Origin of the sequence: Stenotrophomonas sp. FR010 (genome assembly GCF_047520755.2) — a bacterium.
GTDB classification, from domain to species: Bacteria; Pseudomonadota; Gammaproteobacteria; order Xanthomonadales; family Xanthomonadaceae; genus Stenotrophomonas; species Stenotrophomonas sepilia.
Window position 1 is genome coordinate 1 of the sequence record NZ_JAXBQT020000028.1, and the last position, 56,932, is coordinate 56,932.

The following is a 56,932-nucleotide window of genomic DNA, read 5'->3' on the forward strand; positions in this document are numbered from 1 at the left end:
CGATGGCGCCATCCATGGCGCCAACGGTCCTGCCCACCCACACCGCCCCACCTTCGACAGATTCCCGCGGCGGCTGGCAGGTGTCGACCTTGGTCGACACGATAGATCCACGCCATGCGTGGATGGAGGTATCTGGAATCTGTCTGGAGAAAAGCCCCCTTCTTGTTGAAGGGCGCGCGCCGACAGGCGCGGGGATAAGGAAAAATGCGCGGACACCGCGCCGTGTCTTGGGCGCGTCATTGCGCCGGCTTATCATGCGCGGATGACTTCCGTACGCCTGACCTGTGCGCTGGCGCTGCTGCTGCCCCTGGCTGCCTGCACCACCGCGCCCCCCCCCTCCGCCTCCGTTCCCACTTCCATCGCTGCGGCGGCACCGCCGAAGCTGCTGCTGATCTCCATCGACGGCCTGCGCGCCGATGCGCTGGACCGCAGCCTGACCCCGAACCTGCAACGCCTGATCGATGGCGGCGTGCGCGCACGCTGGATGACCCCGTCCTATCCGTCGCTGACCTTCCCGAATCACTACACCCTCGTTACCGGCCTGCGCCCGGACCACCACGGCATCGTCAACAACAGCATGGACGATGAAGCACTGGGCCGGTTCGAGCTGAGCAATCGCGAAGCGGTTACCACCAGTGGCTGGTGGGGCGGCGAACCGATCTGGGTCGGCGCCGAGAATGCTGGCGTGCGTTCGGCCACCACGTCATGGCCGGGCAGTGAATCGGAGATCCGTGGCGTACGCCCCAGCCAGTGGCGCATCTACGACGGCAAGGAGCCGCTGGAACAGCGCGCCGGCATCGTGCTCGATTGGCTGTCACAGACCGACGCCGATGCCCCCCGCCTGACCACGCTGTACATGGAACACGTGGACAAGGCCGGTCACAACTACGGCCCCGAGTCGAAGCAGTACGCCGACGCCATCGTGCGCGCCGACCAGATCGTCGGCCAGGTGCTCGATGGGCTGCAGCAGCGCGGCCTGGCCTCGACCACCAACGTGATCGTGGTCTCTGACCATGGCATGGCCAGTGTCCCCGCTGGCCAGGTGATCGCCACCGAATCGATGGTCGACCCGGCGATTGCGCGCAATGTCAGCCAGGGCCAGTCGGTCGGCTTCGCACCGGTGGTCGGCCATGAAGCCGCCGCCGAACGCGCTCTGCTCGGCCGCCACGCGCACTACGAATGCTGGAAGAAAGAAAAACTGCCGGCGCGCCTGCACTACGGCACCCATCCGCGCATTCCCGCCATTGTCTGCATGATGGATGAAGGCTGGGATGCCCTGCATCAGGAAAAGATCGCCAGGCGCGAACAGCAGGACCGCGGCTCGCACGGCTACGACAACGCGCTGCCGTCCATGCGCGCGGTGTTCGTGGCCAGTGGCCCGTCGTTCCGCCAGGGCCTGGTGATCGATGGCTTCGACAATGTCGATGTCTATCCACTGCTGGCACACCTTCTGCAGGTACCAGCCGCGCCGAACGACGGCAACCCGGAAACGCTGAAGAAGACCCTGCGCTGATCCGGTTGTAGAGCCGAGCCCACGCTCGGCTGCATTGCGCCAGCCGGGCATGGGCTCGGCTCTGCAAAATCATGCATAAAAAAACGCGGCGCCAGGCGCCGCGTTCTTCCTTGGACAAGTCGCGCGGCCGGATCAGGCCTTGGCGACGGCCTTCTTCGCCACGGCCTTCTTCGCCGGAGCCTTGGCCACGGTCTTCTTGGCAACCGGGGCGGCGGCGCCTACGGCGACCTTGCTCGCGGTATGCGAACGGGCGTTGCCGTAGCTGGCGTTGTAGCGCTTGCCCTTGGCGGTCTTGCGGTCACCCTTACCCATGTCTTCAACTCCTCAAGTGTGAAATCTGGTTACCCCGTACTGACACGGGTTCGGCGGGGCCGCCTTGCTGGGCGCCCCCGCGCACGATCGAAAATCCTATCATGGAGCGCCTAGTGCGCGCAGCTGGCGTCGTGTACGTGGCCGTGGTTCAGGCGCAGGTTGACCAGATGGGCAACGCCCACCAGCAGGCCACCGATGGTCATCACCACCGCATGCGGCACGGCGTTGTGATGCAGCGGCTCGTACAGCACGCCAGCCCACAGCGCGATCAGGCCGGGGATCAGGAAGCCCAGCGCACGCAGCGCGCCATGGCGGCGGTAACCCCAGACCAGGCTGAACAGCCCAAGCAGGGTCACGAACAGCACCAGCGCCTGTTCAACGCCGTCGCTCAGCCAGAACGACAGGCCCAGCGAGGGCGCTGCCGCCAGCAGCACCGGGATGACTGCGCAATGCACCGCGCAAAGCATCGAACCGGTGGCACCGAAACGGTCGAGCAGGTGGCGCAGGCGTGAGGACAAGGACATGACTTCCAGCAGGGTCGGCGAATCGTTATGGAATAATATAACATCCCTTCCCGACCCGCACGCTTTCCCTCCCCCTGTCCCATCGACGGGATTCGTGCGCCCCGCGATTGATACAGTGTAACAAAGGACCCATCCATGCCCGCCCACACCGCACGGCTCAAGCCGCATTCCCTGGCCCTGGCCCTCGCCGCCCTGCTGCCGTCCGTCGCCTTCGCAGCCGGTCAGGACACCGCCCATCGTGACCGCCACCTGACCGAGCTGTCCTCGGTGCAGGTCACCGCGTCGCCGCTGCAGGGCGATGCCGAATCCCTTGCGCGCCCGGTGGAGGTGCTGGCCGGTGAGCGCCTGGACGAACAGAAGGCCGGCACCCTCGGCGATACCGTGGCCAAGCTGCCCGGCGTGCAGAGCACCTTCTTCGGCCCCGGCGTCGGCCGCCCGATCATCCGTGGCCAGGAAGGCCCGCGCGTGGCCGTGCTGTCCAACGGCATGGGCAACATGGATGCATCCACCGTCAGTGCGGACCATGCCACCAGCATCGAACCGTTCCTGGCCGACCAGATCGAAGTGCTGAAGGGCCCGGCCACGCTGCTGTTCGGCAGCGGTGCCATCGGTGGCGCGGTCAACGTGGTCGATGGCCGCATCGCGCGCGAGCTGCCCGAGCGCCCGCTCAGCGGCCGCGCCGAGCTGCGTGGCAATTCGGTGAACAACGAGCGCAGCGGCATGTTCCGCCTCGATGGCGTCAGCGGCAATGTCGTGCTTCATGTGGACGGCCTGGTGCGCAATGGCGACGACTACCGCATTCCCGGCTATGCGGTGATCGACAGCCTGGAAGACCACCACGACGACCACGACCACGATCACGCGGGCGAGGAAGGCGAAGAGCCGCGTCGCGGCCGCCTCGACAACAGCTCCATCCGCACCCGCGCCGGCGGCGTCGGCGCCACCTGGCTGGGCGAAGGCGGCTACTTCGGCGTGTCGGCCAGCACCTACCGCACCAACTACGGCATTCCCAACGGCGCACACGTGCACGCCGACGGCGACGATCACGGCCATGACCACGGCCACGACCACGGCGATGAAGAGGAAGGCGGCGACGAGCATGACGTGCGCATCGACATGGTGCAGAACCGCTTCGAGACCAAGGCCGGCATCTACAACCCGGTCTCGTTCCTGAAGAACATCAACGCACGCGTGGCCTACACCGACTACGAGCACGTGGAGCTGGAGGCCGGCACGCCCTCCACCCGCTTCACCAACCGTGGCATCGAGGCGCGCCTGGAAGCGGTGCAGCAGCAGATCGGTGGGTGGGACGGCGCCTTCGGCCTGCAGTTCGGCAACAGTGATTTCGGCGCCAAGGGTGAAGAAGCGTTCGTACCGGATACCGGTACGAAGAACATCGGCCTGTTTGTACTGCAGGAAAAGCAGTTCGGCCCGTTCAAGCTGGAACTGGGCGGCCGCCACGACCAGGTCAAGCTGGACCCGACCGGTGACTATCGCCGCCGTACGTTCGGTGCCACCAACCTGTCTGCCGCCGGTATCTGGAAGCTCAACGACGCCGTCGACCTGCGCATCGGCGTGGACAGCTCCGAGCGTGCACCGACCAACGAAGAGCTGTATGCCGCCGGCGCACACATCGCCACCCGCTCGCTGGAAATCGGCGACGCCAACCTGAAGACCGAGCGCGGCCAGCGCGTGGAGCTGGGCATCCACACCCACAGCGAGCGCCTGGACTTCTCCGCCTCGGTCTACCAGACCAAGTTCAAGGACTTCATCTACCTGGCCGACACCGGCGTTACCGAGGGCCTGCCAGTTCGTGCGTGGACCCAGCAGGACGCGGTATTCCGCGGTGCCGAGGCCGAAGCCCTGGTGCACCTGTTCGAGGGCGGCGCCGGTGACTGGGACCTGCGCCTGTTCGGTGACTACGTGAAAGCCAAGCTGGATGGCAGCGGCAGCCGCAACCTCGACATTGCCGTTCCGCATGGCGACCACAACCATAACTACAGCGTGGAACTTGCCAACACCGGCTACCTGCCGCGCATCGCCCCGGCCCGCGTCGGTGCCGACCTGCGCTGGTCGAAGGACGGCTGGCGCGCCTCGGTCGGTGCGGTGCGTTACAGCCGCCAGAAGGACGTGGCGCAGAACGAGGAGCCGAGCGATGGCTACACCCTGGTCGATGCGCACCTGGCCTATCGTTGGGACCGCAACGCCAGCAACAGCTACGAGGTGTTCCTGGATGGCAGCAACCTGACCAACCGCGAAGTGCGTCCGCATACCTCTCTGCTGCGCGACTACTCGCCGCTGCCGGGCCGTGGCGTCGCATTCGGTATCCGCGCGTTCTTCTGACTCTCCTCCATCCACGCATGGCGTGGATCTACTGCACCACGCCGGGGGTCGGATCCCATTCCGCAGGAATGGGCTCTGACCCCGGCCTGAGACCACGCATGGCGTGGATCTCCTTGCCACTCCTTCCACGCGTACGCAGCGGGGGCCTTCGGGCCCCCGTTTTCATTTCGACCCACGCGCTCACACACCCGTCACAAAGATGTGCGTACGACAACAAGCGGACAATCCCGCCACTCAATGCCTCGCCAAACGGACACTTTTGTCCGAAAATAACTCCATGACCGCCCAACGTGCCGATGCTGCTGCCCGCCGTGCCCTCATCCTCGACGCCGCCGATCATGTCTTCGGCCAACATGGCGTCACCGCCCCGCTGGATCTGGTGGTCGAACGCGCCCAGGTGGGCCGCGCCACCCTGTACCGCAACTTCCCCGACCGCACCGCGCTGATCCAGGCGCTGCTGCAGCGTACGGTCGACCGCATCCGGCGCCAGGTCGAACAGCTCGGCGACCGCGACGACGCACTGTTCGAGGTGTTCGAGGGCATGGCCCAGCGCATCATCGATTCGCCGGCGCTGGCCGATTACTGGCGTGCGGTCGATTCGGACGTGCCGGCCATGCGCGCGGCGCGCGAGACCGTGCGCGACCTGCTGGAGGAGCCGATCGCCCGCGCCAAGGCCGCCGGGCTGTGCCGTGCCGATCTGGAGAAGACGGATATTTCACTGATCTCGGGCATGCTGGGCGCAGCCCTGCGCGGCAAGACCCGCGACGAGCGCGCCCACCTCGCCGGGCGCGCCCTGCAGCTGCTGCGCGGGGGTCTCCAGGGAGCAACCAGCGAGGCCCGCTGATGGTCCAGCCGTATCTGAAGCCGGTTCCGGATTGGGAGGAGCACGAGAAGCCGACCATGCCCGGCTCGGCGTCGATGCCCTGGCACCCACCGTACCGGCGTGTGGCTTATGCGCTGGTATCGCTGCTGGTGGCGATCACCGGCGGGCTGGGCAATGCGCTGGTCACTGCCAACCTGCCGTTCCTGCAGGGCCAGCTGGCGCTGACCCCGACCCAGGGCAGCTGGCTGGTGGCGGCCTATGCAATGGTCAATGTCACCGCCAACCTGCTGGCCTTCAAATTCCGCCAGCAGTACGGCATCCGCCTGTTCGCCGAAATCGGGCTGGGCCTGTACGCGGCGCTGGCGGTGCTGCACCTGTTCGTCGGCAGCTTCGAGACCACGATGCTGACCCGTGCCGCCAGCGGCTTCGCCGGCGCGGCCTGTTCGACCTTGGGCACGCTGTACATGCTGCAGGCCCTGCCCCGCCGCTTTACCGGCAACCTGCTGGTGGTCGGCGTCGGCCTTTCGCAGCTGGCGGTGCCGATCGCCTGGATCGTTTCACCAGGCTTGGTGGATACCGGCCAGTGGCACCAGCTGTATTCGTTCGAGGCCGGCCTTGCGTTGTGCGCATTCGCCGCCGTAGTGGTGTTGAAGCTGCCGCCCGGCATCCAGGTGAAGGCCTTCGAGCCGCTGGATTTCCTTACCTTCGCGTTGCTGGCGCCGGCGGTTGCGCTGCTGGTGATCGTACTGGCGCAGGGCTACACCCGTTGGTGGCTCAACACGCCGTGGCTGGGCTGGGCGCTGATCGCCTCGATCGTGCTGTCCACCACCGCCTTCATCATCGAACACTACCGGCGCAATCCGCTGCTGCAGACACGCTGGCTGGCCAGCCTGCCCGTACTGCATTTCATCGTCGGCGCGTTCCTGATCCGCTTCCTGACCACCGAGCAGTCCTACGGCGTGGTCAACCTGATGCGCACGCTCGGCATGGGCCCTGATCAGTTGCGGCCGCTGTTCGTGGTGATTCTTGCCGGCGTGATCACCGGTATCGCCGGCACTGCACTGACTTTCGGGCCCAAACGGCTGATCCCGCAGCTGCTGATGGCGATCCTGCTGCTGGGCGCTGCCGCCTTCTTCGACCAGCACCGCACCAGCCTGGATCGGCCGCACGACTTCTACGCCAGCCAGTTCCTGGCCTCGGTCGGTGCCGGCATGTTCATGGGCCCGCTGATCATGCTCGGCATTTCCGCTGCGTTGAAACAGGGTGTGGACCACATGATCACCTTCCTGGTGACGCTGTCGATCACGCAGACGCTGGGCGGCCTGGCAGGTTCGGCGGTGCTGGGGACCTTCCAGCTGCATCGCGAGCAGTTGTACTCCAGCGCGTTGACCAGCCAGCTCGATCCCGCCGATCCGGTGGTGGCGCAGCGCCTGCGCATCCAACAGCAGCTGTATGCCGCCCAGATCACCGACCCGGTGCTGCGCAGCGCGCAGGGCAGCGCGCAGCTGGCGCAGACCACTCGCCGCGAAGCCAACGTGCGCGGCTTCAATGATGTGTTCACGCTGAGCGGCTGGCTGGCGATCGGCTTCCTGTGCTGGTTGCTGCTGCTGTCGCTGCGCACCGCCGTGCTCAAGCAATGGCGCAAGCGCCACCCCGCCCTTTCCACTGCGGCCACGCCAGCCGCGCCCCGCTGAGTTCTCGACCATGCCCCCCGTCCCGCCCCGATCCGACGACGCCGACAACGTGACCCCACCGCCGCCGACCGACGCGGCGCCTGCGCCCACACCCGTTGAACCGGCGGTCGCGCCGAAGTACCTCAAGCCCAGCGCGCGCAGCGTGGTAGTGATGGTGGTGGTCGCCCTGCTGGGCATCGCGCTGATCCTGCGCGCCTGGCACCTGTGGCCGTTCACCAGCAGCGTGATGGTGACCGACAACGCCTATGTGCGCGGACAGATCACGGTGATGGCGCCGCAGGTGAATGGCTATGTGACTGAAGTGCTGGTGAAGGATTTCCAGCACGTAAGGCAGGGCGAGCCGCTGCTGCGCATCGATGACCGCATCTATGCCCAACGCGTCGCCCAGGCGCAAGCGACGCTGGACAGTGCGCGCGCGGCGCTGGCCAACTCCGACCAGTCGCAGGCGCAGAACCGTGCGCAGATCGCCTCGGCGCGCGCCACGCTCTCGGCTGGCCAGGCCGAACTGCAGCGCGCGCGCAACGAGCTGAAGCGCTACGAGGAACTGGCCGCGCAGCAGTTGGTGTCGATCAATGACCGCGACAAGTTCCGCACCAGCCAAGCCTCGGCGCAGGCCAGCGTGCAGCAGTCGCAGGCGCAGATCCGAATCGCCGAGGAAACACTGGTGTCGACCCAGGTCGCGCGCAAGAGCCTGGAGGCCCAGGTGGAAAGCGCACAGGCGCAGCTGGAACTGGCCCGCATCGACCTGGCCAATACGGTGATCCACGCACCGCGCGACGGCCAGATCAGTGAAGCCAGCGTGCGCGTGGGCCAGTATGTCGCCGCCGGTTCGCAGCTGCTGTTCCTGGTACCTGACACACTGTGGGTGGTGGCCAACTACAAGGAAGGCCAGACCTGGGGAATGGCGATCGGCCAGCCGGCCACGTTCTCGGTGGACGCGTTCCAGGGCCAGGTGCTGCGCGGCCGCGTGCAGGAGATCGCGCCCGCCACCGGATCGGAGTTCAGCGTGTTGCGCCCGGACAATGCCAGCGGCAACTTCACCAAGGTGGTGCAGCGGCTGCCGGTGCGGATATCGATCGATGAAGGCCAGAAGCTGGCCGCGCAGCTGCGGCCCGGCATGTCGGTGATCGTGCGGGTGGATACCGCAGGCAAACCGAAGGACTAGCCCTTGTCATGAAACGGGGTCAGGTCCCTTTTGCCAATGGCAAAGGGATCTGACCCCAATCTCAAATCTCAGCATGCCGGCCAGCGGCCGGCACTACCATTGCGTTACCCCGCGCAGCGCGCGCAGAGACCGTGCACTTCCAGCGTCTGTGCCTGCGGCTGGAAGCCCAGTTCCTTGGCCCGCTTCTCCAGCTGGCTGACGATCTCGCGGTCTTCCAGCTCCACTGCGCTGTGGCAGCTGTTGCAGATCAGGAATGGCACCGAATGCGCAGCGCTGCTGGGATGATGGCAGGCCACGAAGGCATTCACCGACTCCAGCTTGTGCACAAAGCCATTGGCCATCAGGAAGTCCAGCGCGCGGTACACGGTGGGCGGGGCATCAGCGCCCACGCCCTTGCCGTTGCGTACCCATTCCAGCAGCTCGTAGGCCTTGACCGGCTTGCCGGCCTCGGCGATCAGCTTCAGCACATTGGCGCGGATCGGGGTCAGGCGCAGCCCGCGTTCGCGCGAGACACGCTCGACCACCGCCACGAAATCCGATGCGTCGTGGACGTGGTGGTGCGGGGCGGTACAGGCAGTGGCGGTCTTGGCGGGCATGCGTGTTCTCCGGTTCGGGCCTGGCAAGGATGCCTCAGGCCGTTGCTACCTTGGTGATGGCCACATCAATGCGTTTCAAGGCCTGCTCGCGCCCGGCCAAGTACACGGTATGGGAAATGTCAGGGCTGACCTGGGTGCCGGTGATGGCCACGCGCAGTGGCTGGGCGACCTTGCCCATGCCTATTTCCAGCGCTGCGGCCGCGTCATGCAGGGCCACCCCCACCGACTCGGCGGTCCATTCCGGCAGCGCGGCCAGCAGCTCGCGGGCCTTGCCCAGCGCCACCTCGGCACCGGCCTTGAAGTGCTTGGCCACCGCCGCTTCATCGTATTCGGTCAGCGGCTGGTACCAGACCACGGCCTTCTCGGCCATTTCCTTCAGGGTCTGCACGCGTTCACGCAGGGCGATCACCACATCCTCCGGAGCCGGGCCGGCGGCCACGTCCAGCCCCAGCTTCTGCAGCTGGTAGACCAGGTGCGGCACGATCGCGGCCACGTCCTCGGTCTTCAGGAAGTGCTGGTTGACCCAGCCCAGCTTGGCCATGTCCAGGCGCGAGGCCTTGGAATTGCAATCCTTCACGTCGAACAGGTCGATCAGTTCCTGGCGGCTGAACAGCTCCTGGTCACCATGCGACCAGCCCAGGCGGGCCAGGTAGCTCAGCAGCGCATCGGGCAGGTAGCCGGCGTCCTTGTACTGCATCACGTCAGCCGCACCGGTGCGCTTGGACAGCTTGGCGCCCTGCTCGTCCAGGATCATCGGCATGTGGCCGAACCTGGGCACCGGCGCGCCGATGCCTTCATACAGGTTGATCTGGCGCGGGGTGTTGTTGATGTGGTCGTCGCCGCGGATGACCTCGGTGATGCCCATGTCCCAGTCGTCCACCACCACCGCGAAGTTGTAGGTGGGGTAGCCGTCCGGGCGGAAGATGACCATGTCATCCAGCTCGCTGTTGGCGATCTCGATGCGGCCCTTGATCAGGTCATCGAACACCACCGTGCCTTCCAGCGGGTTCTTGAAGCGGATGACGCGGTTCGGGTCGTCCCGGTAGGGCAGGCCCAGATCGCGCGCAGCGCCGTTGTAGCGCGGCTTTTCCTGCCTGGCCATGGCGGCCTCGCGCATGGCATCCAGCTCCTCGCGGGTCTCGTAGGCGTAGTACGCCTTGCCCTCGGCGATCAGCTGCTCGGCCACTTCCTGGTAACGGGCGACGCGGTCGGTCTGGTAGATCGGGCCTTCGTCGTAGTCCAGGCCCAGCCACTCCATCGCCTCCAGGATGGCGTCGATTGCGCCCTGGGTGCTGCGTTCGCGGTCGGTGTCCTCGATGCGCAGCACGAACTCACCGCCGCGGTGACGGGCCTCCAGCCAGCAGTACAGCGCGGTGCGGGCACCACCGATGTGCAGGTAGCCAGTGGGACTGGGGGCGAAGCGGGTGCGGCAGGTCATGGACGGCTCGAGGAACGGGAATCCCCCGATTTTACCAGCCCACCGCCCCCGACGGAAAAAGGGGACGGAGGGGATTAAGTCGCGATTGCCCAGCCCTGGGGTGCTGCAACCGGGAAGCGGAGGGGAGATACGACTTAATCCCCTCCGTCCCCTTTTACGGTTCTGCCTTTCGCGGGAAGGACGGCTCGCGCATTGCGGCGTTGTAGGCGAACGAAGCGACGATGGCCGCGGCCTGCTTCAGGTCTTCCGGTTCGGCGTGGTCCCAGGTGTCCAGGTGGCTGTGGTGGACGTTGGTGAAGTAGTCCAGCCGGTCCTGGATGAACTGGAAGCCCGGCAGGCCGATGCGATCGAAGCTGATGTGGTCGGTACTGCCGGTGTTGCGGGTGGCCACGGTGGTGGCGCCCACGTCATGGAACGGCGCCAGCCAGGCTTCGAAGATCGGCATCGCCGCCAGGTTTTCCTGCGCGTAGATGCCACGGAAGCGGCCCGAGCCGTTGTCCATGTTGAAGTAAACCTGGAACTTGCTGTAATCGCGGGTCTTCTGCAGTGCACCGGTCGGCTCGCGCAGCGACGCCGGCAGCGCCTTCTGCGCCGCGTCAGTGGGCTCGGGGAAGCGACCGAAATGCTTGGCGACGTAGGCCTGCGAGCCGATCAGGCCCTGCTCCTCGCCGCTCCACAGCGCCACGCGGATGGTGCGCCTGGGCTTGGCGCCGGTGGCCTTGAGGATGCGCATCGCCTCCATCATCACCGCCACGCCCGCCGCGTTGTCGGCCGCACCGGTGCCGCTGTGCCACGAATCCAGGTGCGCACCGATCATCACCACTTCATCGGGCTTGCTGCTGCCGCGGATCTCGGCCAGCGTGTTGTAGCCGGGCTGGTCGGCCTCGTCGGTGAAGCGCGCCGCTACATCCACGCGCAGGCGCACCGTCTGCTTGGCCTGAAGCGCGCGCACCAGCGGATTGAAGTGTTCGCTGATCATCGCCAGTTCCGGGATTCCCACCGGCTCACCGGCCTTGCGCGAACCGCCGCCGGCAACGCGGATGATGCCGTTGTCCCAGCTGCTGATGCTGATCGAGGCCAGCGCGCCCTCTTCGACGAAAAACGCATTGACCTTGGCCGCCAGCTGCTGGCGTTCCTGGTACTCCTTGACCCGCTTGGCGCGCTCGGCGGTAGCGTCCTTGTCCTTGGGCAGGGTGAACTCCTGCAGGCCCTCGAGCGAGGTTGCGTCGTGGCGGTGCGAATCGGGCTCGGTGCCCCGCTTGTATTCGCGTGCCTCGCCCAGCAGGAGGATCTTGCCGCGCAGCTTGCCGCGGTACTTCTCGATGTCTTCGGGCTTCTTGATGTCGACCTGCACCAGCTCGCCTTCGACCGGGCCCTTCGTACCGGGGGTCCAGGCTTTGGGCAGCGCATGCAGCGGCTGCACGCGGTCACCCAGCATTTCCACGCTCGCCGAGGTGAATTCCCAGCCACGGCCGAAATCATCGAAGGCTTCGTCGTGGACGTTGTCCAGCTTCCATTCGTTGAACTTGCCGCGGGTCCACGCATTGGCGCGGCCCATCGCCGGCGAATTGCTCAGGCGCGGGCCGATGCGCTCGGTGAGATAGCTGAAGGTGTCCATCACCTGCGAACGGTGGAACGCCTCCTGGCGGATGCGGCTGACCATGTCCAGGTCCACCGTCTCGCGCTGCTGCGCCCCTGCATTGCCACCCATCACCAGCGCTGCGGCCAGCACGCCCCACTTCAACACATCGCACTCCTGCCCTTCGGCTCGATCATCAACCCATCGAGTCTAGCCAGCCGGGGCGCGGCGATACCGTCCCATCGGTCATGGACGGCGCGGAAGCATGCGAACCAAGGTTCGCACCCACAGGAGAGTCTTGGTTCGTACCCGCAAAGCCGAATCACCCGCTCCATCCCAGCCACAACTGCGCCCGCTCCGGCAGCAACAGCAACCAGTGCCGCCGGTCGATGCTGCTGCAGCCGTACACCGCCGCGTGTGCCGGCCAGTCATCCGGAAGGCCGCCGATGCCGATCTCGGCCAATGCCTCCGCGCCGGCCTTCCATGGCCGATAGCGCGGCACCCGCCCGGCCACCGCGCCGCGTCCCTGCCGCGCACCCTGCAGCCAACGCAATCCCTGCCCCTGCAATCCTTCGCAGGTCACCGCCGCCAGCTGGAAGCGGACCAGACCGGGGGCGATCCGCGCCCCCGGCTGGGCCGCCAGCACGCCATGTGCCTGCAGCAGCGCATCCACTTCCAGCAGGGCCGGAATGCCCTGCCGTGCCCGTTGCCGCAATCCCTGGCGCCAGCCCATGGCGTGCTCCTTACTTCAGGTCCGCGCCGAGCGCGTACCAGTCGACCCGGCGGGTCACCCACATCGCCAGCGCCAGGATCACGAACAGCAGCAGCGACCCCATCAGCAGTGCGTTGTTCTCCGACACCAGCAGGCCATACAGCGCGCCGTACAGCACGGTCAGCAGGGCCGCGAAGCCGAGGCCGCGCCTCCAATGGCCCAGCACGTTGGCCAGATACACCGCCTGCAGGCCGATACAGGCCACCGCCGAAACCAGGTAGGCCTTCCAGAACGCGATGTGCTCGGACAGGCTGATCAGCAGCAGGAAGAAGATCGCCAGCGCCAGGCCGACCATGAGGTACTGCAGCGGGTGGATGCGCAGCGACTTGATCAGCTCGAACAGGATGAAGCCGACGAAGGTCAGCAGCACGAACAGCACCCCGTACTTGGACGCACGGTCGGCCTGGGTGTAGGTATCGACCGGATCGACCAGCGACACCGTCACCGCCTGCGAGTCGACCGAACCTTCATTGCGCAGCTGCCGCTGTGCGTCGGAGGCCAGCGATGACACCGCCCAGCGCGCGTCGAATCCCTGTGCATCAACGCGCCGCTCGTTGGGCAGGAACGCACCGCTGAACGACGGATGCGGCCAGCTCGAACGCAGCGCGATGTGGGTGTCATCGCCCACCGGCACCACCGACAGCATGCGGCTGCCATCCAGGCGCAGCTCCAGTTCAACGGTGCTGGCCGCCAGCGTGCCGCCCTGATCCGCAGCGAAACCGGCCACCGGCGCATGCAGGCCACGACCAACTTCGCTGGCCACGCCGACGCCCGGCAGCAGGCGCAGCTGCTTGCCATCCACGCGCAGGTTCGGTGTACCGACCAGGCCGCGCACATCGGAAATTCCCACCGCCACATACGGCTGGCCATAGGTGCGCCCTGCCTTCACCGGATAGTCGTCAGCGGCGAAGCTCGCCTTCATCTGGCCGTTCCAGCTGTACACCGGCACCTTGAACAGGCCGACTTCGCGCTGGCTCGGCAGCATCTCACCGCCCACCTCCAGCGACGCCGGCATCTGCAGCCAGTGCCCCTCGGTGACCTGCACCTCGGTCTTCTTGACGCCCAGCGGGTCAACCAGTTCAACCTGCTTGCGTTCCACCCACGGCACCACCCGCACCGGGCCCACCAGCTGCTGCGTGCCGGCACGGCTGTCGGCCACCCGCGCAAAGGCCTCGTCGCGGTACTGGCTGCGCTCGGTGATCACCCCGCGGATCATCATCAGCGGCACCAGCAACAACAGGATCAGCCCGCCGACAATGGCGAACCGCAGCAGCATCTTCAGGGATTTCATGGTCCATCCTCGTTGGAGAGGGCTGCAGGATGGACCGCTGCGGTGAGCAGGGTTTGTGGCGAATTTGAAGCGAGTGTGAAGTCAGCGGCGCGGGCGCTGGCCCGCTGCACCCAACGGCAGCCACAGGCTGGCCACCGTGCCACCGCCATCGCGGGCGTCGAGGCTGGCGCGTCCGTCATGCAGGCGAGCCACTTCCTGCACGAACGGCAGGCCCAGGCCGGAACTGCGCCGGCCGCTGCCGGGGCGGGCCAGCGAATAGAAGCGTTCGAACACCCGTTCGCGCGCGTAGTCGGGAATGCCGGCGCCGCGATCCGCTACCTGCAGGCGCACGCCCTGCCCGTCCACCTCGGCCTGCAGCGCGATGTCCGCGCCGGGCGGTGAGAAGGCAATGGCGTTGTCGATCAGGTTGTGCAACGCCTGCCGCAGCAGATAGGCATCACCCTGCACGCGCATGTCGGGCACGCTGCCGATGCGAACCTGCACGCCGGCCGCCTGCGCACGCACCTGCGCCGCCGCCGCCGCATCGGCCAGCAAGGTTGGCAGCGCGATCGGATCGCGGGTCTGCAGCCAGCCGTGCTGTTCCACTTCGGCCAGCGCCAGCAGCTTGTCGATCGTCTCGGTCAGCCGCTCCTGCTGATCGACGATGCTGCGTGCGAAATGCACGCGGTCGGCCTCCGGCAGCGGCTCCTGCAGCAGCTCGGCGGCACCGCGGATCGCCGCCAACGGGCTTTTCATTTCATGCGTCAGCGACTGCACGTACTGCTCGACGTAGGCCTTGCCCTCCAGCTTGCGGCGCATTGTTTCCAGTGCCTGGCCCAGATCGCCGATCTCGTCGCGGCGCCGCCGCGGCGGTGGCACCGGTTCGCCGGCGCTGACCGCCCGTGCATAGCGGCTGAGCTGGCCAAGGCCCGTCGTGAGCCACATCGTCACCAGCACGCCGACCAGCGCCGACAATCCGATCAGCCAGGCGCCGCGCTCGATGATGGCGCGCTGGCTGGCCGCAATGAACGGATCGATGCTGCGATTGGGCTGGGCCAGGCTGAGCACGCCGATCAGGGTGCGGCCATCGGCCGGGTCGTATACCGGCGCCGCCACATGCATCACCGTATCGCCTTCTTCGCCTGGCACTTCCGGGCTGGAGCGGGCGCCGTACTCGCCACGCAGGGTGCGGTAGACATCGTTCCAGCGCGAATTGTCACGCCCCAGGTCGCGGCCCAGCGAGTCGTAGATGACGATGCCCTTGGCATCGGTGATGGTCACCCGGTAGTCCAGTGAGCGCTTGGGAAAGCGCCAGACCATCGCTTTCAGGTCACGCTGCCGCGCCTTGGCGAGGTTGCGGGTGAAGCTGCCGCTGCGGATGGTGCCGTCCTTGACATCGGCCGCCGCCATCTCGGCCAGCACGTTGGCGGCATCGACCAGGGTCGATTCCATCGCCTGGCGCACACCCGGCTTCACTTCGTTGACGAACACGCGCATCACGAAGAACGCGGCGATGCCGGTGATCAGGAAGAAGCCGAGGAACAGCTTCAGGACCAGGCGCATCGGCTAGACCTCCAGCGCGTAGCCGAGGCCACGGTGGGTGCGGATCGGGTCGTCGCTGGCACCGGCTGCGCGCAGCTTGGCGCGCAACGTCTTTACATGGGTGTCGACGGTACGGTCGGCACTATCGGCGCTGCTGTCCCAGCCGCGATCCATCAACTGGGCACGACTGAGGATGGCACCCGGCCGCTGCAGCAACGCTTCCAGCAACGCGTACTCGTAGCGGGTCAGGTCCAGCGCGTGGCCGCGGAAGCGGATGCGCCGGCCTTCACGGTCGATGGCGAAGGCACCATGTTCCTGCCAGCCCGTATCGGCGCCGGGGGCCGCCGCGACCGGTGCGGCGCGACGCAGGCGCGCACGCACCCGCGCCACCAGCTCACGCGGCGAGAACGGCTTGGTCATGTAATCGTCGGCGCCCAGTTCCAGGCCCAGCACGCGGTCCACTTCATCGTTGCGGGCGGTCAGGAAGATCACCGGCAGCTGCGCCGCCGGCCCGGGCTGCGCGCGCAGCCGGCGGCACACCTCGAAGCCGCCCAGGTCGGGCAGGCCCACGTCCAGCACCACCACGTCGATATCCCCGGCCTGCAGCCGTTGCAGCGCCTCGCCACCGAGCAGGCAGTGGCTGGCGGCATAGCCCTCGCTGCGCAGCGCATAGAGCACGGTTTCGGCGATGGCGGCTTCGTCCTCGACCACCAGGACATGGGCAACAGGAGCTGTCATGGCGCGCAGCATAGCCGCTGCGGCCGCCGCCCCGTACACTGCGGCCCATGAACTATCGCCACGCCTTCCATGCCGGTAACCACGCCGACGTGCTCAAACACATCGTGCAGCTGGCCCTGATCGACAGCTTCAAGCGCAAGGACAGCCCGTTCTTCGTGCTCGACACCCACGGCGGTGCTGGCCGCTACCTGCTGGCCAGCGAAGAGAGCCGCAAGACCCTGGAGGCCGAATCCGGGATCATGCGGCTGATGGCCCAGCCCAGGCTGCCGGAAGTAGTCGAGCGCTACCTGAAGGCGGTGCAGGCCGACAATCCGGTGGGCGCACTGACCAATTATCCGGGCTCGCCGCTGCTGAGCGCGCAGGCCATGCGCCCCCAGGACCGCATGGCGGTCTGTGAGCTGCAGGAAGCCGAAACGGCCACGCTGAAGGCCCTGTTCGCCCATGACAGCCGCGTCGACGTTCGGGCGGGCGATGGCTATGCCCTGCTGCGTTCGCTGCTGCCGCCGAAGTTCAACGGCAGCAAGATCGGCCGCGGCCTGGTGCTGATCGACCCGCCCTACGAAGCCCAGGATGCCGAGTACCAGGCGGTGCTGGCCGCCCTGGCCGAAACCCTGGCACGCTGGCCGCAGGCCACCTGTGCGGTCTGGTTCCCGATCAAGCAGCGCCGCACCATCCTGCACTTCCTGCGCAAGGCCACCGCCCTGCCGGTGAAATCGGCGATGACGATCGAGTTCCTGGTGCGCCCGGACGACTCGCCGCTGCGCCTCAACGGCAGCGGCATGCTGCTGCTCAACCCGCCGTGGCAGTTCGACCGCGTGGTCGGTCCGGCCCTGCCGGCGCTGCGCCAGCACCTGGGCGAACCCGGGGCCAGCACCCGCCTGGACTGGCTCAAAGCCCCCGAATAACGGCCTTCACGAGGCTGTACCGCCGTGAGCCTTTCGTTCACGGAACGCAGCCCCGGTGATGCCACAATCGATGGACCACCAAGGAATCACCCGGTATGGCCACTCGCAACCGCATGCCGCCCTGGCATGAGATCTTCAAGGCTCCCAGCGGCCACGAGCTGCTGATCCGCCCCATCCGCCCGGAAGATGGCGCACCGCTTCAAGCGGCATTCAGCCTTTTCGGGCCGGAAGAAATCCGTGATCGTTTCCTGCAGGCGGTGACCGAGCTGTCGCCGGAAACCACCCAGCGTCTGACCCACCCCAACCCCAAGACCGAGATCACCCTGGTCGCAGCCGAGTCCCTGCCCGCGGGCGAAGCGGTGGTCGGCGCGGTCGCCCGGGCCTCGATCATCCCCGGCACCCGTGAAGCCGAGTACGCGATCCTGATTAGCCGCTTCCTGATCGGCCAAGGCCTGGGACGGCAGCTGATGCGCAAGCTGGTGAAGTGGGGCCGTGGCAAGTACCTGGACCGCCTGTACGGCGACGTTGCCGCCGAGAACGAACCGATGAAGCAGCTGGCTGCGTCGCTGGGCTTCAAGCCGGTGCCGCACCCGACCGGAGCCGAAGGCCTGGTCCGGATGGTGCTGGAGCTGGACAACTGACGGATGCGCCGGGCCCTGCCCGGCCACGTCTCCCGGTAGTGCCGGCCGCTGGCCGGCATTCCGCTGCCCCAACAGCAGATGAGGCTGCCGGCAACGGGCCGGCACGATGCACCTGGACCGGATCGGGCTTCTGCTAAAATCCGGAGTCCATGTCGCGTACCTCATACCCCGCCCCGCCGCTGCCGCGCGCCGGCCAGCTCCGCGCCTGGTGGCGCGCCCCGGCCTCGCCCACCGCACTGGCCTGGTACCTGGCCCAGGCATCGCGCGTGCACGACGCTCCGCTGCTGGTGATCGCCCGTGACAACCACGGCGCAAACCAGCTTGAAGCCGATCTGCAGACCCTGCTCGGCGGTGACCCGGCCCTGCCGGTGGTCGCCTTCCCGGACTGGGAAACCCTGCCCTACGACCGCTTCAGCCCGCATCCGGACATCATCTCGCAGCGCCTGGCTGCCCTGCACCGCCTGCCCACGCTGAAGCGTGGCCTGGTGATCGTGCCGGTGCAGACCCTGCTGCAGCAGCTGGCCCCGCGCAGCTACGTCATTGGTGGCAGCTTCGACCTGAAGGTCGGCCAGCGCCTGGATCTGGAAGCCGAGAAGCGCCGCCTGGAAAGCGCCGGCTACCGCAACGTGCCGCAGGTGATGGACCCGGGTGACTTCGCCGTGCGCGGCGGCCTGCTCGACGTGTTCCCGATGGGCGCCGACGAGCCGCTGCGGGTGGAACTGCTGGACGAGGACATCGATTCGATCCGTGCCTTCGATCCGGAGAGCCAGCGTTCGCTGGACAAGGTCGAGGCCGTGCACATGCTGCCGGGCCGCGAAGTGCCCATGGACGAGGCCAGCATCGCCCGCGTGCTGTCCACGCTGCGCGAGCGCTTCGATGTCGATACCCGGCGCAGCGCGCTGTACCAGGACCTGAAATCCGGGCTGGCCCCGGCGGGCGTCGAGTACTACCTGCCGCTGTTCTTCGAGCGCACCGCAACCCTGTTCGACTACCTGCCCAGCGGCAGCCTGCCGGTGGTCTGTGCCGGTGCCGGCGAAGCCGCCGAGGCGTTCTGGGCGCAGACCGGCGAGCGTTATGAGCAGCGCCGCCACGATGTGGAACGGCCGCTGCTGCCGCCGTCGGCGCTGTACCTGTCGCCGGAGCTGCTGCGCGAGCGCCTGAACGATGCCCCGCGCATCGAGGTATGGGCCGCCGACCACGCACGCATCGCCGACGCGCACGCGCTGGGCGACCAGCCGCTTCCCCCGCTGCCGGTGGCCGCACGCGAAGCCCCCGCCGGCGATGCGCTGAAATCCTTCCTCGGCCATTATCCGGGCCGGGTACTGATCGCCGCCGATTCGCCCGGCCGCCGCGAGGCACTGCTGGAAGTGCTGCAGGCCGCCGAGCTGAAGCCGCCGGTGGTGGCCGACCTGCCCAGCTTCCTCGCTAGCGATGCGCGCTTCGCGATCGCGGTGGCGCCGCTGGAAGATGGCTTCGCGCTGGAAGACCCGCGCATCGCGGTGCTGACCGAGCGCCAGCTGTTCCCCGAGCGCGCCCGCAGCACCCGCCGCACGCGCCGTGCCGGCCGCGAGCCGGAGGCGATCATCCGCGACCTCGGCGAGCTGACCGAGGGTGCGCCGATCGTGCACGAGGACCATGGCGTCGGCCGCTACCGTGGCCTGATCGCGATGGACGTCGGCGGCATGCCCGGCGAGTTCCTCGACATCGAATATGCCAAGGGCGACCGCCTGTATGTACCGGTCGCCCAGCTGCACCTGATCAGCCGCTACTCCGGTGCTTCGGCGGAAACCGCACCGCTGCATTCGCTCGGTGGCGAGCAGTGGAGCAAGGCCAAGCGCAAGGCCGCCGAGAAGGTGCGCGATGTCGCCGCCGAACTGCTGGAAATCCAGGCCCGCCGCCAGGCGCGTGCCGGCCTGGCACTGCAGGTCGACCGCGCGATGTACGAGCCGTTCGCCGCCGGTTTCCCGTTCGAGGAAACCCCCGACCAGCTGGCTGCGATCGATGCCACCCTGCGCGACCTGGCCAGCAGCCAGCCGATGGACCGCGTGGTCTGCGGCGACGTCGGCTTCGGCAAGACCGAGGTGGCGGTGCGCGCTGCATTTGCTGCGGCCAGTGCCGGCAAGCAGGTGGCGGTGCTGGTGCCGACCACGCTGCTGGCCGAGCAGCATTATCGCAACTTCCGCGACCGTTTCGCCGATTACCCGCTGAAGGTCGAAGTGCTGTCGCGCTTCAAGACCAGCAAGGAAATCAAGGCCGAACTGGAGAAGGTGGCCGCTGGCACCATCGACGTCATCGTCGGCACCCATCGCCTGCTGCAGCCTGACGTGAAGTTCAAGGACCTGGGCATGGTCATCGTCGACGAGGAGCAGCGATTCGGCGTGCGCCAGAAGGAGGCGCTGAAGGCGCTGCGCGCCAACGTACACCTGCTGACGCTGACCGCCACGCCGATCCCGCGCACGCTCAACATGGCCATGGCCGGCCTGCGCGACCTGTCGATCATCGCCACGCCGCCGCCGAACCGGCTGGCGGTGCAGACCTTCATCACCCAGTGGGACAACGCGCTGCTGCGCGAAGCCTTCCAGCGCGAGCTCGCGCGCGGTGGCCAGCTGTACTTCCTGCACAACGATGTGGAGAGCATCGGCCGCATGCAGCGCGAGCTGTCCGAGCTGGTGCCGGAGGCACGCATCGGCATCGCCCACGGGCAGATGCCCGAGCGCGAACTGGAAAAGGTGATGCTGGATTTCCAGAAGCAGCGTTTCAACGTGCTGCTGTCGACCACGATCATCGAATCGGGCATCGACATCCCCAACGCCAACACCATCATCATCAACCGTGCCGACCGTTTCGGCCTGGCCCAGCTGCACCAGCTGCGTGGCCGCGTCGGCCGTTCGCACCACCGTGCCTACGCCTACCTGATCACCCCCGACCGTCGCGCGATCACCCCCGACGCCGAGAAGCGCCTGGAAGCGATCGCCTCGATGGACGAGCTGGGCGCCGGCTTCACCCTGGCCACCCACGATCTGGAAATCCGCGGCGCCGGTGAACTGCTTGGCGAGGACCAGAGCGGGCAGATGGCCGAGGTCGGCTTCAGCCTGTATACCGAGCTGCTGGAACGCGCGGTACGCAGCATCAAGCAGGGCAAGCTGCCCGACCTGGATGCCGGTGAGGAAGTGCGCGGCGCCGAGGTCGAGCTGCATGTGCCGGCACTGATCCCGGAAGACTACCTGCCGGACGTGCACACCCGCCTGACCCTGTACAAGCGCATTTCAAGCGCGCGCGACAGCGATGCACTGCGCGAACTGCAGGTGGAGATGATCGACCGCTTCGGCCTGCTGCCGGATGCAGCCAAGCACCTGTTCGCCATCGCCGAGCTGAAGCTGAAAGCCAATACGCTGGGCATCCGCAAGCTCGACCTGGGCGAGAACGGCAGCCGCATCGTGTTCGATTCCAAGCCGAACATCGATCCGATGGCGGTGATCCAGCTGATCCAGAAACAACCGAACCTCTATGCCATGGAAGGGCCCGACAAGCTGCGCATCAAGCACCCGCTGCCGTTGCCGGAAGACCGCTTCAACGCGGCCCGCGCCCTTCTGACCACCCTCGCCCCGGGTTGATCCCCCCCCCCGAACACCCCGCACCGGCCCCCACCCGGTGCGGGCGGATGACCATGTTCCCTGACGCCGTACCCGCCCCCGACCTGCTGCACGCGCAGGCCTGCCTGATCGATGCCCTCGCGATGTCGCTGCAGATGCGCGACGCCTATACCCGCCACCACTGCGACCGCGTTGGCCTGCTCGCGCAGTGTCTGGCCACGCACTGCGATCTTGATGACGAGGCCCGTGCGCAGATCGGCCTGGCCGCGCGCTTCCATGACATCGGCAAGATCGGCATACCCGATGATGTGCTGCTGGCACCCCGCCGGCATACCGATGAGGAGCGCGCGATCATGCGCGAGCATCCGGTACGCGGCGAACACATCTTCCTGGCCACCGGCCGCAGCGACGCCTTGCCGGTGGCGCGGCTGATCCGCGCCCATCACGAGGCCTTCGATGGCAGCGGCTACCCCGATGGGCTGCGCGGCGAATCCATCCCGCTGGGTGCGCGCATCGTCACCATCGCCGATGCCTACGATGCGATGACCAGCGTGCGCCCGTATCGCAATGCGATGGAGCATGAGGCCGCATTGCGGATCATCGACGAGCAGGCCGGCGGGCTGGTGGATCCGTACGTGCTGCAACGCTTCCATCGCATGCTGGAGCGGGAACCGGCGCTGGCCTGAGATCTTCCCGACGGTGAAACGACCCGCCGGTAGAGTCGACTGTTAGTCGACTGCTCTTCGTCCAGATCGCGAAAATCCCGCGCTGCGCGCGATAGTCGACTAACAGTCGACTCTACCAGCCGGCGCTGCGCTGCCGGCCTGGAAGACAAAAGGCCCGGCGTTCGCCGGGCCTTTCGCTCCACGCATCACGGGTGATCGATTACCAGATCACCACGCGCTTGTCGTCGGCGCGCACCATCGCATCACCCGCCTTGCACTGGAATGCAGCAGCGAACGAGGGCATGTTCGACGGCGCACCGTTGGCACGGAAATTGGCCGGCGCGTGCGGATCGGTGTTCAGGCGCACGCGCAGCTCGCCATCGGTGAAGTTGCGGCGCCACACGGTGGCCCAGTTCATGAAGAAGCGCTGGTCCTGGCTGTGGCCGTCAACCTCGACGTTCGCCTTCGGGTCTTCCTTCAGCGCCATCTGCAGCGCGTCATAGGCCACGGTCAGGCCGCCCAGGTCGCCGATGTTCTCGCCCAGGGTCAGCTTGCCCTTCACGAACACGCCCGGCACCGACTCGTAGCCGTCGAACTGGGCGACCAGCTGGTCGGTACGCTCGGTGAAGGCCTTGCGGTCGGCGTCCGTCCACCAGTTGTCGAAGTTGCCGTTGGCGGCGAACTGGCTGCCCGAGTCGTCGTAGCCGTGCATCATCTCATGGCCGATGACTGCACCGATGCCGCCGTAGTTCAGCGCCGGATCGGCCTTGGCGTCGAAGAACGGCGCCTGCAGGATCGCCGCCGGGAATACGATCTCGTTCTTGGTGGCGTTGTAGTACGCATTGACGGTCTGCGGGGTCATGCCCCACTCGGTCTTGTCCACCGGCTTGCCGATCTTGTCCAGCATGTAGCGGTAGTTGAACGCGCGTGCTGCCTGCATGTTGCCCAGGTAGCTGTCGCCGTTGGTCTGCAGGCCCGACCAGTCACGCCACTTGTCCGGGTAGCCGATCTTCGGGGTGAAGCTGGCCCATTTTTCCAGTGCCTTCTTCCTGGTTTCTTCGCCCATCCACGGCAGCTGCTCCAGGCGCGCCTTCAGCGCCTGCGACAGGTTTTCCACCAGGTGCTGCATGGCGACCTTCGACTCGGCCGGGAACACGGCGTCGACGTACAGCTGGCCCAGGGCTTCACCCATGCCGCCGTTGACCGACTCCAGCACGCGCTTCCAGCGCGGCTGCATTTCCTTCTGGCCACGCAGGGTCGTGCCGTAGAAATCGAAGTTGGCCTTCTCGAACTGGCTGCTCAGGTATGGCGCGGCATCGTCGATGGTGTGGAAGCGCAGGTAGGCCTGCCAGGTGCTGGCGGGCACATCGGCCAGCATCTTGTCCATTTCACCGAAGAAGCCCGGCTGCGCCAGCGAGAACTTCTGCGCGGCCGGTACCTTCAGGGTGTCGAACAGCGCGGTCCAGCTGAAGTTCGGGGTCAGTTTGTCCGCGTCGGCGGCACTGAGCGGGTTGTAGCGCTTGGCCGGGTCACGCATTTCGATGCGTGACATCGAGGCCTTGGCCAGGCGGGTTTCGAAGGCCATCACGGCCTTGGCCTGCTCGGCGGCCTGCGCCGCGTCCACGCCGGACAGGGTCAGCACCTGCGCGATGTAGGCCACGTAGGCGTCGCGGATCTTGGCCTGCGCATCATCGAAGTAGTAGCCCTTCTCCGGCAGGCCGAGGCCGCCCTGGCCAACGTAGGCGATGACGTTGGCCGAATCCTTGTAGTCGGCATTGGCGAACAGCGAGAACAGCACGCCCTTGCCTTCGGCCTGGCTGTCGCGCAGGTACTGGGTGATGGCGGCGGTGTCGTTCAGCGCGGTGATCTTGTCCAGCTGCGGCTGCAGCGGCGCCAGGCCGGCGGCTTCGATCTTGGCCTCGTCGTTGCCGGTCTTCCAGATGTCACCGATCTTGGCTTCCACCGAACCGGCCTTGGCCTGGCTGGCGGCGGCCTGCTGCACCAGCGCGTGCTGCACTTCCAGCGAGCGCTCGCGCAGGATCTCGAAGCTGCCCCAGGTGGTCTGGTCGCCCGGCACCGGGTTGGCCTTCAGCCACTTGCTGTTGACGAAGCCATTGAGGTCGGTACAGGCCGAAATGGCCGGATCGAGGTCGGCGCTGTTGAGCGAGATCAGCGGCGTCTTGATCTGCGACAGGTCGAAGGCCGGCTTGGCGTCGGCACTGGCCGCCGGCGCGGTTTCGTTCTTGCCACAGGCGGCCAGCGAGGCAGCGATGGCGATGGTCAGGCCCAGCGGGACCAGGTTGCGGACGTTCATGAGGCTCTCCTGCGGGTAATTTCACAGGGTAGCCGGGGGCGCGAGGTTGGGGACCGGCCAAAGGTCACAGAGCCCACGGCGCAGCTCCCGCCGCGCGCCGGTATGCTCTGGCCTCTGCGATCACTGGACCTCATGACCATGGACGAAACTGCGCTGCTGCTGGCCCTCGACACCTGTGAGTTTCTGTTTCTTACTGAGATTGGCGAGCCGGAAGCGAATCGTCTGCGCCTGGTCGTCGAGGAGGGCCGGGTGGTCGGAAAGCCCTCCCGCGTGGAGCTCGGTCATGGACGTTCAATCGATGATGTGCGTGCGATAGAGGTGGTGCCCCACTCGCAGCGGTTTGAACTGATCTGGGACCACTACATCAGCTACGCCGTGCACAACGAGTCCTACCAGAGCTGGGACGACGCCGAAGCCTGGAGCGGCAACCTGTTCCGCCGCTACAGCCGTTCGAAATTCCTTGAATATCTGGGCCGTGCCACCTTCGCTGATACCCGTTACCCGGGCCCATTCACGCATTACCAGCTGATATGCCAGGACCACGTCATCGACATTGCTGCGTTGCAGTCGCCGAAGGTGCGCCTGCCGGGTCCTTCTAGCTTGCACATGCAGCCACCATGAAGTGGCTCTACCGGGTTGCGACAGCGCCAGCCGAGCGTGGGCTCGGCTCTACAAAGAGAAAGGCCGGCTTGCGCCGGCCTTCTGCTTCTTACTTCGCCTTGCCCTGGTTGGCTACGGCTTCGGCGGCCTTGCGCGCCGCTTCCGGGTCGCCCAGGTAGCGGAACGACTGCACGGTCAGGTCATCGTTCAGTTCGAACAGCAGCGGGATGCCGGTCGGGATGTTCAGCTCGAGGATTTCCTCGCGCGAGACGTTGTTGAGGTACTTGTACAACGCACGCAGCGAGTTGCCGTGGGCGGTGACCAGTACGGTCTTGCCGTCCTTCAGCTGCGGTGCGATGGCGTCGTGCCAGTACGGCAGCACGCGATCCAGGGTGGTGGCCAGCGACTCGGTGCCCGGCAGCGCGTTGCGGTCCAGGCCGGCGTAGCGGCGGTCATGGATCGGGTGGCCCGGATCTTCCAGGTCCATCGGCGGCGGCGGGATGTCGTACGAACGACGCCACACCTTGACCTGCTCTTCGCCGTGCTTGGCAGCGGTCTCGGCCTTGTCCAGGCCCTGCAGGCCGCCGTAGTGGCGCTCGTTGAGGCGCCAGGACTTGTTCACCGGCAGCCAGTCCTGCTCCAGCTCGGCCAGCGCCCCCTGCAGGGTGTGGATGGCGCGCTTCAGCACGGAGGTATGGGCGACGTCGAACTGCAGGCCTTCCTCGCGCATCAGGCGGCCGGCGGCGGCCGCTTCCCGGCGCCCCTGCTCGGTCAGGTCGACATCGACCCAGCCGGTGAAGCGGTTGTCCAGGTTCCACTGGCTCTGGCCATGGCGCAACAGTACGAGTCTACGGGTCACTGCAGGGTCTCCAACGCGAGGAAAGGCAGGCCGCCATTGTAGCCCCGGCGGCCGCTCACCGTGCCGTGGCGCCACGCATGCGATGCTGCAGCCAATGAATACGGTGATCGACCCCGGGCGCTGGGAAGGCAGCGTCACCGCCGCCCGCGCGCAACAGCTGCAACTGGCCGGCCGCGTGGAACGCCAGGACCGCCTGCCACGCAAGGTGCGCTGGCTGGCCGGGCTGGATGTCGGCTTCGAGGACAGCGGTGCCATCACCCGCGCTGCGGCGGTATTGCTGGACGCAAAGACGCTGCAGCCCGTGGCGCAGGAGATCGCGCGCATCCCCACGGTGATGCCCTATATCCCCGGCCTGCTCAGCTTCCGCGAGCTGCCGGCACTGCTGGCCGCACTGGCACTGCTGCCACGAACGCCGGACCTGGTGTTCGTCGATGGCCACGGCATCAGCCATCCACGCCGGCTGGGCGTCGCCGCGCATCTGGGCGTGGTCACCGATCTGCCGAGCATCGGCGTGGCGAAATCGAAACTGGTGGGAAGGTTCGTCGAACCGGGCGCCGAAGCTGGTGCGCATACACCGCTGCTGGATGGCGACGAGCAACTGGGCTGGGTGCTGCGCAGCAAGGTGCGCTGCAAGCCGCTGTTCGTGGCCGGTGGCCATCGGGTCAGTGCCGATACCGCGCTGGGCTGGGTGCAGCACACCCTGCGTGGCTATCGGCTGCCGGAGCCAACCCGACTGGCGGATCGGCTGGCCTCGCGGCGGGACGAATAGCTGCGCCGGGCGTCTCCCGGCGCGCGCGTCATCTTCGATCAACGATGCACGTGGCCGCGATGGCCCTGCGCATCCTCACCGTGGTCGTGGCCTTCATGGCCCTGCTGCGCGCCGCCGTTGGCCGACGCCGGTCCAGCGCAGGCTTCACCACAGTGGTCCGCTTCGATCTGCAGCGTCACGTGTTCGATGCCGAAGTCATCGTGCAGGCGCCCGCCCAGCTCGCGGCGCAGCACATCGGCATCGGTGCCGTCGCGCATCACGATGTGCGCGGTCAGTGCCGGCGTGCTCGAGGCCAGCGCCCACACATGCAGGTCATGCACGTCCATCACCGCGGCATGGCCGGACAGGCTGTCGCGCACCTTGGCCACGTCCATGCCCTTGGGCACGCCTTCCAGCAGCACGTTGATCGCTTCACGCATCAGCACGTAGGTACGCGGCAGCACCCACAGGCCGATCAGCACGGCCAGGATCGGGTCGATCGGTTTCCATCCGGTCCACTTGATCAACAATGCGCCCGCAATCACAGCCACCGAGCCGAGCATGTCGGCCCACACTTCGAGGTAGGCGCCCTTCACGTTGAGGCTCTCGCCACTGCCCGCCCGCAGCAGGCGCATCGAGATCAGGTTGATGACCAGGCCCGCAGCCGCGATCACCAGCATGCCGGAGGAGGCGATCTCCTGCGGCTGGCGGAAGCGGCCGACCGCCTCCCACAGGATGTAGGCGGCGACCACGAACAGCATGGCACCGTTGATCATCGCGCCCAACGCTTCCAGCCGTGCATAGCCGTAGGTGCGGCGCGCATCCGGCGGGCGCCGGCTCAACCGTACCGCGACCAGCGCGATCATCAGCGCCAGCGCATCGGTGGCCATGTGCGCGGCGTCGGACAACAGCGCCAGGCTGTTGGTCCAGAACGCGCCCACCACTTCGACGACGAGGAAGGTGGTGGTCAGGCCGAGTGCCCACCACAAGGGCTTCTCGTGGCGGATCTGGGATGGCAGGTGATCGTGGTCGTGGCCCATGGCAACAGCTCCTTTGCGATGCGGTGCAGGCTACGCGGTGCCGGCGGGGGAGACTATTACGATGTTTATAACATTGCAGGTCACACGAGCCCTCGCCGGGCATGGCCCGGCGAGGGCCGCAGACCGACGACTGCCTGCGGTCAGAAGCCGAAGCGCAGGCTGGCCCAGTACGCGCGGCCCGGCTCGTTGTAGGTCGCCGCCCCGGCATCGCTGCTGTTGGCCTCGCGGAACAGGCGCTTGTCGGCCAGGTTGTTCACGCCGAAGCCGAAGCTGACCGTCTCGGTCACCTTGTAGCGCGCGCTCACGCCCCAGATGTTGTACGCGCCACGATCCTGCAGCGCGATCGATGCATCGCAGCTGCCGGTGCAGCGCGGGTCGTTGTTGATGTTGGTCGTGGCCGGTTCCTGCTTGCCGTAGAAGGTGCCGGTCAGCAGCACGGACAGCCTGTCGGTGGCCTGCCAGTCCAGCATGGTGTTGATCGTGTACTTCGGGATCACCGACAACGGCTGGTGCGTGGTCTTGTTCTCGTTTTCCACCATGTAGGTGAAGTTGTTGCTCCACTTCAGGCGGTTGCCCTGCTCGCCCAGCAGCGGAATGACCAGGTTGCCTTCCAGCCCCTGCACGATCGCCTTCGGCGCGTTCTCCCAGCGGAAGATGCGGCCCTTGGTGTCGGCGGTCAGCCCGATCTGGGTGTAGCCGGCCTGGATCTTGTCCTTGTAATCGTTGTGGAAGTAGGTCAACGACGCCTGCCAGCCGCTCTGCGGTGCCCACTCGATGCCCAGTTCCTTGTTCAGGCTGGTTTCCGCCTTCAGGTCCGCGTTGCCGCGCATGTAGCAACCGGCGCCCAGGCTCGGCAGCGCATTGGGGCAGCCGTTGCCGCGGGTGTAGTAGAGATAGTCCGGATTGGACTGGTACAGGTTCGGCGCCTTGAACGCGCGGGCAATGCCGCCCTTCACCACCCAGTCGCTGCTGATGCGGAACTGCGCGTTGAGGCTGGGGCTGGTGTTGTTGCCGAACTGGCTGTGGTGGTCGAAGCGCAGGCCCGGGGTAACGATCCAGCGCTCGCCCAGGTAGATGTTGTCTTCCACGAACACCGCCGTGGTCTGCGCATCGGCCTTGCCGCGCGCACGATCGGCCGACAGCCCAGGGATGCCACCGCCGCTGCTGCTGGACTGGCTCATCGAGTACGGGTCGGTCAGGCGGCTGTCCAGGTATTCAAAGCCCAGTGTCCAGATGTTCTCGGCGCTGCCCAGCGTGGTCGGGAAGCTCACTTCGCCATCCAGCTGGTAGTTGCGCAGTCGCGAGGTCGACCAGTCGGTGCCGTTGAAGCTGCCTTCCGGGCCGCCGGCCAGGCCTTCATTGATGCGTGAGTTGTTCACCGCTTCCACCGCGGCCGTCACCCGCGAGGTGACATCGCCCCAGCGGCCACGATGGGTGATCGCGCCGGTGTTGCGGTACATGCGGTTGGTTTCCGCCTTGCCGTCGGCCAGGGCGGCCAGATCGATGCCGGTCGAAGTGCCGGTGGTGCTGACCGCGCGGTCACCAGCATAGATGTTGCCCTGGCGGCTGGTGCCGGCCTCGAACTCGACCACCTGGTCGGCGGTCACGTCCCAGCGCAGCAGCGCGTTGATGTCGCGGTTCTTGACGCCCTCGCGGCCAGCCGGTGGCACTGCGTTCGGCTGGGTGGCGTACTGGCGGTTGAGATCGAGTGAATCGGCGTCGGTCTTGTTGAGGTTGCCGTACAGGCGGAACGACAGCGTGTCGGTCATCGGCCCACTCAGCTGCAGGCCGACGCGCTCGCTGCCACCTTCGGCGCTGTGTTCGGGCACCAGCCCGTACAGGTCGACCGCACCGGTCAGGTCGCCGGTCGGGCGCTTGGTGATGATGTTGACCACGCCACCGGAAGCACCGGAGCCATAGCGTGCCGCCGCCGGTCCGCGCAGCACTTCGATGCGCTCGATCATCTCCGCCGGCACCCAGTTGGTGTCGCCGCGCGTGTTGCGCTCGCCACTGCGGCCCATGCGCACGGCATCGCGCGCACCGATGCGCTTGCCGTCGACCAGGATCAGGGTGTTTTCCGGGCCCATGCCGCGCAGGTCGATCTGGCGGTTGTTGCCGTACTGGCCCGAGGCGCTGTTGCCGGTGAGGTTGACGCCCGGCATGGTGCGCAGCAGTTCGGCGATGTCGTTGGCCGGTGGGCGCCTGGCGATGTCCTCGGCGGTGATGGTCGAGGTACCCAACGCTTGGCGGGCAATCTGCGAAGCGGTGACGTGCACCGTGTCGATATCGGTGGCGTCGGCTTCAGCCTGGGCGGTCAGGGCGCTGCCCGCCAGCAGGGCGGCAACGGCGAGCGCCAGCGGGCGCGGCGAGAGGACAACGGCAGGAGACATGATCTGGACCTTCTGGCAGGGCAACGGGGCCTCTGGCAAAGGGCTTGAGGCAACGACGAGGGGGAGGCGGAGCGTCGCTGCAGTCGCCTGCGGCCCGATCCGTGCGCGCATTCTCCCATCAATGCGAGTGATTCTCAAATGCGTTCGCTCATTGCTACCGCAGGCGTGATGTGGCCTGCGTGCCGGACGACGCTGCATCGCGCTTAAACTGGCCGGCTTGCCCACCATCAACCGCACGCCACCGCGGCCGATACCCGTGGTTTGCCGTACGCAGTCAGAGATCGACGTGGAACCACCCCAACTGGACGATGCCAGCCAGCCGCTGGCCGAGGCCTGGCAGCACTGCCTGCAACAGGCCGGCCCTGCCGCCACCGCGCTGCTGCACGCCGCCGCAACCGATGCCCCGCCGGCGCTGGCCCAACGCTTCTACGAAGTGCTGTTGCAGGACGGGCGTGCACGCCGCTTCCTGTCCCACGATCAGGTCAAGCAACGCCTGCAACCGGCCATGCAGCGCTGGCTGGTGCAGCTGCTGACCACCGATGCCGACGGCATTGCCGCCACCGTTGCCTCGCAACGGGTGATCGGCGATGTGCATGCCCGGGTCGGCATTCCGGTCGACCTGGTCACCCGCGGCGCGCGCGTACTCAAGCACGAGCTGTTCGTGCGCCTGCGCGACGACGCGCCCGACAGCGCCACCGCGTTCGCCGCCATCGACTGCCTCAGCGCGATCATGGACATCGCCATGGAAGGCATGACCCTGGCCTACACCCATGCACGTGAGCGCTCCACCCGCGCCGATGCTGCCTACCGGTTGTTCTCGCTGGTGCAGAATGTCGGTACTGAACGCGAGCGCCAGCGTGCACTGCTGCTGGACTGGGAGAACGCCCTGCTGTACGCACTCGCCGGCCACGTGCAGGCCAGCGAAAGCGCCAGCCTGGCGACCTCGGAATTCGGCCTGTGGTTCACCCACAAGGGCATCCCCAGCTTCGGCGAGAGCAGCGAAACCCAGCAGGTCGGCCAACTGATGGCCCGCATCGACGGCAACCTGCAGCGGGCAAACCATGACACCCCGGCGCAGCGACTGGCGGTGCTGCCGGCCATCCGCGAGGACCTGGCCGCCATCCGTACCCTGATGACGCTGTTGTTCGAACGCATCGGTGAACTGGATGCCGGCAGCGATGCTCTGACCAACCTGCTCAACCGCCGCTTCCTGCCTACCGTGCTGCGCAGGGAGATCGAGCTGGCCACGCGCAACCGCACGCCGTTCTCGCTGCTGCTGCTCGACCTGGATCACTTCAAGGCGATCAACGACGGCCACGGCCACGATGCCGGCGACCGCGCGTTGCAGCACGTGGCCGGCCTGCTCGGCCAGCTGACCCGCGGCAGCGACTACCTGTTCCGCTACGGCGGCGAGGAGTTCGTGGTGGTGCTGGTTGCCGCCAGTGAGTCACAGGCCTCGGTGATCGCCGAGAGCCTGCGCCGGCAGATCGCGCAGTCGCCAGTGGCATTGGCCAACGGCCAGGTTCTGTCGCTGACTGCCAGCATCGGCGTGGCCGGCCATGATGGCCACCCGGACTACGAACGCTTGATGGCACGTGCCGACGCGGCGATGTACGAGGCCAAGCGCAGCGGCCGCAACCGCGTGGTGGTGGCCAGCGCCGACCTGCAGGAAGCGCCGGGGCGGCGCGCGTTGCAGCGCTGAACTGGCGGAAATGAAAAATCCCGGTGGCGGGTAGAGTCGACTGTTAGTCGACTACCGCGCGCAGCGCGGACCTTTTCGCCGTCGGAACGAGGAGCAGTCGACTAACAGTCGACTCTACCGATTCGCGCGCCAGCCGCTGCTTTCACCGCCCGCCTCCGCCACGCCGCCCACCACAGCAGCGCCAGCAGCGCGATGCCGGCGCCCAGCAGGCACACGGCAGGCCAGCCGTGCCGGGCCTGCACCCAGGGCCCGGCAGCCGCACCGGCACCACTACCCACCGCATAGAAGAGCATGTAAAGCGCCACCAGGCGTCCATGCTGCTCGCCCGGCGCGCGCAGCAGCAGCGCCTGGTTCGAGACATGCAGCGCCTGCCCACCCAGATCGAGCACGATCACGCCCAGCAGCAGCAACGACAGCGACTGCGGCAGGCCCAGCAGCGGCCACCACGCGACCAGCATCAACAGCAGCGCGCCAAGACTGACCCGATCGGCAAAACCGCGGTCCATCCAGTGCCCGACCCGCGACGCCATCAATGCACCTGCCACCCCAGCCAGGCCGAGCGCACCGATGGCCGCAGTGGACCACTGCAGCGGTGGGGCCGACAGCGGCAAGGGGGCCGCCGCCCAGAACACGTTGAGTCCGGCAAACAGCAGCAACGCCAGTGGACCGCGCTCGCGCAGCGTTCGATCCCGGCGCAGCATGCCCAGCATCGAGCCGATCAGGTCGCGCCAACGCGGCGGCACCACGGGTATCGGCACAGCCGGCAGGCGCCGCCACAGCAGTGCGGCCAGGGTCGCCATCAGCGCTGCCGACAGCAGATAGACTGCTTGCCAGCCGGCAATGGCCGCCACCGTGCCGGACAGCACGCGCGCCAGCAGCAACCCGATGAACACCCCGCCCTGCACCACCCCCACCACGCGCCCGCGCTGCGCGGCCGGAGCCATCGCTGCCGTGTAGGCGATCAAGCCTTGGGTCAGCGCGGTGCCCAACAGCCCGGCCAGCAGCATGCCCGACAACAGCCAACCGGCCGTGCGTGCCGCTGCCAGCCACAGCAGGGCTGCCACCAGTGCCGCCAGCTGCAGCCGCAGCAGGTGCCGTCGGTCACCGCGATCAGCCAGCGGCAGCAACCCGAGCAATGCCAGCACGCTGCCGGCCTGGGTCGCGGCCAACACCGCGCCGGCAACCGCCCGCTCCAGCGCGAAGGCGTGTGCAAGCTGATCCAGCAGCGGCTGCGCGTAATAGACGTTGGCAACGCTGGCGCCGGCGGCAACCGCAAGCAGCACCAGCAGGGGGCGTGGAATCGGCATGGCATTCGTCATCTGGTTTCATATTGAAACCGGATGCAGGCTAGCCACTTTGGTTTTAAACTGCAACCACATAGGACGGAGACCGCCATGCACGCAGACAGCCCCTGCCCCGTTGCCCGCAGCGCCGACCTGCTCGGTGATCGCTGGGCACTCCTGGTGATCCGCGATGCCTTCGACGGCGTCAGCCGCTTCGGCGACTTCCAGCGCAGCCTTGGCACCGCCCGCAACATCCTCAGCGATCGCCTGCGCAGGCTGGTCGAGGCCGGCATCCTGCAACTGCAACCGGCCTCCGACGGCTCGGCCTACCAGGAATACGTGCTCACCGCCGCGGGCCAGGCGCTGTTCCCGGTGCTGGTCGCGCTGCGCCAATGGGGTGAGCGCCATCGCTTCGACGCGGGCGAGGCCCATTCGCAGCTGATCGAGTCCAGCACGCGGCGACCGCTGCCGTACATGCAGCCGCGCGGGCGCGACGGTCGGCCCCTGCAGGCCGCCGCCACCCGTGTGCGCAAGCTCAGGGACGACGGGCACAGCGCCTGACCCGCCCATTCGCGCACACCGCGACCCGGTCGCGCCGGTTAGCATCGGATGTTTCCGCCGCCGGACAACGACGATGTCGCGCTATCGCTCTTCCCTGATGACCGCCCTGCTGCTGCCGTTGCTGGCCTGCAGCGCCGGAACCACGCAGGCCCGCGAGGTTGCCGCGCCCGCCGACCACGTGCAGGCCGATGGCCCCTATGTGTTCCGCCAGGGCGACCGGGTGCAGGCCAAGTGGATCTGCGCCGACAAGGTCGAATCGCGCACGCTTGCCTCCGGGGCAACAGGGACCGATATCGCACCGCGCTGCGGCTACGAACACACCGTGCATGTGGCTGCGCCGAATGCAGCCTCGGTCTCGGTGCTGCCGGCCACACCGCGCATCGTCGCGCTGTCCGACATTCACGGCCAGTACGGGTTGCTGGTGCGCCTGCTGCGTGCCCATCACGTGATCGACGCGCAGGATCGCTGGGCGCTGGGCAAGGACACGCTGGTCATCGCCGGCGACGTGTTCGACCGCGGCCCGCAGGTGACCGAGGCGTTCTGGCTGCTCTACGGCCTGCAGCAGCAGGCGGCCGCCGCCGGTGGCGCCGTGCACTTCGTGCTCGGCAACCACGAAACCATGGTCCTGTACGACGACCTGCGCTACGTCAACCCCAAGTACCTGCGCAGCGCCCAGCTGCTGGGCCGCAGCTACCCGCAGCTGTATGGCGCCGACTCGGTGATCGGGCAGTGGCTGCGCACCCGACCGGTACTGCTGAAGATCGGCGATACCCTGTTCCTGCACGGCGGCATCTCGCCCGAGGCGGTGCAGCTGGCGCTGGACCCGGCACGCACCAACGCGGCCTACCAGGCCTCGCTGGGCCTGCCCAAGGCCGAAGTGAAGGCCGACCCGGCCACCGCACCGCTGTATGACGGCAAGACCAGCCCGATCTGGTACCGCGGCTATTTGGATGGCCGCCTTGACACCGCGGGTGTGCAGGCCGTGCTCGACCGCCTGCAGCTCAAGCGCATCGTGGTCGGCCATACGTCGATGCCACACGTCAGCAGCTTCCACGGCGACCGCGTGATCGCCATCGACAGCAGCATCAAGAACGGCGAGAACGGCGAACTACTGTTCATCGAGGAGGGCAAGCTCAGCCGTGGCCTGCTGGATGGCTCCCGGATGCCGCTGGCGCTGGGTGAGCCGGGGCTGCAGGACTGAATGGAGGGACAGCGTGACGGCGCCGGGAGGTGCCGGCGCGCTCCACCTTCACCCGGTTTGCGGCTACCCTTCGGCAGCCGAGAGGCCCGCCCCGTCCAGCCGGTGGGCCTGACCGTTACAGGAGCCCCGCGCATGCGCGTTCTGATTGCTGAAGACGACCCGGACATCGCCTCCGGCCTGTGCGCCTCGCTGCGCCGGCAGGGGCACGTGGTCGACCACGTCGACAACGGTGCGCACGCCGATGCAGCACTGGGCTCGACCCAGTATGCACTGCTGGTGCTGGACCTGGGGCTGCCGCAACTGGATGGCCGCGACGTGCTGCAACGACTGCGCCAGCGTGGCGATGGCCTGGCGGTGCTGGTGGTGACCGCGCGTGACGGCCTGGCCGAGCGGGTGCGCGTGCTCGACCTCGGTGCCGACGACTACCTGGTCAAGCCGTTCGCACTGGATGAATTCGAAGCCCGCGTGCGTGCACAGCTGCGGCGGGTCACCAGCAATGGCAATCCGGACCTGCGCATCGGCCGCTTGCGCCTGGACCTGGCCGGGCACCGCGTATGGATCGACGACCAATCACTTGAACTGACCGCACGCGAGTTCGGCCTGCTGTCGGCGCTGGCGGTGCGTGCAGAGCGCATCGTGTCACGCGCGCAACTGGTGGAAGCGCTGTGCGACTGGGGCCAGGACCTGACCGACAACGGCCTGGACATCGCCCTGCACCGCCTGCGCCGCAAGCTGCAGCCGGGCGGCATGGGCATCCGCACCGTGCGCGGGCTGGGCTACATGCTGGAAGATGCGCAGGACGACAGCGCCCCGTGATCAGTGGACCGCCCAGCCTGCGCCGGCGCCTGCTCGCCTTCCTGGCGTTGCCGATGCTGGGCCTTCTCACCTTCAATACGATCCTGGCCTATTACGTTGCGCTGGACTATTCCAACCGCATCCACGACCGCAACCTGATCGACGACACGCACTCGTTCGCGCAGATGCTGAGCACCATGCCGGTGACCAGCGACCTGTCTCCGCAGGCGCGCTTCCTGATCGAGTACGAACCCGACGGCCATCGCTATTTCAACGTCGACAGCAGCCGCCAGGGGACGCTCAGCGGCAATGCAGATTTCAGTGCCTACGCGCCTTCGCAGGAATGCACCGGCGTGGACCCCACCCTGTACGATGGCATTCTCAACGGCCAGCCGGTGCGCATGGCCACCGTCTGCACGCGTGCGATGAACGATCCGCAGGACCAGCTGGCGGTGACCGTGGCCGAAAGCATGGCCGAACGACGCCAGCGCGCGCGAGAGATCCTGATGATCATCATCCCGCTGATGACCATGCTGGCGCTGGGCACTGCCGCGCTGGTCTGGTTCGGGGTGACCCATGGCCTGCGCATCCTGACCCCGCTGAGGACCCGCCTGGCACAGCGCCGCGGCGAACTGGCGCCGATCTCCGACGCCGACGTGCCGGAGGAAATCCAGCCACTGATCAGCACCATCGACGATCTGTTTGCCCGCCAGGCGGAAATGATCACCCTGCAGAACCGGTTCATCGCCGACGCCGCGCACCAGCTGCGCTCGCCATTGGCCGGCATGGCCCTGCACGTGGACCAGGCACTGGCGCATGGCGACCCGGACACGGTGCGCGAGGCACTGCAGCACATCCGCCGGCTCAACCAGCGCACCGCGCGGGTCAGCAGCCAGCTGCTGGCGCTGAGCCGGGCCCAGACCGTGCCGGAGACGGTGGAGGCACTGGACCTGTGCGAACGGGTGCCGCAGTGGGTCGGTACACGCGTGCCTGAAGCGATCCGCGATGGCATCGATCTGGGTTACCGCGGCAGCCCCCAGCCGCTGCGCGTGCTCGGCAACGGTGCCCAGCTGCAGGAAGCACTGGACAACCTGATCGACAATGCGCTGCGCTATGCCGGCCGCGATGCGACCGTCACCGTCGGCGTGCACGCGCTGGATGACAACGACGTCGAACTGTACGTGGAGGACAACGGGCCCGGCGTACCCCAGGACGTGATGCCGCGGCTGGGCGAGCGCTTCTTCCGCGCCCCCGGCACCACCGCCAGCGGCACCGGCCTGGGCCTGGCCATCGCCCACGAGGCGGTGGAGCACTTCGGCGGGCGCCTGACCTTCCTCAACCGCCCCGGCGGCGGGCTCAAGGTCGCCATCACGCTGCCGCTGCTGAAGGGCCCCTGACCCGGACCGGGGCGCTGAAAGGCTGGCGAAAATCGCGGTTGCGATCCTGACCCTCCCCACTGCCGTCCCGGAGCCGCCAGGTGACCGACTCGCACGACTTCTTCCTCCCCGGTGGCCCGCAGGGCGTGCTGCTGGTCCACGGCCTGACCGGTACCCCGGCGGAAATGCGCATGCTGGGCAAAGGGCTGAACAACGCCGGCTTCACCGTACACGGCGTGCAGCTGCCCGGCCATTGCGGCACCGTGGATGACCTGCTGGCGACCACCTGGGAACAGTGGTACCAGGGCGTGGAAGATGCGGCGGCAAGCCTGCGCGGCAAGGTCGACCAGCTGTTCGTCGGTGGCCTGTCGATGGGCGCGGTGCTGTCGCTGGCACTTGCTGCTCGACGACCGGACTGGGTGTCCGGCGTCGGCGTGTATGGCGCCACGTTCCGCTACGACGGCTGGAACATACCCGCCGTCGCCCGCCTCTCGTTCCTGCTGCCGTGGTTCAAGCGCTTCAACATCGGCCGCGACCGCATGTTCATGGAAGAACCGCCGTACGGCCTGCGCGACGAGCGCCTGCGTGCGCAGGTCAGCGCCGCCATGCTGTCCGGCGACAGCGCGGCGGCCGGCCTTCCGGGCAATCCCTGGCACGCGCTGGCCGAGATGCGGGCGCTGAGCAACTGGACCCGCCGCCACCTGCACCAGGTCACCGCCCCGTGCCTGGTGATGCACGCCCGCGAAGACGACGTGGCCAGCATGGGCAATGCCGAACTGGTGATGTCGCGGGTCAGTGGCCCGAAGGAACTGGTGGTACTGGAGGACAGCTACCACATGATCACGATCGACCGCGAACGCCGCGAGGTGATCCGCCGCAGCGCGCGCTTCTTCACCGGGATCGGTGAACGCAGCGGCGTCCTCAAGGCGGTGGCCTGAGATGGGGGCACTTGCCACGCTGCTGTGGCTGGCCAATGTCGTGCTCGATACCGGTGGCCAGCTCGCCTTCAAGGCCGCCGCCAGCGACCCGCAGGAGGGCAAGGGACTGCAGCGCTGGAAGCACATGCTCAGCCGCCCCTGGCTGTGGATCGGCATCGCCTGTTACGTGCTTGAGTTCGTCGCCTGGATCGCCTTCCTGTCACTGGTTCCGCTGTCCAAGGGCGTGCTGCTGGGCTCGATCAACATCGTGGCGCTGATGATCGCCGGCCGCATCCTGTTCCGCGAGAAGCTCACGCCATTGCGGGTGACCGGGATGCTGCTGGTCACCGCAGGCGTGGCGGTGGTGGGGGCCGGCTCGTGAGGCGCCTGTATGTGATCGGCTTCCCCCTGCTGATGGCCTTCGACACCCTGGCCCAGCTGTGCTTCAAGTACGCCGGCGATGCTGCGCTGCCGGTCGAGGCCAACACCACCTGGCTGCTGCGCGTGCTGTCGCAACCATGGGTGTACGGCGCCATCCTGGGCTACGTGGGTGCGTTCTTCACCTGGATGAGCCTGCTGCGGCATGCACCGATCGGCCCCGCATTCGCGGCCTCGCACCTGGAGGTGATCAGCGTACTGCTGCTCTCGGCGTGGCTGCTGAAAGAGCCTCTCACCCTGCACCACCTGGTCGGTGCGGTGCTGATCGTGGCCGGCATCGTCTGCCTCGCCCGCGCGGAAGCGGACGACCCGCACAGTCCCACCGAAAACGCTTCGTGAGCGCGTTGCGATGAGCCTGTTCGCGCGCGAACTGCCACCGACCGCCGGCCTGCCGATGCAGGCCAGCGACTTCCTTCCCGGTGGCGGTGACCTGCGCGGGATCCTGGCCAACCAGCTGGGCACGCCGCCGCTGCAGCTGACCTGTTCCGGCACGCACGCGCTGCTGATCGCCCTGCGAACCCTGCGCAAGCGCGCGCCCAGGCGCGACACGGTGATCATGCCGGCCTACACCTGTCCGCTGGTGCCGATCGCGGTGCACAGCCTCGGCCTGCGCGTGCAGCTGTGCGATACCCGGCGCGGCCACTTCGACTTCGATCCCGGCCAGCTCGAACGGTTGGCCGATGCGCGTACGTTGGCCATCCTGCCGACCCACCTCGGCGGTCGCATCGCCGATGTCGAACGGGCCTGCGACATCGCCCGCAGCGCCGGCGCCTGGGTCATCGAAGATGCCGCACAGGCGCTGGGCGCACGGGTGGGCAACAGCAGTGTCGGCCTGCGTGGCGACATCGGATTCTTCAGCCTGGCGGCCGGCAAGGGGCTGAGCCTGCACGAAGGCGGCCTGCTGGTCAGCCGCGATGACGAACTGCGCGCCGAACTGGCCGAGCATGCCGCCGAACACGTGCGCTTCAACCTGCGCTGGGAGCTGCTTCGCAGTGTGCAGCTGCTTGGCCTTGCCGCCTGCTATCGCCCCTCACTGCTGTCGCTGGTGTACGGCAATCCGCTGCGCAACGCACTGCAGCGTGGCGATCTGGAAGACGCGGTCGGTGATGTTTTCCCGCTGGACATACCGCAGCACCGGGTCAGCCGATGGCGCCAGAACATCGGTGCCCATGCCGCGCGGCGATTGCCGGCGTTCCTGCAGGCCGGGCGCCTGCGCGCACTGCAGTTGCGCGTGCAGCTGGCACAACTGCCGGCGGTGGAAGTGGTCGATGGCCTGGCCGGCACCGGCGGCACCTGGCCGATGCTGATGCTGCTGCTGCCCAGCCAGCGCGCGCGTGACGCCGCACTGGACACACTGTGGCCGCGCGGCCTCGGCGCCAGCCGTATGTTCATCCGTGCCCTGCCCGACTACGCCTATCTGCGTGGCATCGTGCCGCAGGAGGACGTGCCCAATGCACGTGACTTCGCCGCACGCATGCTCACCCTTGGCAACAGCGCCTGGCAGACCCGTGAGGAGACGGCCGAAATACTGCAGGTCCTGGCCCGTGTCTGACCCGCACATGCATGCGTGGCCTGCGCGCCGGGCATTCATCCATGCATCTTCCTGAACGCTTTCCCAGCCCGTAAAAAAAGCCTTTCAACAGGAAAGGAACGAGAAAGGCGGCCTGCCTACATTGAGCCTGCCCCGGCATCGTGCCGGACGCTTCTTTCATCGACGGACCTGCCCATGCGCTGGAGCATCCTGTGTGACTTCGACGGCACCATCAGCCTCGAAGATGTCATCGACTCGCTGCTGGAAAAGTACGGCCAGCCGGGCTGGCAGGAACTGGAAGAACAGTGGAAGGCGGGAAAGATCGGCTCGCGTGAATGCATGCAGGGCCAGGTGCGGCTGCTGAAGCTGGACCCGGCCACGCTTGATGCCCATCTGGACCAGGTGCAGATCGATCCGGGCTTCGCCGCCTTTGTAGCTCGCACCGAGCAGCTGGGCCTGCCACTGCGCATCGTCAGCGACGGCCTGGACTATGCGATCCATCGCATCCTCGCCAACCACGGCCTGGCGCAGCTGCCGGTGGTGGCCAACCACCTGCGCTGGTGCGATGACCACTGGGAACTGGAATCGCCCTACCAGGCCGAAGGCTGCCGCAGTGGCACCTGCAAATGCGCCCGCGCCGCGCAGGCACGTGCCAACGAAGCACCGCGCGTGCTGATGATCGGCGACGGCAGCTCGGATTTCTGCGTGTCCGAAGACGCCGACTTCGTGTTCGCCAAGCGCCGCCTGATCACCCATTGCACCCATGCCGGCATTGAGCATGCCGCCATCGACACCTTCCACGACGCAATCGCACTGCTGCCGCGCTTGCTCGATGGCAGCCTGCTGCAGCCATGTCGTCTCGACGCCAGCCCGCAGCCCGCCGCACTGCCCCTGCTGCTGGCCACCGCCTGAGCACTCCCTTCCAGGCGCGCTCCCCTGTTACCCCTTTCGAACGTCCTTCACGGAACCGAACTGCATGAACATTTTTGACAAGAACGCCGCCGCCGCTGCCTCCGATGCGCAGCTGCTGGCCGACGAAGCCCGCTACAGCTCCTTCGGCGATACCGTCCACTACGTCGATCCGCCTAAGATCTTCCAGCGCGGCGAAGGCAGCTACATGTTCGACGGCGCAGGCGTGCCCTACCTCGACCTGCAGATGTGGTACTCGGCGTGCAACTTCGGCTACAGCAACAAGCGCCTGAACGATGCACTGAAGGACCAGATCGACACCCTGCCGCAGGTCGCCAGCCAGTACCTGCACCCGACCCGCGTGCAGCTGGCCAAGACCATTGCCGTGGACATGCACGAGAAGTTCGGCCTCGACGGCCGCGTGCACTTCAACGTTGGCGGTGCGCAGGCCATTGAAGACTCGCTGAAGATCGTGCGCAACGCGCGCGGCGGCAAGAGCCTGATGTTCGCCTTCGAGGGCGGCTACCACGGCCGCACCCTGGGTGCGTCGTCGATCACCTCCAGCTACCGCTACCGCCGCCGCTACGGCCACTTCGGCGAGCGCGCGATGTTCATCCCGTTCCCGTACCCCTTCCGTCGCCCGAAGGGCATGACCCCGGACGAGTACTCCGACCACTGCGTGTGGCAGTTCGAGCGCCTGTTCGAAAGCGAGTACAACGGCGTGTGGGATCCCAAGGTCGGCCAGGCCGAGTACGCCGCGTTCTACGTCGAGCCGATCCAGGGCACCGGTGGCTACGTCATCCCGCCGCGCAACTTCTTCACCGGCCTCAAGCGCGTGCTGGACAAGTACGGCATCCTGATGGTCGTCGATGAAATCCAGATGGGCTTCTGGCGCACCGGCAAGCTGTGGTCGATCGAGCACTTCGGCGTGACCCCGGACGTGCTGGTGTTCGGCAAGGCGCTGACCAACGGCCTGAACCCGCTGTCGGGCCTGTGGGCGCGCGAAGAGCTGATCAACCCGACCGTGTTCCCGCCGGGCTCCACCCACTCCACCTTCAACTCCAACCCACTGGCCACCCGCCTGGGCCTGGAAGTGCTGAAGCTGGGCAAGGAAATGGATTACGAGCGCACCGTGCCGGAAAAGGGCGCGTACTTCCTCGACGGCCTGCGCGGCCTGCAGAAGCGCCACCCGGAAATCGGCGACGTCGACGGGCTGGGCCTGGCGCTGCGTGCGGAAATCTGCCAGGCCGACGGCTACACCCCGAACAAGGAGCTGCTGGACCGCATGGTCGACATCGGCCTGGCCGGTGACCTGCTGCACGACGGCAAGCGCATGGGCCTCGTGCTCGACGTGGGTGGCTGGTACAAGAACGTGATCACCTTCGCGCCGTCGCTGGACATCAGCTACGAAGAGATCGACCTGGCGATCACCCTGCTCGACCAGGCGCTAACCAAGGCCAAGGGCTGAGGTCGATGCGCTGCCGGTTCCCGTGCCGATGGAAATGACGTCACGCGCATCCAGCACCGCGCTGGAACCGGCCGCGCTGCTGGAGGGCTTCCTGGCCCACCCGCCGCTCGGATTCGAGGCGGGCCGCCTTCCCAGCGGCCTGCCGACCTTCCGTGCCCCGTTGGACCTGACCACCACGATGGACGACGAACTGCGCGGCAGGCTGCTCGGCCTGCCGCTGTCGCGCCTGTGGCGGCCTTGGATCACCTGGAAGACGCGCTTCGTCGGTGCCACCAGCACCGAGTACACCCCGTTGCCGGCGCACGTGGCGCCGGAGGCGCTGGCCGAGGACGTGACACGTCACGCGATCGGCGATACCCGGCTGCTGGTGGTGAAGGACCTGGCGATCGATTCACCGCTGCTGGACGACGCCGCCAACGCACACAGCGGCGCCTTCCTGCAGGCGCTGCTGGCACGCGGCTTCGTCGAACTGGAAGGCATGCCGCTGGCCTGGGTGGCGATCGATTTCGATTCGCTCGAGGACTATCTCGGCCGCCTGTCATCCTCGCGCCGCAAGAACATCCGTCGCAAGCTGCGTTCGCGCGATGACCTGCAGATCGACTGCATCGCCACCGGCAACCCGGCCCTGGCCGACCCGCAACTGCAGGCCGAACTGTACGCGCTGTACCTGGGCGTATACGCGCAGAGCGCGGTGCATTTCGACCAGCTCGACCTGCCCTATTTCCAGTACCTGCTGGCCGACAGCCAGGGCCAGGGACGGATGTTCCTGTACCGCCACCAGGGCCGGCTGATCGGCTGGAACCTGTGCTACGTGCATGCCGGCAAACTGGTGGACAAGTACATCGGCCTGGCCTATCCGCAGTCGCGCGAGCACAACCTGTACGCGGTCAGCTGGATGCACAACCTCGAGTACGCGCAGCAGCACGGCCTGAGCCACTACGTGGCCGGCTGGACCGACTCGCGGATCAAGGCCGAGCTGGGCGCCCGCTTCACCTCCACCCGGCACGCGATCCACGCACGCTCCCCGCTGCTGCGCGCCGCCCTGCGCAAGCTGGCCCCGCACCTGCAGGGCGAACCTGATGGAGGCGGTTGAACGATGCCGTTGCGTTCCCCGCTGATCCTGGACCTGGACGGTGGCGTGCTGCCGCTGCCACGGGCGCAGACCCTGGCCCTGCCGCAGTGGCACGATCCGCTGCGCTTCGCCTGCAGCAATGCCATCCTCAACCGTTTCGCCGCTGACGTGCTGGCACCACTGCCGGCCCAGCTCGGAACCGTCATGCTCGGCAGTGGCGACTTCCACCACCTCACCCTGCCACTGCTGCGCCGCATGCATGGGCAGGCCCCGTTCCAGCTGGTGGTGCTGGACAACCATCCGGACAACATGCGGTTCCCGCTCGGCATGCACTGCGGCTCGTGGGTGAACGCCGCCAGCAAGCTGCCGCAGATCTCGCACATCCATGTGCTCGGCATCACTTCCAGCGACATCGGCCTCGGTCATGCCTGGGAGAACCACTGGCGACCGCTGATGCGTGGACGCCTGACGTACTGGTGCATGGACGTGGACGTGGGCTGGGGCTACCGCCTCGGCATGGGCCGTGCGTTCCGATGCTTCGAGCATCCGGAGGCACTGGTCGCCGCTTTCGCCGCCGAGCAGGCCACATCCCCGCAGCCGACCTACCTGTCGATCGACAAGGATGTATTCGCCGAGGACGTTGCGCGCAGCAACTGGGACCAGGGCCGCTTCCAGCTGGAACACGCACTGGTGGTGATCGAAGCACTGCGCGCCGGTGGCCTGGTCGGCAGTGACATCACCGGCGAAGTCTCGCTGGCGAACTACCAGAGCCGCTTCAAGCGCTGGTTGTCGTCGCTGGATGGCCAACCGGACATCAGCGCCGATGATCTTCCCGTCTGGCAGGCGCGTCACCAGCAGGTCAACCGCGAGCTGCTGGCGGCAATCGCCGCCGCACCGACGGCCTGCTGACCGCGTCGGCAATGCCGGCCGTTGGCCGGCGTGGCTTCGGTAGTGCCGGCCGCTGGCCGGCAACCTCGTTGTTCCCGGGCTCACAGGAATGCCGGCCAGCGGCCGGCACTACACTGGGCTCCTGTCCCCAAGAGCCGCCGCCATGCCCCAGACCGTCATCCCGCAACTGCGCATGCGCCACGCCGACACCACCCTGCCGTTCTACGTGCAGGGGCTGGGTTTCGTGGTCGACTGGGAACACCGCTTCGAGTCCGGCTTCCCGCTGTTCGCCCAACTCACCCGCGATGGCCAGACGATCTTCCTCACCGAGCACAGCGGTGACTGCGAGGTAGGCGGCGCGGTGTACTTCATCGTCGACGACGTCGACAGCCTGTACCGCGCCTTCAGCGCCGCCAACGTGCCGATCGAGCAGCCACCGCATGACACCGACTGGGGCAGCCGCGAAATGCTGCTGCGCGACCCCGACGGCAACCGCCTGCGCTTTGCCACCCACCTGGACTGAACAACGCGGGCTTGAGGAGGATATACGAAACATATACGCTTCGTATATTCCCACTCCAGGACCGCCGATGGGCATCGTCAACATCGATGACACCCTGCACGACCAGCTGCGCCGTGCCTGCACCGTCTCCAGCCGCTCGATCAACGCCCAGGCCAACTTCTGGATCCGGGTCGGCATGCTGTGCGAAATGAATCCCACGCTGAGCTTCCAGGACATCGTCGCCAGCGAACTGCGGGCTGCCGGCGTGCAGCCGCCGCTGCTGGCACCGGGACAGGTCTGAGCAGATGGCGATCATCAAGCGCCCCGACGAGATCGCGCTGATGGCCGAATCCGGGCGCCTGCTTGCGCAGGTGTTCGCCGCGCTCGACCGGCTGCCACTGCAGGGCCGCAGCACGATGGAGATCAACGATTTCGTCGAACGCATGATCGTTGACGAGCTGCAGGCGCGGCCGGCCAGCAAGGGCCAGTACGGCTTCCCGTACGTGCTCAACGCCTCGATCGACAACGTGATCTGCCACGGCGTACCCAGCACCACCGACGTGCTGCGTAACGGCCAGATCGTCAACCTCGACATCACCCTGGAGAAGAACGGCTACATCGCCGACTCCAGCACCACCTACCTGGTGGGCGAGGTCGACTACGCCGCGCGCAGGCTGGTGCGGACCGCCTACCAGGCGATGTGGAAAGGCATCGCTGCGGTGCGCCCCGGTGCACGCCTGGGCGACATCGGCCACGCCATCGCCCGCCACGCGCGCAGCCACGGCTACAGCGTGGTGAAGGAATACTGCGGCCATGGCATCGGCCAGGAAATGCACGAGGAACCGCAGATCCTGCACTACGGCCATCCCAACACCGGCAGGGTGCTGGAGGAGGGCATGGTGTTCACCATCGAGCCGATGCTCAACCAGGGCAAGCCGGCCATCCGCCAGCAGCCGGACCAATGGCCGGTCTACACCCGCGACGGCAAGCTGTCGGCGCAGTTCGAGCACACGGTGGCGGTCACCCGCAACGGTGTGCGCGTACTGACCCTGCGCCCCGGCGAAACGCCACTGTGCGTGGTGGACGCGACCTAGAGCGGACGCAACAGCAGTAGCGTGACCAGGCAGAGCATGAACATCGCCACGCCTGCATCCAGCACCCGCCAGGCAGTTGGCCTGCGGAACACCGGCTGCAACAGGCGCGCGCCATAGCCCAGCGTGCAGAACCAGGCCACGCTGGCGGCGCACGCACCGGCGGCGAACGCCCAGCGCAGGTCACCGGGGTAGCGCGTGGACAGGCTGCCCAGCAGCACCACCGTATCCAGATAGACGTGCGGGTTGAGCAGGGTGAAGGCCAGGCAGGTCAGCAGCACCTGCCGTCCGCTGCCGCCCTGCGCCTCGGCGGCGGCCAGCGCACTGCCACCGCGCCATGCGCGCAGCCCCGCCTGCAGGCCATACCAGAGCAGGAAGGCCGCGCCACCGAAGCGCAGCCCCTGCAGCAGCAGCGGCCACTGCAGCACCAGCGCGCCCATGCCGCCCACGCCCGCCAGGATCAGCACGATGTCCGCGCCGGCGCAGGCCAGCACCACCTTCCCCACATGGCGCTGCTGCAGGCCCTGGCGCAGCACGAAGGCATTCTGTGCGCCGATGGCGATGATCAGGCCGGCACCTGCGAACAGGCCGGCGGCGGTAGCGGCGATCCACATCAGGACAAGCCAGGCAGCGAAGGGATGCGCAGGGTGCGGCCAACGGCCGGTTAAGACAATCTGGTTTTTCTTTATCCTGTGCAGGAAAACTGAAGGGGCACCGGCATGGATCTGGTACATCCACAATTGGCCGCATTCGCTGCGGTGCTGGAAGAAGGCAGCTTCGAGGCCGCGGCACGCCGCCTGTCGATCAGCCCATCAGCACTGTCGCAACGGATCAAGGCGCTGGAAGACAGGCTCGGGCAGGTCCTGGTGGTGCGCCAGGCACCCTGCCGACCGACCGTAGCGGGGGAAGCGCTGCTGCGCCGGGTACGCCCGATGCAGGCGCTGGAAGCCGAGGCGCTGGCCGAGCTGCTGCCCGAGCGTGGCAGTGACACCGCGCGCACGCCGATCCCCCTGGCGGTCAACGACGACTCGCTTGATACCTGGTTCGTGCCCGCCATCGCCGACCTGCACCAGCGCCATGGCTACCTGTTCGACCTGCGCATGGACGACCAGGACCACACCCTGCAGTTGCTGCGCGATGGCAGCGTGCTCGGCGCAGTGACCGCCGAAAGCCAGCCGGTGAAGGGCTGCAACGTGCACCCGCTCGGCGCCATGCGTTACCACGCGATCGCTTCGCCCGGCTTCGCCCGCCAGTACTTCAACGATGGCATGCAGGCCGCGGCCCTGGCGCGCGCACCGATGCTGGTGTTCAACCGCAAGGATGAACTGCAATGGCGTTTCGTGCGGCGCCTGACCCGCGCGCGACTGCAGCCGCCGCTACACTACCTGCCCTCTTCCACCGGTTTCGTCGAAGCCGCCGCGTGCGGACTCGGTTGGGGCATGGCCGCGGAAACCCTGGTCGCGCCCGCCGTGCGCGCCGGCCGCGTGGTGGTACTGGAACCCCGCCGCTGGCTGGATGTGCCGCTGTACTGGCAACATGCCGCCGTGCGCTCAAGCACGCTGCAGCACATCACCCAGGCGCTGCGCACTGCAGCCAGCGGCACCCTTCGTTGAGGACAATCGGATGACCGCAGACTCGGGCTTCACGCCGCGCGCACTACCGTTTGCGCACTTCTTTACCACTGGGACGGCATGGGCGTGATCGGCCGACGTACAAGGATGCACCGCGCGAAGGCCGCGCTGGCGCTGGTGCTGGCGACCTGCCTGCCAACCGCTGCGTCCGCGCAGAACAGCAACGACGCCCCCGCATTGGACTGGGAACAGGCACGCCAACGCCTGGAGCAGGTCTCCGATGCGCTGGCGGCCGCAGATGCAGCGGTACGCAACAAGCAGGACCTGCAGGACGCCACGCGCCTGCTGCGCCTGCCGGAGATCACCGGCGAAGTGCGCCGCCTGCAGTTCCAGAAGACCCTGACCCTGCCACTGGGTTCGCTGGCGCCCGTGGCTGAAGCCTTCGGTATCGATTCGCCGCTGTCGTTCACCGAGCGCGACTGGCGTACACGCCCGGTAGTGACCGCGGTGCTGCCGCTGTACACCGGCGGCGTGATCCCGGCCGCGCAACGTGCGGCCAGCGCCGCCCATGAGCAGGCCAACGCCGAGCGCGAGGCGCAGCGCCAATCATTGACCGTGCAGCTGGCTCAGGCCTACTTCGGCCAGCGCCTGGCCGAGCAGGCGGTGGACGTGCGCCGCGACGTGCGCGACGGCCTCAACCGCCACCTGTCCGATGCAGAAAAGCTGGAACGCGAGGGCTTTGCCACCCGCGCCCAGCGCCTGCAGGCCACCGTGGCCCGCGACAAGGCCGAGCGCGAATACCAGAAGACGGTGAACGATCTGGCTACGCTGAAGGCCGCGCTGGCCACGCTGCTGCGCAGTGGTGGCGAGGTGCAGCCGGTGTCGCCGCTGTTCGTGCAGCGCGTGCCGCTGGAACCGGTGACCAGCTTCGAGCGCACCGCGCAGGCGCGCCAGCCGCAGATCGCGCGCTTGCGCGCGATGGTTGCGCAGGCCGAACAGGGCGTGCGCGTGCAGCAGGCCAAGCTGAAGCCGCAGATCTTCGCCTTCGGCCAGTACGACTTCCGCCGCCGCGACGAAATGCTGACCGACCCGGACTGGGCGTTCGGCATCGGGCTGAAGTACACCTTCCTGTCGCCGAACTCGCGGCCGGCGCAGATCAGCGCCGCGCGTGCGCAGCAGGAGCAGGCCGAAGCGGGCCTGCGCGAGGCCGAGAACCAGGTCGCACTGGGCGTGCGCAAGGCCTGGAACGAACTTGAGACCGCGCGCCAGCAGTTCGTGCTGCTCGACAGCAGCATCGCCCAGGCACAGGAAAACCTGCGCCTGCAGGAGCTGGCATTCCGCGAAGGCCAGGCCACCTCGCTGGATGTGATCGATGCGCGGCTCGGCCTGGGCGGCGCCCGTGTCGAGCGCGCTCAGGCCGCCTACCAATACGACATTGCGCTGGCACAGTTGCTGGAGATCAGTGGACAGATGGACCGTTTCGAAGAATTCCGGCGGCGTGCGGACGAGGTGATCGACCATGAGTGATGTGCTGCACGACGATGCGACGACGCCCCCCGGCAAGCGGCGGCTGGGACCGATCCTGCTGGTGGTCCTGCTGGTCGCGGTGGTGCTCGGCCTGTGGCTGGCCTGGCGCAGCCCGGCCGACCAGATCCAGGGCATGGCCGATGCGGACACGATCAACGTGGCCGCCAAGATCACCGCACGCGTGGCCGAGCTGAAGGTGCGCGAGGGCGATCGCGTGCAGCCCGGGCAGGTGCTGTTCCTGCTCGACAGCCCCGAAGTGGCTGCCAAGGAACAGCAGGCGCACGGCGCATTGGCGGCTGCGCAGGCGGTGGCCGACAAGGCCGACGAAGGCGCGCGCAGCGAAGACATCCGCGCCGCCGAAGCGAACTGGAAGCGCGCCGAAGCCGGCGCGACACTGGCCGAAGCCACCTACCGGCGCGTGCAGAACCTGTTCAACGAAGGGGTGATGACCCGGCAGAAGCGCGATGAAGCGCATGCCCAGGCCACCAGTTCGCGCGAACTGGCCCGCGCCGCCCGCGCGCAGTACGACATGGCATTGGCCGGCGCCCGCGAGCAGGACAAGCGTGCCGCGCAGGGCCAGGTACAGCAGGCGCAGGGCGCGGTGGCCGAGGTCAACGCCGCGCGAGCCGAAGTGGAAGGACGCGCGCCGGTGGCGGGCGAGATCAACAAGCGCATGGCCGACCCGGGCGAGCTGGTGCCAGCCGGCTATCCCGTGTTCACCCTGGTCGACATCGACCGCATGTGGGTGGCGATGAACCTGCGCGAATCGCAGATGCAGGGCCTGAAGGTCGGCAGCAAGCTGCAGGGCAGCGTGCCGGCGCTGGGCCTGGATGGCGAGTTCGAGGTCTACTTCATCAATCCGGCCGGCGACTACGCAACCTGGCGTACCACCCGCCAGTCGTCCGGCTATGACGTCCGCAGCTTCGAGGTGCGGGTGCGCCCGGTACGCCGCATCGAGGGCTTCCGCCCCGGCATGAGCGTGCTGTTCGCATGGCCCCAGCACTGAGCCCGGACCGCAACGGCTTCGCCGCTTCGTGGCGGCGCGAGCTGCAGTCGCTGCGCGGCAACCGTGCCGACCTGCTGCTGGTCACCGTGCTGCCACTGCTGATGCTGGTCGTGATGGCATGGATGTTCACGCCGTCGGTGATGCGCGATATCCCGATTGCTGTGGTCGACCTTGACCACAGCAGTGACAGCCGCCTGCTGCTGCGCATGCTCGACGCCAGTCCCGGCGTACGCGTCGCCAGCCAACCAGCGGACCTGGAGGAGGCACGATCGCAGCTGCGCAGCCTGGACGTGTTCGCCATCGTGCTGGTGCCGCGCGATGTCACCCGGCAGGCGCTGCGTGGGCGCCAGGGCACGGTGTTCGCCTATTACAACGCCACCTACATGACCACCGGCCAGTCGGCGTCGCGCGACATCGGCGACGCGGTTTCCGCATGGAACGCACGCCTGCTGCGCGAGCGCATCGGCCTGCAGGTTGGCCCGGGCAAGCTGCGCGCGGCGCCGATCGCGGTGCAGTCGGACATCCTCTACAACCCGGCGCGCAGCTACGAATTGTTCCTGCTGCCACTGATCTTCCCGGCGGTGCTGTCACTGGTACTGGCACTTGCGGTGGCCGGCAGCCTCGGCCGCGAGATCCGCGATGGCACCCTGCCCGCCTGGCTGGCTCGCACGCCGTGGTCGGCGATCGCCGGCAAGGTCGCGCCGTACCTCCTGCTGTTCTCGCTGTATGGCGCGCTCGGCATCGGCTACCTGGCCTGGCTGCGCGGCGATGGTGTGGCCGGCAGCGTGCTCCTGCTGCTGCTCGCACAGCCCCTGTTCTACCTGGCCACGGCCACCTACGCGTTGTTTTTCGTCGGCGTCACCCGCGACATGGGTACCGCACTGTCCGCGGTGGGTCTGAGCATCGGCACCGCACTGGCGTTTTCCAGTGCCACCTTCCCGGTGCTGGACGGGCCGTTGTTTACCCGCGTCTGGCACCAGCTGCTGCCATTGAGCGCCTACATCAAGCTGCAGACCCAGCAGCAGTTCATCGGCTCGCCGCTGCAGGTTTCGGCATGGCCGCTGGCTACGCTGCTGTTGATGACGGTGGTGGCCGGTGGCATCGGCGGCCTGCGCCTGATCGCCTTTGCACGCACGCCTGCCGCCGCACAATCCGCAGGGGCTGACGCATGAGCATGCTCTGGCGCAGCCTGCAGCAGACCCTGATGGCGGTGCTGTGCGACCGCTACGCGATCGTGGTGATGGTCGGTGCGGTGATCCTGTATTCGTTCTTCTATCCAGCCGCCTACCGGCACCAGGTGGCCGGCAACCTGCCGGTGCTGGTGGTGGACGAAGACCATAGCGCGACCAGCCGCGAGCTGCTGCGCAAGCTCGACGCACTGCGCGTTGCGCGCGTGGTCGGGCAACCGGCGGACGTCGACAGCGCACGCCAGCAGCTCGAAGCCGGCCACGCCGAAGGCATCGTCGTGATCCCGGCCAACCTGGAGCGCGACATCCTGCGCGGCCATCCGGCCAAGCTGGTATTGCTTGGCAACGGTGCCTACCTGGGCCGCGCCAGTTGGGTGCTGGGCAGCGTAGCTGATGCGCTGGGTGCGTTCGGGCGTGATGCGGTGGTCGGCCAGGCCGCCTTCATGGGTGCGCCGCAGGCACCGCCGGTCACCCTGGTGCAGCGCCCGCTGTACAACACGCAGGAAGGCTATGGCAGCGCCATCGTGCCCGGCGTGGCCGAGCTGATCGTGCACCAGACGCTGTTGATGGGCATCGGCGTTCTGCTCGGCGGCCGCCGCCTCGCACTGGGCCGGCGCCTGCGCTTCGACCTGCCGACGCTGGCCGGCATGGCGTTGGGCTTCGGCCTGATCGGCCTGTTCGGCCTGTTCTGGTACGCCGGTTTCACTGCCTGGGTGCAGGACTATCCGCGCGGCGGCAACCCGATGGGCCAGCTGCTGGGCGGCACCTTGTTCATCGCCACCACCGTGGTCTTCGGCCTGTTCGTCGGCAGCTTCTTCCGCACCCGCGAGCGCGCCTTCCAGTACATCATCGCCACCTCCATCCCGCTGTTTTTCCTGGCCAACCTGTCGTGGCCGGCGGTGATGACGCCGCAACCGCTGGTCTGGCTGGCACAGCTGCTGCCGACCACCTCGGGCATCAACCTGATGGTGCGCCTGAACCAGATGGACGCCCGCCTGGCCGACATCAGCCACGAACTGATCACCCTCACCGTCCTGCTGCTGCTCTACGGTAGCCTCGCCACCTGGCGCCTCCTCGCCAAAAAAGGGGACGGAGGGAATTAAGTCGTAAGCGGCCTGTTCAAGCGGCGCGGCATGGCCGCTTTGATCCATCGTTTATGGATCCGGGGCATACCAGAACGGGATGCGGAACGCGCGGCGCCGTCCGGCCCCCCGCTCGCCGCCTGCAGCATTCCACACCAGTTCCAGGTCATGGCGTCCGGGTGCGAGCCCCCGGGTAGGCAGGTACCCCACCAGGCCGCGCATATCCAGGTCACGCCGCTCCATGGGCACGAAGCCATGCAGGTCGACCGGGGCGCCGTCCAGCTTGACCTGCCAGAGCCGGGAAAGGCACTCCACTGCGGCATTGGCGGCCTGTTGCCCGGTGGCCTCATTGCGCGCGTCCGGAAGTGCGGTGCAATGCTGGCGCGCCAGCGGATTGTCGCGTTGCGGGCGATGCGGAATGAACAAACGAAGCTGCGCACCGCTGATCGTGTCCGACGGGATCATCGGGTACGGCAGCAGCTGGTCATGCGCCGAACGCATCGATTCGTAATGCGCACTCAGCATGCCGTGCTCAACCGCCGCTTCCGTGACGATCTGGTAACGGTTGAACAGCGAGAACTTCAACGACGCCATCACCTGCACGGCCGCCAGCAGCATCGCTACCAGCACCGCGAACAGGTAGGCCGCCATGAACGAACGCGAGCGCAGGTTGCTCTGCATGGTCAGCTGCATGGTCTGCATCAGGCGCAACAGCGGAACCCGTTGCAGTGCCGCCAGCATGCCCTGCAGCAGTCGCTGCGGTCGCTCATGGGGTTGCCCGCGCGCCTGCCGCCGCGCCACGATCTTCTCCAGGATCCCGGGGGTAACAGCCAGCGCCAACATTGCGGCCAGCACAGTGCACAGGGCGAGCATGGCGACATGATCGGCGCCGCCGGACAGCGCGCCGATCACCATCGACACACCAAGCGTCAGGACGGCCAATACCAGGGTGCCCGCCAATGTCTGTACGGCAAGCAGGGTGGTCGAGAACAGCATCGTCGCCAGCCGGTCGGCACGTTCGATGCTGCCATCGAGGCCTCCGTCCCGGGCCTGCAGGAAGGCGCGCGTGACCGCCCCCATTCTTGGCAGGCGGTCCCAGTCAATGCCATCGGGGAAATGCGACCTGAGGCCGATCAGCCCGATCCAGTAGCCGCGCACCGTGAGGTGGATGATCAAGGCCACTGCCAGCACATAGCACATGCCGACACTGATGCTGAAACCGAACCAGAGCATCTGGAAGTACATGCCTTCGGTGTGCAGGCTGCTGCGCGCCCAGGCGTCGAACAGATAACCCGGCACGGCCAGCAGCGCAAACGCCAGCAGGCCCGAAATGAAGAGCTCGAGTTCATCGGTGCGATCACGCACCCGATGGGGATGGGCAGTCGCTTCCGGTATCGGGTCATGCCTTGCGAGCGGTGCCGGTTGGGGAGCTGGAGCCGATGCGTTCACTGGACATTCATCCGTTGAGTCGGCGCAGTATAGGCACGACGCCGGAGTCAGCGATACAGGTCCGGAACGAAGAACGCCGGCGCGGGGCCGGCGTTCGAGTACTGCGATGTGCAAGGGGGGAACGGGCGCTGTCGGCAACCGATCAACGATAGACGCGCTCGCAACGGCGCTCGACCACGCGGTCGCCGTTCTTCTGCTGGCTGTTGCCCTGGATCTGGCGACCGGCCGCACCACCGGCCACGGCACCGGCCACGGTAGCGAGCTTCTTGCCATTGCCGCCGCCCACCTGGTTGCCCAGCAGGCCGCCGATCACTGCACCCGTGGCCGTACCCGCAATGCGGTTCGGATCGCGCGAGTTGCGCTGCACTTCCACGTTCTTGCAGACCACGCGGCTGCCGTCATTGAACTTGCGTCCCTCATCGCGCGGGCCATAGGTCTGCGCGCCGGCCACCGACGAAGCCGCCAGCAGGGTGCCCAGCACAAGCAATCGGGTCGAGGTCTTCATGGCCATCTCCTGAGTTCCGGTATGACGCAAGTTTCCTCCTGCGGTTGGCAACCGGAAGTGAAATGCGCGTGTCCGCCACCTCATCGGCCATCGCGCGTTCAGGAAGAAAGTTGCGCCCATCGCGATCAGCCATCGCAATGGGCGCCGTCTCCCTACCGGCATGCCACGTTCCAGCTAGAACTCTTCCCAACCACCGGCATTGGCCGCCAGTGTCGGCTCGATGCGCGGCGACAGTGCCGCCGGCCTGCGCACCGGAGTAACCGTCGCGGCCACCGCAGCCAGGGCCGGACGCACGGCTGCAACCGCGGTTGCCGCACCGGTGCGGAACACCGATACCGCCTCGGCCAGCAGGTTGGCCTGCTCCGCCATGGAGCGTGCCGCCGCGCTGGCTTCTTCCACCAGCGCCGCATTCTGCTGCGTGGTCTCGTCCATCTGCACCACCGCCTGGTTGACCTGTTCGATGCCCGAGCTCTGCTCCTGCGACGCGGCAGAGATCTCGGCCATGATGTCGGTCACGCGCTGCACCGACGCCACGATCTCACCCATCGTAGTGCCTGCCTGGCGGACCAGCGCCGATCCATCGGCGACCTTGCCGACCGAATCCTCGATCAGGCCCTTGATCTCCTTGGCCGCGCCGGCTGAGCGTTGCGCCAGTGTGCGCACCTCACTGGCCACCACCGCAAAGCCCCTGCCCTGCTCGCCGGCACGCGCGGCTTCCACCGCCGCGTTCAAGGCCAGGATGTTGGTCTGGAAGGCGATGCCGTCGATGACGCTGATGATCTCGGCGATCTTCTTCGACGAGGCTTCGATGGCCGACATCGTGGTGACCACCTGGCCGACCACCTCGCCGCCCTGCGAGGCGACACCGTGCGCGCCGATCGCGAGCTGGTTGGCCTGGCGTGCATGCTCGGCGTTCTGCTTCACGGTGGAGGTCAGTTCCTCCATCGACGCCGCCGTCTCTTCCAGGTTCGCCGCCTGCTGCTCGGTACGCCGCGACAGATCGGTGTTGCCCGAGGCAATCTCGCCCGCTGCCAGGTTGATGCTGGACGCACTGGACTGGATGCGGCCGACAATCTGCTTGAGCTGATCGACGGTGGCGTTGCAGTCATCGCGCATGCGGGCGAACACGCCGTGGAAATCACCTTGCATGCGTACGGTGAGGTCACCGCGCGAAATCGCCTGCAGCAGGGTCGACACCTGTACCAGGTTCTGGTCGGTGGTCTGCATCAAGCGATTGAGCCCGGCCACCATGTCGCGGAAATCGTAGGCGAAGCGATCTTCATCGCCGCGCAGGCTGAAGTCGCCTGCCGCGGCCGCTGTCGCCAACCGGCGGATCTCGCTGTTGATCGCCGACAGGCTGGTCTTGGTCTCGTCCATTGCCTGGGTGATCGCCGCCTTCTCGCCCGGCAGCGGATCCATGTCCACCGACAGGTCGCCACGGGCGTAGTGCTTCATCACTTCGATCAGCCGGTTCTGCACCTGCACATGCGAGCCGACCAGCGCATTCGTCTCGTGCACCATGCGCCCGTAGTCGCCGGGGAAGGCACCTTCGTCCATGCGATAGCTGAGGCTGCCTGCATCGTGCTGACGGGCCAACTCGCCCTGCGCCGCCATCACCGACTGCAACTGCGCCTGCATGCGCTGCATCGACCTGAGCAGCTGCGTCACCTCATCGTTGCCGGACGCGTCGATGCTGTTGTCCAGCCGCCCGTTGGCAATGCCGTCGGCCAGCTTCACCGCGCCTTCCAGCGGGCGGGTCAGGCTGCGGGTGATGGCCCACGCGGCCAGCGAGCCCAGTATCAGGCTCAGCACGCCGAACACGATCGACAGCGTGCCGGTCCAGGATTCGGTTGAACGGTATTCCTCGCGGCTGCGCGCGGTCAGTGTCTCCTGATGCCGCAGCAGGGTCGAGATCGTCTCGTTCCATGCGGTAGCCAGTCCGTGCTCGGCGAGCAGTTCCTTGGCCGCACCGTCAAAATCACCCGCCTTCATGCGCTCGTGCAGATGCTGGGTGGAGGCGTCTGTCGCCTTGCGTGCCGCGTCGATTTTCGCAACCAGGGCATCGCCGGTGGCGTCGCGTGGAATCTTGATGTACTTGGCCCAGATACCATCGTAGGTCTGCGACAGCTCCTGCGCTTTCTGATAATCCTTGTCGAAATCCTCGCCGCGCTTGATCACCATCAGCCGGCGGTGCATCAACACTGCGTTGTTGGTATCCAGCATCTCGTTCAACAGCCGCATCTTCACCATGTTGACGTCCACCACTTTCGAGAACTGGGCAGACTTCAGATGGTTTCCGTACAGCGCCAGGCCGACGATGGCCACGATGAACAGCAGCAGCAAACCGAACCCGGCACCCAGCCGGGATCCCACTCGGAGGTTGCGTAAGGCGAGCATCTCAATTCCCTTGATCATGGCCGTATGATCGATGGCGGCGCAGGCAAGGGAAACTTTATAGGGCGATATTATTATATCGATCCAAAACTCTGGAACTGTGCAGACAGGTGTGAAAGCGGGCGACCCACGAGGGCGTTATATCCAGAAGGCATATCGCCACGTGTACCGAGAATAGGATAAGGCCGGGGCCTGCCGCCCCGCTATCTGGCATTACAGGGCAACAGGCCCCGGGAAGACCAGAGCCTTCCCGAGACTTGCCGCATAGACGCTCTCGAACTGGAAGGAGAGCACAAACTGGAACTCGCACGTCGCGGCGTGGACCGACCAGCCTTTCGTAGACATCCGGACGCCATAATTCATGGCAATGACCGAGGTGTTTATGGGCAACAGCAAGCAGTACACGGATGAGT

50 protein-coding genes and 1 pseudogene are annotated in these 56,932 nt (G+C 67.2%); 32 read left to right on the top strand and 19 right to left on the bottom strand.

What is annotated here, in order from left to right; all coding sequences use genetic code 11:
- The first annotated feature begins 262 nt into the window (after positions 1-262).
- Complete coding sequence (locus tag ACM0PK_RS19250; protein WP_414607693.1) at positions 263-1,513, top strand: alkaline phosphatase family protein; 1,251 nt, start codon at positions 263-265, stop codon at positions 1,511-1,513.
- Between the two features lie 132 nt (positions 1,514-1,645).
- On the opposite strand, the gene ACM0PK_RS19255 is transcribed toward ACM0PK_RS19250, so the two are convergent.
- Positions 1,646-1,825 (bottom strand): 30S ribosomal protein THX, encoded by a 180-nt coding sequence (locus ACM0PK_RS19255; RefSeq protein WP_004150462.1) that lies wholly within the window; start codon positions 1,823-1,825, stop codon positions 1,646-1,648.
- A 110-nt stretch (positions 1,826-1,935) separates the two neighbouring features.
- Positions 1,936-2,349: a MerC domain-containing protein gene (locus ACM0PK_RS19260; protein WP_414607694.1), complete on the bottom strand. Its 414-nt coding sequence runs from the start codon at positions 2,347-2,349 to the stop codon at positions 1,936-1,938.
- A 135-nt stretch (positions 2,350-2,484) separates the two neighbouring features.
- Here ACM0PK_RS19260 and ACM0PK_RS19265 point away from each other — a divergent pair, with 135 nt between their 5' ends.
- The 4 genes from ACM0PK_RS19265 to ACM0PK_RS19280 all read left to right on the top strand — a co-directional run bounded on the left by ACM0PK_RS19265 (position 2,485) and on the right by ACM0PK_RS19280 (position 8,374).
- Positions 2,485-4,692 carry a TonB-dependent receptor gene (locus tag ACM0PK_RS19265; protein WP_414607695.1) on the top strand — a complete coding sequence of 736 codons (2,208 nt, stop codon included), beginning with the start codon at positions 2,485-2,487 and terminating at the stop codon, positions 4,690-4,692.
- Positions 4,693-4,969: 277 nt separating this feature from the next.
- Entirely contained in the window at positions 4,970-5,536 is a 567-nt protein-coding gene (locus ACM0PK_RS19270) for a TetR/AcrR family transcriptional regulator (protein WP_005415802.1), read from the top strand.
- Positions 5,536-7,209 carry an MFS transporter gene (locus ACM0PK_RS19275; RefSeq protein WP_065177464.1) on the top strand — a complete coding sequence of 558 codons (1,674 nt, stop codon included), beginning with the start codon at positions 5,536-5,538 and terminating at the stop codon, positions 7,207-7,209. The genes ACM0PK_RS19270 and ACM0PK_RS19275 overlap by 1 nt, the downstream gene beginning before the upstream one ends.
- Positions 7,210-7,219: 10 nt before the next feature.
- The gene (locus ACM0PK_RS19280) at positions 7,220-8,374 is read left to right on the top strand and encodes an HlyD family secretion protein (RefSeq protein WP_065177465.1); all 1,155 of its coding nucleotides are present in this window, start codon (positions 7,220-7,222) and stop codon (positions 8,372-8,374) included.
- A gap of 104 nt (positions 8,375-8,478) precedes the next feature.
- On the opposite strand, the gene ACM0PK_RS19285 is transcribed toward ACM0PK_RS19280, so the two are convergent.
- The 7 genes from ACM0PK_RS19285 to creB all read right to left on the bottom strand — a co-directional run bounded on the left by ACM0PK_RS19285 (position 8,479) and on the right by creB (position 16,321).
- A complete protein-coding gene (locus ACM0PK_RS19285) occupies positions 8,479-8,970 on the bottom strand; it encodes a Fur family transcriptional regulator (protein ID WP_005415799.1) in 492 nt (163 codons plus the stop codon).
- Positions 8,971-9,004: 34 nt separating this feature from the next.
- Complete coding sequence (gltX, locus tag ACM0PK_RS19290; RefSeq protein WP_005415798.1) at positions 9,005-10,408, bottom strand: glutamate--tRNA ligase; 1,404 nt, start codon at positions 10,406-10,408, stop codon at positions 9,005-9,007.
- A gap of 154 nt (positions 10,409-10,562) precedes the next feature.
- Positions 10,563-12,155: a M20/M25/M40 family metallo-hydrolase gene (locus ACM0PK_RS19295; protein WP_414607696.1), complete on the bottom strand. Its 1,593-nt coding sequence runs from the start codon at positions 12,153-12,155 to the stop codon at positions 10,563-10,565.
- A 154-nt stretch (positions 12,156-12,309) separates the two neighbouring features.
- Complete coding sequence (locus ACM0PK_RS19300) at positions 12,310-12,720, bottom strand: hypothetical protein (RefSeq protein WP_414607697.1); 411 nt, start codon at positions 12,718-12,720, stop codon at positions 12,310-12,312.
- A gap of 10 nt (positions 12,721-12,730) precedes the next feature.
- Positions 12,731-14,050 (bottom strand): cell envelope integrity protein CreD, encoded by a 1,320-nt coding sequence (creD, locus tag ACM0PK_RS19305; protein ID WP_414607698.1) that lies wholly within the window; start codon positions 14,048-14,050, stop codon positions 12,731-12,733.
- Between the two features lie 81 nt (positions 14,051-14,131).
- Positions 14,132-15,592, bottom strand: coding sequence for a two-component system sensor histidine kinase CreC (creC, locus tag ACM0PK_RS19310; protein WP_065177469.1), 1,461 nt, complete (start codon positions 15,590-15,592; stop codon positions 14,132-14,134).
- Positions 15,593-15,595: 3 nt separating this feature from the next.
- Complete coding sequence (gene creB / locus ACM0PK_RS19315) at positions 15,596-16,321, bottom strand: two-component system response regulator CreB (protein WP_080375099.1); 726 nt, start codon at positions 16,319-16,321, stop codon at positions 15,596-15,598.
- Between the two features lie 35 nt (positions 16,322-16,356).
- Here creB and ACM0PK_RS19320 point away from each other — a divergent pair, with 35 nt between their 5' ends.
- The 4 genes from ACM0PK_RS19320 to ACM0PK_RS19335 all read left to right on the top strand — a co-directional run bounded on the left by ACM0PK_RS19320 (position 16,357) and on the right by ACM0PK_RS19335 (position 22,134).
- Positions 16,357-17,214, top strand: a complete 858-nt coding sequence (locus ACM0PK_RS19320) for a 23S rRNA (adenine(2030)-N(6))-methyltransferase RlmJ (protein WP_053499314.1) — start codon at positions 16,357-16,359, stop codon at positions 17,212-17,214.
- A 95-nt stretch (positions 17,215-17,309) separates the two neighbouring features.
- Positions 17,310-17,855 carry a GNAT family N-acetyltransferase gene (locus ACM0PK_RS19325; RefSeq protein WP_004150340.1) on the top strand — a complete coding sequence of 182 codons (546 nt, stop codon included), beginning with the start codon at positions 17,310-17,312 and terminating at the stop codon, positions 17,853-17,855.
- 149 nt (positions 17,856-18,004) lie between these two features.
- Positions 18,005-21,469, top strand: coding sequence for a transcription-repair coupling factor (gene mfd / locus ACM0PK_RS19330; protein WP_414607699.1), 3,465 nt, complete (start codon positions 18,005-18,007; stop codon positions 21,467-21,469).
- A 47-nt stretch (positions 21,470-21,516) separates the two neighbouring features.
- Positions 21,517-22,134 carry an HD-GYP domain-containing protein gene (locus ACM0PK_RS19335; RefSeq protein ID WP_005415790.1) on the top strand — a complete coding sequence of 206 codons (618 nt, stop codon included), beginning with the start codon at positions 21,517-21,519 and terminating at the stop codon, positions 22,132-22,134.
- 199 nt (positions 22,135-22,333) lie between these two features.
- Here the strand turns inward: ACM0PK_RS19335 and ACM0PK_RS19340 are convergent, their stop codons facing one another.
- On the bottom strand, positions 22,334-24,427 hold the full coding sequence (locus tag ACM0PK_RS19340) for a M13 family metallopeptidase (protein ID WP_065179781.1): 2,094 nt from the start codon (positions 24,425-24,427) through the stop codon (positions 22,334-22,336).
- A gap of 132 nt (positions 24,428-24,559) precedes the next feature.
- Between ACM0PK_RS19340 and ACM0PK_RS19345 the strand changes: the two genes are divergently transcribed.
- Positions 24,560-25,048 carry a hypothetical protein gene (locus ACM0PK_RS19345; RefSeq protein WP_414607700.1) on the top strand — a complete coding sequence of 163 codons (489 nt, stop codon included), beginning with the start codon at positions 24,560-24,562 and terminating at the stop codon, positions 25,046-25,048.
- 88 nt (positions 25,049-25,136) lie between these two features.
- Here the strand turns inward: ACM0PK_RS19345 and gpmA are convergent, their stop codons facing one another.
- Entirely contained in the window at positions 25,137-25,886 is a 750-nt protein-coding gene (gene gpmA / locus ACM0PK_RS19350) for a 2,3-diphosphoglycerate-dependent phosphoglycerate mutase (RefSeq protein ID WP_005415787.1), read from the bottom strand.
- A 94-nt stretch (positions 25,887-25,980) separates the two neighbouring features.
- Here gpmA and nfi point away from each other — a divergent pair, with 94 nt between their 5' ends.
- The gene (nfi, locus tag ACM0PK_RS19355) at positions 25,981-26,655 is read left to right on the top strand and encodes a deoxyribonuclease V (protein ID WP_414607701.1); all 675 of its coding nucleotides are present in this window, start codon (positions 25,981-25,983) and stop codon (positions 26,653-26,655) included.
- 38 nt (positions 26,656-26,693) lie between these two features.
- On the opposite strand, the gene ACM0PK_RS19360 is transcribed toward nfi, so the two are convergent.
- A complete protein-coding gene (locus ACM0PK_RS19360; RefSeq protein ID WP_414607702.1) occupies positions 26,694-27,674 on the bottom strand; it encodes a cation diffusion facilitator family transporter in 981 nt (326 codons plus the stop codon).
- 140 nt (positions 27,675-27,814) lie between these two features.
- The gene (locus ACM0PK_RS19365) at positions 27,815-30,064 is read right to left on the bottom strand and encodes a TonB-dependent siderophore receptor (protein ID WP_414607703.1); all 2,250 of its coding nucleotides are present in this window, start codon (positions 30,062-30,064) and stop codon (positions 27,815-27,817) included.
- Positions 30,065-30,350: 286 nt separating this feature from the next.
- Between ACM0PK_RS19365 and ACM0PK_RS19370 the strand changes: the two genes are divergently transcribed.
- Positions 30,351-31,766 carry a GGDEF domain-containing protein gene (locus ACM0PK_RS19370; protein WP_353080166.1) on the top strand — a complete coding sequence of 472 codons (1,416 nt, stop codon included), beginning with the start codon at positions 30,351-30,353 and terminating at the stop codon, positions 31,764-31,766.
- A 101-nt stretch (positions 31,767-31,867) separates the two neighbouring features.
- Here the strand turns inward: ACM0PK_RS19370 and ACM0PK_RS19375 are convergent, their stop codons facing one another.
- Positions 31,868-33,085, bottom strand: coding sequence for an MFS transporter (locus ACM0PK_RS19375; protein ID WP_414607704.1), 1,218 nt, complete (start codon positions 33,083-33,085; stop codon positions 31,868-31,870).
- Between the two features lie 75 nt (positions 33,086-33,160).
- Between ACM0PK_RS19375 and ACM0PK_RS19380 the strand changes: the two genes are divergently transcribed.
- The 15 genes from ACM0PK_RS19380 to map all read left to right on the top strand — a co-directional run bounded on the left by ACM0PK_RS19380 (position 33,161) and on the right by map (position 45,801).
- Positions 33,161-33,610, top strand: a complete 450-nt coding sequence (locus ACM0PK_RS19380; protein ID WP_134970287.1) for a winged helix-turn-helix transcriptional regulator — start codon at positions 33,161-33,163, stop codon at positions 33,608-33,610.
- A gap of 73 nt (positions 33,611-33,683) precedes the next feature.
- Entirely contained in the window at positions 33,684-34,811 is a 1,128-nt protein-coding gene (locus ACM0PK_RS19385) for a metallophosphoesterase (protein ID WP_414607705.1), read from the top strand.
- A 132-nt stretch (positions 34,812-34,943) separates the two neighbouring features.
- On the top strand, positions 34,944-35,627 hold the full coding sequence (locus ACM0PK_RS19390; RefSeq protein WP_008265770.1) for a response regulator: 684 nt from the start codon (positions 34,944-34,946) through the stop codon (positions 35,625-35,627).
- The gene (locus ACM0PK_RS19395) at positions 35,624-37,003 is read left to right on the top strand and encodes a sensor histidine kinase (protein ID WP_414607706.1); all 1,380 of its coding nucleotides are present in this window, start codon (positions 35,624-35,626) and stop codon (positions 37,001-37,003) included. Before ACM0PK_RS19390 ends, ACM0PK_RS19395 begins: the two co-directional genes overlap by 4 nt.
- Positions 37,004-37,083: 80 nt before the next feature.
- Positions 37,084-37,920, top strand: coding sequence for an alpha/beta hydrolase (locus ACM0PK_RS19400; protein WP_005415777.1), 837 nt, complete (start codon positions 37,084-37,086; stop codon positions 37,918-37,920).
- A gap of 1 nt (position 37,921) precedes the next feature.
- Entirely contained in the window at positions 37,922-38,281 is a 360-nt protein-coding gene (locus ACM0PK_RS19405; protein ID WP_414607707.1) for an EamA family transporter, read from the top strand.
- Complete coding sequence (locus ACM0PK_RS19410; protein ID WP_134970296.1) at positions 38,278-38,676, top strand: DMT family transporter; 399 nt, start codon at positions 38,278-38,280, stop codon at positions 38,674-38,676. Before ACM0PK_RS19405 ends, ACM0PK_RS19410 begins: the two co-directional genes overlap by 4 nt.
- Positions 38,677-38,686: 10 nt before the next feature.
- Complete coding sequence (locus ACM0PK_RS19415) at positions 38,687-39,889, top strand: DegT/DnrJ/EryC1/StrS family aminotransferase (RefSeq protein ID WP_414607708.1); 1,203 nt, start codon at positions 38,687-38,689, stop codon at positions 39,887-39,889.
- Positions 39,890-40,063: 174 nt separating this feature from the next.
- Complete coding sequence (locus ACM0PK_RS19420) at positions 40,064-40,780, top strand: MtnX-like HAD-IB family phosphatase (protein ID WP_414607709.1); 717 nt, start codon at positions 40,064-40,066, stop codon at positions 40,778-40,780.
- A 64-nt stretch (positions 40,781-40,844) separates the two neighbouring features.
- A complete protein-coding gene (locus ACM0PK_RS19425) occupies positions 40,845-42,245 on the top strand; it encodes an aspartate aminotransferase family protein (RefSeq protein WP_414607710.1) in 1,401 nt (466 codons plus the stop codon).
- 28 nt (positions 42,246-42,273) lie between these two features.
- Positions 42,274-43,338, top strand: a complete 1,065-nt coding sequence (locus ACM0PK_RS19430; RefSeq protein WP_414607711.1) for a GNAT family N-acetyltransferase — start codon at positions 42,274-42,276, stop codon at positions 43,336-43,338.
- 3 nt (positions 43,339-43,341) lie between these two features.
- Positions 43,342-44,226 (top strand): arginase family protein, encoded by an 885-nt coding sequence (locus ACM0PK_RS19435; protein ID WP_414607712.1) that lies wholly within the window; start codon positions 43,342-43,344, stop codon positions 44,224-44,226.
- A 142-nt stretch (positions 44,227-44,368) separates the two neighbouring features.
- On the top strand, positions 44,369-44,728 hold the full coding sequence (locus ACM0PK_RS19440; RefSeq protein ID WP_072166862.1) for a bleomycin resistance protein: 360 nt from the start codon (positions 44,369-44,371) through the stop codon (positions 44,726-44,728).
- Between the two features lie 67 nt (positions 44,729-44,795).
- Positions 44,796-45,008, top strand: a complete 213-nt coding sequence (locus ACM0PK_RS19445; protein ID WP_005415768.1) for a ParD-like family protein — start codon at positions 44,796-44,798, stop codon at positions 45,006-45,008.
- A gap of 10 nt (positions 45,009-45,018) precedes the next feature.
- Complete coding sequence (map, locus tag ACM0PK_RS19450; RefSeq protein WP_414607717.1) at positions 45,019-45,801, top strand: type I methionyl aminopeptidase; 783 nt, start codon at positions 45,019-45,021, stop codon at positions 45,799-45,801.
- Here the strand turns inward: map and ACM0PK_RS19455 are convergent.
- Positions 45,798-46,412, bottom strand: coding sequence for a LysE/ArgO family amino acid transporter (locus ACM0PK_RS19455; protein ID WP_414607713.1), 615 nt, complete (start codon positions 46,410-46,412; stop codon positions 45,798-45,800). The genes map and ACM0PK_RS19455 overlap by 4 nt on opposite strands.
- Positions 46,413-46,517: 105 nt before the next feature.
- On the opposite strand from ACM0PK_RS19455, the gene ACM0PK_RS19460 reads away from it, so the two are divergent.
- The 5 genes from ACM0PK_RS19460 to ACM0PK_RS19480 all read left to right on the top strand — a co-directional run bounded on the left by ACM0PK_RS19460 (position 46,518) and on the right by ACM0PK_RS19480 (position 52,192).
- Positions 46,518-47,411, top strand: a complete 894-nt coding sequence (locus ACM0PK_RS19460; RefSeq protein WP_414607714.1) for a LysR family transcriptional regulator ArgP — start codon at positions 46,518-46,520, stop codon at positions 47,409-47,411.
- A gap of 78 nt (positions 47,412-47,489) precedes the next feature.
- Positions 47,490-48,896 carry a TolC family protein gene (locus ACM0PK_RS19465; protein WP_072166864.1) on the top strand — a complete coding sequence of 469 codons (1,407 nt, stop codon included), beginning with the start codon at positions 47,490-47,492 and terminating at the stop codon, positions 48,894-48,896.
- Entirely contained in the window at positions 48,889-49,902 is a 1,014-nt protein-coding gene (locus ACM0PK_RS19470) for an HlyD family secretion protein (RefSeq protein WP_072166865.1), read from the top strand. Before ACM0PK_RS19465 ends, ACM0PK_RS19470 begins: the two co-directional genes overlap by 8 nt.
- Positions 49,887-51,074: an ABC transporter permease gene (locus ACM0PK_RS19475; RefSeq protein ID WP_088496391.1), complete on the top strand. Its 1,188-nt coding sequence runs from the start codon at positions 49,887-49,889 to the stop codon at positions 51,072-51,074. The genes ACM0PK_RS19470 and ACM0PK_RS19475 overlap by 16 nt, the downstream gene beginning before the upstream one ends.
- Positions 51,071-52,192, top strand: coding sequence for an ABC transporter permease (locus tag ACM0PK_RS19480; RefSeq protein WP_111008064.1), 1,122 nt, complete (start codon positions 51,071-51,073; stop codon positions 52,190-52,192). The genes ACM0PK_RS19475 and ACM0PK_RS19480 overlap by 4 nt, the downstream gene beginning before the upstream one ends.
- A 51-nt stretch (positions 52,193-52,243) precedes the next feature.
- On the opposite strand, the gene ACM0PK_RS19485 is transcribed toward ACM0PK_RS19480, so the two are convergent.
- The 4 genes and pseudogenes from ACM0PK_RS19485 to ACM0PK_RS19500 form a co-directional block, all read right to left on the bottom strand.
- Positions 52,244-53,536: a hypothetical protein gene (locus ACM0PK_RS19485; RefSeq protein WP_181452519.1), complete on the bottom strand. Its 1,293-nt coding sequence runs from the start codon at positions 53,534-53,536 to the stop codon at positions 52,244-52,246.
- Positions 53,537-53,762: 226 nt separating this feature from the next.
- Positions 53,763-54,131: a glycine zipper 2TM domain-containing protein gene (locus ACM0PK_RS19490; RefSeq protein ID WP_005415760.1), complete on the bottom strand. Its 369-nt coding sequence runs from the start codon at positions 54,129-54,131 to the stop codon at positions 53,763-53,765.
- Positions 54,132-54,299: 168 nt separating this feature from the next.
- Positions 54,300-56,522: a methyl-accepting chemotaxis protein gene (locus ACM0PK_RS19495; protein ID WP_414607716.1), complete on the bottom strand. Its 2,223-nt coding sequence runs from the start codon at positions 56,520-56,522 to the stop codon at positions 54,300-54,302.
- A 210-nt stretch (positions 56,523-56,732) separates the two neighbouring features.
- Positions 56,733-56,932: pseudogene (locus ACM0PK_RS19500) on the bottom strand (hypothetical protein); the annotation flags it as partial.

Coding starts and splice junctions, on each gene's coding strand:
- ACM0PK_RS19390 (WP_008265770.1), top strand. CDS start 34,944: ATGCGCGTTCTGATTGCTGAAGACGACCCGGACATCGCCTCCGGCCTG.
- ACM0PK_RS19435 (WP_414607712.1), top strand. CDS start 43,342: ATGCCGTTGCGTTCCCCGCTGATCCTGGACCTGGACGGTGGCGTGCTG.
- ACM0PK_RS19380 (WP_134970287.1), top strand. CDS start 33,161: ATGCACGCAGACAGCCCCTGCCCCGTTGCCCGCAGCGCCGACCTGCTC.
- ACM0PK_RS19415 (WP_414607708.1), top strand. CDS start 38,687: ATGAGCCTGTTCGCGCGCGAACTGCCACCGACCGCCGGCCTGCCGATG.
- ACM0PK_RS19385 (WP_414607705.1), top strand. CDS start 33,684: ATGTCGCGCTATCGCTCTTCCCTGATGACCGCCCTGCTGCTGCCGTTG.
- ACM0PK_RS19345 (WP_414607700.1), top strand. CDS start 24,560: ATGACCATGGACGAAACTGCGCTGCTGCTGGCCCTCGACACCTGTGAG.
- ACM0PK_RS19365 (WP_414607703.1), bottom strand. CDS start 30,064: ATGTCTCCTGCCGTTGTCCTCTCGCCGCGCCCGCTGGCGCTCGCCGTT.
- ACM0PK_RS19300 (WP_414607697.1), bottom strand. CDS start 12,720: ATGGGCTGGCGCCAGGGATTGCGGCAACGGGCACGGCAGGGCATTCCG.
- ACM0PK_RS19285 (WP_005415799.1), bottom strand. CDS start 8,970: ATGCCCGCCAAGACCGCCACTGCCTGTACCGCCCCGCACCACCACGTC.
- ACM0PK_RS19475 (WP_088496391.1), top strand. CDS start 49,887: ATGGCCCCAGCACTGAGCCCGGACCGCAACGGCTTCGCCGCTTCGTGG.
- ACM0PK_RS19495 (WP_414607716.1), bottom strand. CDS start 56,522: ATGCTCGCCTTACGCAACCTCCGAGTGGGATCCCGGCTGGGTGCCGGG.
- ACM0PK_RS19255 (WP_004150462.1), bottom strand. CDS start 1,825: ATGGGTAAGGGTGACCGCAAGACCGCCAAGGGCAAGCGCTACAACGCC.
- ACM0PK_RS19480 (WP_111008064.1), top strand. CDS start 51,071: ATGAGCATGCTCTGGCGCAGCCTGCAGCAGACCCTGATGGCGGTGCTG.
- ACM0PK_RS19465 (WP_072166864.1), top strand. CDS start 47,490: ATGGGCGTGATCGGCCGACGTACAAGGATGCACCGCGCGAAGGCCGCG.
- ACM0PK_RS19430 (WP_414607711.1), top strand. CDS start 42,274: ATGGAAATGACGTCACGCGCATCCAGCACCGCGCTGGAACCGGCCGCG.
- ACM0PK_RS19425 (WP_414607710.1), top strand. CDS start 40,845: ATGAACATTTTTGACAAGAACGCCGCCGCCGCTGCCTCCGATGCGCAG.
- ACM0PK_RS19460 (WP_414607714.1), top strand. CDS start 46,518: ATGGATCTGGTACATCCACAATTGGCCGCATTCGCTGCGGTGCTGGAA.
- ACM0PK_RS19405 (WP_414607707.1), top strand. CDS start 37,922: ATGGGGGCACTTGCCACGCTGCTGTGGCTGGCCAATGTCGTGCTCGAT.
- ACM0PK_RS19445 (WP_005415768.1), top strand. CDS start 44,796: ATGGGCATCGTCAACATCGATGACACCCTGCACGACCAGCTGCGCCGT.
- ACM0PK_RS19490 (WP_005415760.1), bottom strand. CDS start 54,131: ATGGCCATGAAGACCTCGACCCGATTGCTTGTGCTGGGCACCCTGCTG.
- ACM0PK_RS19455 (WP_414607713.1), bottom strand. CDS start 46,412: ATGTGGATCGCCGCTACCGCCGCCGGCCTGTTCGCAGGTGCCGGCCTG.
- ACM0PK_RS19265 (WP_414607695.1), top strand. CDS start 2,485: ATGCCCGCCCACACCGCACGGCTCAAGCCGCATTCCCTGGCCCTGGCC.
- ACM0PK_RS19335 (WP_005415790.1), top strand. CDS start 21,517: ATGACCATGTTCCCTGACGCCGTACCCGCCCCCGACCTGCTGCACGCG.
- ACM0PK_RS19420 (WP_414607709.1), top strand. CDS start 40,064: ATGCGCTGGAGCATCCTGTGTGACTTCGACGGCACCATCAGCCTCGAA.
- creD (WP_414607698.1), bottom strand. CDS start 14,050: ATGAAATCCCTGAAGATGCTGCTGCGGTTCGCCATTGTCGGCGGGCTG.
- ACM0PK_RS19375 (WP_414607704.1), bottom strand. CDS start 33,085: ATGACGAATGCCATGCCGATTCCACGCCCCCTGCTGGTGCTGCTTGCG.
- ACM0PK_RS19260 (WP_414607694.1), bottom strand. CDS start 2,349: ATGTCCTTGTCCTCACGCCTGCGCCACCTGCTCGACCGTTTCGGTGCC.
- ACM0PK_RS19280 (WP_065177465.1), top strand. CDS start 7,220: ATGCCCCCCGTCCCGCCCCGATCCGACGACGCCGACAACGTGACCCCA.
- creC (WP_065177469.1), bottom strand. CDS start 15,592: ATGCGCCTGGTCCTGAAGCTGTTCCTCGGCTTCTTCCTGATCACCGGC.
- gltX (WP_005415798.1), bottom strand. CDS start 10,408: ATGACCTGCCGCACCCGCTTCGCCCCCAGTCCCACTGGCTACCTGCAC.
- ACM0PK_RS19325 (WP_004150340.1), top strand. CDS start 17,310: ATGGCCACTCGCAACCGCATGCCGCCCTGGCATGAGATCTTCAAGGCT.
- creB (WP_080375099.1), bottom strand. CDS start 16,321: ATGCTGCGCGCCATGACAGCTCCTGTTGCCCATGTCCTGGTGGTCGAG.
- ACM0PK_RS19440 (WP_072166862.1), top strand. CDS start 44,369: ATGCCCCAGACCGTCATCCCGCAACTGCGCATGCGCCACGCCGACACC.
- ACM0PK_RS19250 (WP_414607693.1), top strand. CDS start 263: ATGACTTCCGTACGCCTGACCTGTGCGCTGGCGCTGCTGCTGCCCCTG.
- ACM0PK_RS19360 (WP_414607702.1), bottom strand. CDS start 27,674: ATGGGCCACGACCACGATCACCTGCCATCCCAGATCCGCCACGAGAAG.
- ACM0PK_RS19320 (WP_053499314.1), top strand. CDS start 16,357: ATGAACTATCGCCACGCCTTCCATGCCGGTAACCACGCCGACGTGCTC.
- ACM0PK_RS19270 (WP_005415802.1), top strand. CDS start 4,970: ATGACCGCCCAACGTGCCGATGCTGCTGCCCGCCGTGCCCTCATCCTC.
- mfd (WP_414607699.1), top strand. CDS start 18,005: ATGTCGCGTACCTCATACCCCGCCCCGCCGCTGCCGCGCGCCGGCCAG.
- nfi (WP_414607701.1), top strand. CDS start 25,981: ATGAATACGGTGATCGACCCCGGGCGCTGGGAAGGCAGCGTCACCGCC.
- ACM0PK_RS19275 (WP_065177464.1), top strand. CDS start 5,536: ATGGTCCAGCCGTATCTGAAGCCGGTTCCGGATTGGGAGGAGCACGAG.
- ACM0PK_RS19340 (WP_065179781.1), bottom strand. CDS start 24,427: ATGAACGTCCGCAACCTGGTCCCGCTGGGCCTGACCATCGCCATCGCT.
- ACM0PK_RS19470 (WP_072166865.1), top strand. CDS start 48,889: ATGAGTGATGTGCTGCACGACGATGCGACGACGCCCCCCGGCAAGCGG.